Origin of the sequence: Siphonobacter sp. SORGH_AS_0500 (genome assembly GCF_002838835.1) — a bacterium.
Lineage (GTDB): Bacteria > Bacteroidota > Bacteroidia > Cytophagales > Spirosomataceae > Siphonobacter.
The window spans coordinates 1-57,671 of record NZ_NHPP01000003.1; the positions used below are offsets into that span (position 1 = coordinate 1).

The 57,671-nt window shown below is 44.6% G+C and carries 48 protein-coding genes, 1 tRNA gene, 4 pseudogenes and 1 CRISPR repeat array (1 of these 54 running past the window's edge); of the genes and pseudogenes, 28 read left to right on the forward strand and 25 right to left on the reverse strand.

The window, feature by feature from the left end:
- Positions 1-39: 39 nt before the first annotated feature.
- Positions 40-114 (reverse strand) — tRNA-Val (locus BWI96_RS03745).
- A gap of 266 nt (positions 115-380) precedes the next feature.
- Positions 381-1,061: a M15 family metallopeptidase gene (locus tag BWI96_RS03750; protein WP_106635655.1), complete on the reverse strand. Its 681-nt coding sequence runs from the start codon at positions 1,059-1,061 to the stop codon at positions 381-383.
- Between the two features lie 143 nt (positions 1,062-1,204).
- Between BWI96_RS03750 and BWI96_RS03755 the strand changes: the two genes are divergently transcribed.
- On the forward strand, positions 1,205-2,440 hold the full coding sequence (locus tag BWI96_RS03755; RefSeq protein ID WP_106635363.1) for a nucleoside recognition domain-containing protein: 1,236 nt from the start codon (positions 1,205-1,207) through the stop codon (positions 2,438-2,440).
- 539 nt (positions 2,441-2,979) lie between these two features.
- Here the strand turns inward: BWI96_RS03755 and BWI96_RS03760 are convergent.
- The 6 genes from BWI96_RS03760 to BWI96_RS03785 all read right to left on the reverse strand — a co-directional run bounded on the left by BWI96_RS03760 (position 2,980) and on the right by BWI96_RS03785 (position 6,635).
- Complete coding sequence (locus BWI96_RS03760; RefSeq protein ID WP_106635364.1) at positions 2,980-3,573, reverse strand: N-(5'-phosphoribosyl)anthranilate isomerase; 594 nt, start codon at positions 3,571-3,573, stop codon at positions 2,980-2,982.
- 145 nt (positions 3,574-3,718) lie between these two features.
- Positions 3,719-4,078 (reverse strand): hypothetical protein, encoded by a 360-nt coding sequence (locus BWI96_RS03765; protein ID WP_157830205.1) that lies wholly within the window; start codon positions 4,076-4,078, stop codon positions 3,719-3,721.
- 89 nt (positions 4,079-4,167) lie between these two features.
- Positions 4,168-4,368, reverse strand: a complete 201-nt coding sequence (locus BWI96_RS03770) for a hypothetical protein (RefSeq protein ID WP_106635366.1) — start codon at positions 4,366-4,368, stop codon at positions 4,168-4,170.
- A gap of 53 nt (positions 4,369-4,421) precedes the next feature.
- Entirely contained in the window at positions 4,422-4,772 is a 351-nt protein-coding gene (gene folB, locus BWI96_RS03775) for a dihydroneopterin aldolase (protein WP_106635367.1), read from the reverse strand.
- Positions 4,773-4,805: 33 nt separating this feature from the next.
- Positions 4,806-5,576, reverse strand: a complete 771-nt coding sequence (locus BWI96_RS03780) for a DivIVA domain-containing protein (protein ID WP_106635368.1) — start codon at positions 5,574-5,576, stop codon at positions 4,806-4,808.
- A 144-nt stretch (positions 5,577-5,720) separates the two neighbouring features.
- A complete protein-coding gene (locus BWI96_RS03785; protein WP_106635369.1) occupies positions 5,721-6,635 on the reverse strand; it encodes a WD40 repeat domain-containing protein in 915 nt (304 codons plus the stop codon).
- 176 nt (positions 6,636-6,811) lie between these two features.
- Here BWI96_RS03785 and BWI96_RS03790 point away from each other — a divergent pair, with 176 nt between their 5' ends.
- Positions 6,812-7,471: a 4'-phosphopantetheinyl transferase superfamily protein gene (locus BWI96_RS03790; protein WP_157830206.1), complete on the forward strand. Its 660-nt coding sequence runs from the start codon at positions 6,812-6,814 to the stop codon at positions 7,469-7,471.
- Positions 7,472-7,567: 96 nt separating this feature from the next.
- Here the strand turns inward: BWI96_RS03790 and BWI96_RS03795 are convergent.
- Positions 7,568-8,430 (reverse strand): annotated as a pseudogene (locus tag BWI96_RS03795) (transglutaminase-like domain-containing protein).
- Between the two features lie 257 nt (positions 8,431-8,687).
- Here BWI96_RS03795 and galE point away from each other — a divergent pair.
- The 5 genes from galE to BWI96_RS03820 all read left to right on the forward strand — a co-directional run bounded on the left by galE (position 8,688) and on the right by BWI96_RS03820 (position 14,241).
- The gene (galE, locus tag BWI96_RS03800; protein WP_106635371.1) at positions 8,688-9,701 is read left to right on the forward strand and encodes a UDP-glucose 4-epimerase GalE; all 1,014 of its coding nucleotides are present in this window, start codon (positions 8,688-8,690) and stop codon (positions 9,699-9,701) included.
- Between the two features lie 46 nt (positions 9,702-9,747).
- Complete coding sequence (gene rfbB, locus BWI96_RS03805; protein WP_106635372.1) at positions 9,748-10,806, forward strand: dTDP-glucose 4,6-dehydratase; 1,059 nt, start codon at positions 9,748-9,750, stop codon at positions 10,804-10,806.
- 149 nt (positions 10,807-10,955) lie between these two features.
- The gene (gene rfbA, locus BWI96_RS03810) at positions 10,956-11,816 is read left to right on the forward strand and encodes a glucose-1-phosphate thymidylyltransferase RfbA (protein ID WP_106635373.1); all 861 of its coding nucleotides are present in this window, start codon (positions 10,956-10,958) and stop codon (positions 11,814-11,816) included.
- Between the two features lie 56 nt (positions 11,817-11,872).
- The gene (locus BWI96_RS03815; RefSeq protein WP_106635374.1) at positions 11,873-13,045 is read left to right on the forward strand and encodes an AraC family transcriptional regulator; all 1,173 of its coding nucleotides are present in this window, start codon (positions 11,873-11,875) and stop codon (positions 13,043-13,045) included.
- A 62-nt stretch (positions 13,046-13,107) separates the two neighbouring features.
- Positions 13,108-14,241 (forward strand): acyltransferase family protein, encoded by a 1,134-nt coding sequence (locus BWI96_RS03820; protein WP_106635375.1) that lies wholly within the window; start codon positions 13,108-13,110, stop codon positions 14,239-14,241.
- Positions 14,242-14,325: 84 nt separating this feature from the next.
- Here BWI96_RS03820 and BWI96_RS03825 read toward each other — a convergent pair whose 3' ends face one another.
- Positions 14,326-14,601, reverse strand: a complete 276-nt coding sequence (locus BWI96_RS03825; protein ID WP_106635376.1) for a hypothetical protein — start codon at positions 14,599-14,601, stop codon at positions 14,326-14,328.
- A gap of 438 nt (positions 14,602-15,039) precedes the next feature.
- Positions 15,040-15,444 (reverse strand): hypothetical protein, encoded by a 405-nt coding sequence (locus BWI96_RS03830; protein ID WP_157830207.1) that lies wholly within the window; start codon positions 15,442-15,444, stop codon positions 15,040-15,042.
- 460 nt (positions 15,445-15,904) lie between these two features.
- Between BWI96_RS03830 and BWI96_RS03835 the strand changes: the two genes are divergently transcribed.
- On the forward strand, positions 15,905-16,348 hold the full coding sequence (locus tag BWI96_RS03835; RefSeq protein ID WP_106635378.1) for a peptidylprolyl isomerase: 444 nt from the start codon (positions 15,905-15,907) through the stop codon (positions 16,346-16,348).
- A gap of 59 nt (positions 16,349-16,407) precedes the next feature.
- Here BWI96_RS03835 and BWI96_RS03840 read toward each other — a convergent pair whose 3' ends face one another.
- The 5 genes and pseudogenes from BWI96_RS03840 to BWI96_RS03860 all read right to left on the reverse strand — a co-directional run bounded on the left by BWI96_RS03840 (position 16,408) and on the right by BWI96_RS03860 (position 24,834).
- Positions 16,408-19,233: a S9 family peptidase gene (locus tag BWI96_RS03840; RefSeq protein ID WP_106635379.1), complete on the reverse strand. Its 2,826-nt coding sequence runs from the start codon at positions 19,231-19,233 to the stop codon at positions 16,408-16,410.
- Between the two features lie 227 nt (positions 19,234-19,460).
- The gene (locus BWI96_RS03845; protein WP_106635380.1) at positions 19,461-21,146 is read right to left on the reverse strand and encodes a S8 family serine peptidase; all 1,686 of its coding nucleotides are present in this window, start codon (positions 21,144-21,146) and stop codon (positions 19,461-19,463) included.
- A 36-nt stretch (positions 21,147-21,182) separates the two neighbouring features.
- Positions 21,183-21,815 carry a hypothetical protein gene (locus tag BWI96_RS03850; protein ID WP_106635381.1) on the reverse strand — a complete coding sequence of 211 codons (633 nt, stop codon included), beginning with the start codon at positions 21,813-21,815 and terminating at the stop codon, positions 21,183-21,185.
- A 192-nt stretch (positions 21,816-22,007) separates the two neighbouring features.
- A pseudogene (gene guaA, locus BWI96_RS03855) lies at positions 22,008-23,539 on the reverse strand (glutamine-hydrolyzing GMP synthase).
- A gap of 113 nt (positions 23,540-23,652) precedes the next feature.
- Positions 23,653-24,834 carry an exo-beta-N-acetylmuramidase NamZ domain-containing protein gene (locus BWI96_RS03860; protein ID WP_106635382.1) on the reverse strand — a complete coding sequence of 394 codons (1,182 nt, stop codon included), beginning with the start codon at positions 24,832-24,834 and terminating at the stop codon, positions 23,653-23,655.
- Positions 24,835-25,047: 213 nt separating this feature from the next.
- On the opposite strand from BWI96_RS03860, the gene BWI96_RS03865 reads away from it, so the two are divergent.
- The 5 genes and pseudogenes from BWI96_RS03865 to BWI96_RS03885 all read left to right on the forward strand — a co-directional run bounded on the left by BWI96_RS03865 (position 25,048) and on the right by BWI96_RS03885 (position 29,231).
- Complete coding sequence (locus tag BWI96_RS03865; RefSeq protein ID WP_106635383.1) at positions 25,048-26,274, forward strand: FtsX-like permease family protein; 1,227 nt, start codon at positions 25,048-25,050, stop codon at positions 26,272-26,274.
- 349 nt (positions 26,275-26,623) lie between these two features.
- Positions 26,624-27,789, forward strand: a pseudogene (locus tag BWI96_RS03875) (DUF5690 family protein).
- A 51-nt stretch (positions 27,790-27,840) separates the two neighbouring features.
- Positions 27,841-28,080 (forward strand): helix-turn-helix domain-containing protein, encoded by a 240-nt coding sequence (locus BWI96_RS22125; RefSeq protein WP_232793566.1) that lies wholly within the window; start codon positions 27,841-27,843, stop codon positions 28,078-28,080.
- 146 nt (positions 28,081-28,226) lie between these two features.
- Complete coding sequence (locus tag BWI96_RS22130; protein WP_232793567.1) at positions 28,227-28,421, forward strand: cupin domain-containing protein; 195 nt, start codon at positions 28,227-28,229, stop codon at positions 28,419-28,421.
- 267 nt (positions 28,422-28,688) lie between these two features.
- Positions 28,689-29,231, forward strand: coding sequence for an HD domain-containing protein (locus BWI96_RS03885; protein ID WP_106635386.1), 543 nt, complete (start codon positions 28,689-28,691; stop codon positions 29,229-29,231).
- 373 nt (positions 29,232-29,604) lie between these two features.
- On the opposite strand, the gene BWI96_RS03890 is transcribed toward BWI96_RS03885, so the two are convergent.
- Complete coding sequence (locus BWI96_RS03890; RefSeq protein ID WP_106635387.1) at positions 29,605-30,450, reverse strand: SDR family NAD(P)-dependent oxidoreductase; 846 nt, start codon at positions 30,448-30,450, stop codon at positions 29,605-29,607.
- Positions 30,451-30,967: 517 nt separating this feature from the next.
- On the opposite strand from BWI96_RS03890, the gene BWI96_RS03895 reads away from it, so the two are divergent.
- From BWI96_RS03895 to BWI96_RS03910, 4 genes are all read left to right on the forward strand, one after another.
- Positions 30,968-31,336: a PspC domain-containing protein gene (locus BWI96_RS03895; RefSeq protein ID WP_106635388.1), complete on the forward strand. Its 369-nt coding sequence runs from the start codon at positions 30,968-30,970 to the stop codon at positions 31,334-31,336.
- 109 nt (positions 31,337-31,445) lie between these two features.
- Positions 31,446-31,733, forward strand: coding sequence for a LiaI-LiaF-like domain-containing protein (locus BWI96_RS03900; protein WP_106635389.1), 288 nt, complete (start codon positions 31,446-31,448; stop codon positions 31,731-31,733).
- A gap of 44 nt (positions 31,734-31,777) precedes the next feature.
- Positions 31,778-32,023, forward strand: a complete 246-nt coding sequence (locus BWI96_RS23125) for a LiaI-LiaF-like domain-containing protein (RefSeq protein WP_106635390.1) — start codon at positions 31,778-31,780, stop codon at positions 32,021-32,023.
- The gene (locus BWI96_RS03910; protein WP_157830209.1) at positions 31,981-32,733 is read left to right on the forward strand and encodes a hypothetical protein; all 753 of its coding nucleotides are present in this window, start codon (positions 31,981-31,983) and stop codon (positions 32,731-32,733) included. The genes BWI96_RS23125 and BWI96_RS03910 overlap by 43 nt, the downstream gene beginning before the upstream one ends.
- Before the next feature lie 134 nt (positions 32,734-32,867).
- Here BWI96_RS03910 and mnmA read toward each other — a convergent pair.
- Both mnmA and BWI96_RS03920 read right to left on the reverse strand, forming a co-directional pair.
- Positions 32,868-33,979: pseudogene (gene mnmA / locus BWI96_RS03915) on the reverse strand (tRNA 2-thiouridine(34) synthase MnmA).
- Positions 33,980-35,703: 1,724 nt separating this feature from the next.
- Positions 35,704-36,945, reverse strand: coding sequence for a tyrosine-type recombinase/integrase (locus tag BWI96_RS03920; RefSeq protein WP_106635392.1), 1,242 nt, complete (start codon positions 36,943-36,945; stop codon positions 35,704-35,706).
- Between the two features lie 380 nt (positions 36,946-37,325).
- Here BWI96_RS03920 and BWI96_RS03925 point away from each other — a divergent pair, with 380 nt between their 5' ends.
- The 6 genes from BWI96_RS03925 (at position 37,326) to BWI96_RS03955 (ending at position 45,905) form a co-directional block, all read left to right on the forward strand.
- Positions 37,326-37,724, forward strand: coding sequence for a response regulator (locus BWI96_RS03925; RefSeq protein WP_106635393.1), 399 nt, complete (start codon positions 37,326-37,328; stop codon positions 37,722-37,724).
- A 164-nt stretch (positions 37,725-37,888) separates the two neighbouring features.
- Positions 37,889-39,360: a CRISPR direct-repeat array (repeat unit 30 nt; unit sequence ATTTCAATTCCAATAAGGTACGATTAAGAC).
- A 707-nt stretch (positions 39,361-40,067) separates the two neighbouring features.
- Complete coding sequence (locus tag BWI96_RS03935; RefSeq protein ID WP_106635395.1) at positions 40,068-41,072, forward strand: LacI family DNA-binding transcriptional regulator; 1,005 nt, start codon at positions 40,068-40,070, stop codon at positions 41,070-41,072.
- A 53-nt stretch (positions 41,073-41,125) separates the two neighbouring features.
- Positions 41,126-42,037, forward strand: a complete 912-nt coding sequence (locus BWI96_RS03940) for a carbohydrate kinase (RefSeq protein ID WP_106635396.1) — start codon at positions 41,126-41,128, stop codon at positions 42,035-42,037.
- A 55-nt stretch (positions 42,038-42,092) separates the two neighbouring features.
- Positions 42,093-43,388: an L-fucose:H+ symporter permease gene (fucP, locus tag BWI96_RS03945; protein WP_232793568.1), complete on the forward strand. Its 1,296-nt coding sequence runs from the start codon at positions 42,093-42,095 to the stop codon at positions 43,386-43,388.
- Positions 43,389-43,501: 113 nt separating this feature from the next.
- Positions 43,502-44,878 (forward strand): carbohydrate porin, encoded by a 1,377-nt coding sequence (locus BWI96_RS03950; protein WP_198555135.1) that lies wholly within the window; start codon positions 43,502-43,504, stop codon positions 44,876-44,878.
- 178 nt (positions 44,879-45,056) lie between these two features.
- Positions 45,057-45,905: a sugar phosphate isomerase/epimerase gene (locus BWI96_RS03955; RefSeq protein WP_106635397.1), complete on the forward strand. Its 849-nt coding sequence runs from the start codon at positions 45,057-45,059 to the stop codon at positions 45,903-45,905.
- 255 nt (positions 45,906-46,160) lie between these two features.
- Here the strand turns inward: BWI96_RS03955 and BWI96_RS03960 are convergent, their stop codons facing one another.
- Both BWI96_RS03960 and BWI96_RS03965 read right to left on the reverse strand, forming a co-directional pair.
- The gene (locus tag BWI96_RS03960; protein ID WP_106635398.1) at positions 46,161-46,841 is read right to left on the reverse strand and encodes an aspartate/glutamate racemase family protein; all 681 of its coding nucleotides are present in this window, start codon (positions 46,839-46,841) and stop codon (positions 46,161-46,163) included.
- An 807-nt stretch (positions 46,842-47,648) separates the two neighbouring features.
- On the reverse strand, positions 47,649-48,638 hold the full coding sequence (locus BWI96_RS03965; RefSeq protein WP_106635399.1) for an isopenicillin N synthase family oxygenase: 990 nt from the start codon (positions 48,636-48,638) through the stop codon (positions 47,649-47,651).
- 161 nt (positions 48,639-48,799) lie between these two features.
- Between BWI96_RS03965 and BWI96_RS03970 the strand changes: the two genes are divergently transcribed.
- Positions 48,800-49,657: a helix-turn-helix domain-containing protein gene (locus BWI96_RS03970; RefSeq protein WP_106635400.1), complete on the forward strand. Its 858-nt coding sequence runs from the start codon at positions 48,800-48,802 to the stop codon at positions 49,655-49,657.
- A gap of 106 nt (positions 49,658-49,763) precedes the next feature.
- On the forward strand, positions 49,764-50,171 hold the full coding sequence (locus BWI96_RS03975; RefSeq protein ID WP_106635401.1) for a DUF983 domain-containing protein: 408 nt from the start codon (positions 49,764-49,766) through the stop codon (positions 50,169-50,171).
- Between the two features lie 466 nt (positions 50,172-50,637).
- On the opposite strand, the gene BWI96_RS03980 is transcribed toward BWI96_RS03975, so the two are convergent.
- The 4 genes from BWI96_RS03980 to BWI96_RS03995 form a co-directional block, all read right to left on the reverse strand.
- Positions 50,638-52,038, reverse strand: a complete 1,401-nt coding sequence (locus tag BWI96_RS03980; RefSeq protein ID WP_106635402.1) for a pyridoxal-dependent decarboxylase — start codon at positions 52,036-52,038, stop codon at positions 50,638-50,640.
- Positions 52,039-52,046: 8 nt separating this feature from the next.
- Positions 52,047-52,502 (reverse strand): DinB family protein, encoded by a 456-nt coding sequence (locus tag BWI96_RS03985; protein ID WP_106635403.1) that lies wholly within the window; start codon positions 52,500-52,502, stop codon positions 52,047-52,049.
- Positions 52,503-52,630: 128 nt separating this feature from the next.
- Entirely contained in the window at positions 52,631-53,449 is an 819-nt protein-coding gene (locus tag BWI96_RS03990; protein WP_106635404.1) for a DMT family transporter, read from the reverse strand.
- A gap of 95 nt (positions 53,450-53,544) precedes the next feature.
- Positions 53,545-54,369: a TIGR02757 family protein gene (locus tag BWI96_RS03995; RefSeq protein WP_106635405.1), complete on the reverse strand. Its 825-nt coding sequence runs from the start codon at positions 54,367-54,369 to the stop codon at positions 53,545-53,547.
- 77 nt (positions 54,370-54,446) lie between these two features.
- Here BWI96_RS03995 and BWI96_RS04000 point away from each other — a divergent pair, with 77 nt between their 5' ends.
- The 3 genes from BWI96_RS04000 to BWI96_RS21425 all read left to right on the forward strand — a co-directional run.
- Positions 54,447-55,268 (forward strand): Fpg/Nei family DNA glycosylase, encoded by an 822-nt coding sequence (locus BWI96_RS04000; protein ID WP_106635406.1) that lies wholly within the window; start codon positions 54,447-54,449, stop codon positions 55,266-55,268.
- A 114-nt stretch (positions 55,269-55,382) separates the two neighbouring features.
- Positions 55,383-57,323, forward strand: coding sequence for a glucosamine-6-phosphate deaminase (gene nagB, locus BWI96_RS04005; protein WP_106635407.1), 1,941 nt, complete (start codon positions 55,383-55,385; stop codon positions 57,321-57,323).
- Positions 57,324-57,498: 175 nt separating this feature from the next.
- On the forward strand, positions 57,499-57,671 hold the 5' portion of the coding sequence (locus BWI96_RS21425; RefSeq protein WP_157830210.1) for a hypothetical protein. Its footprint extends 136 nt past the window's final position; the window shows 173 of its 309 coding nt (coding positions 1-173); the start codon lies at positions 57,499-57,501; the stop codon falls past the right edge of the window.

Below are 57,671 nucleotides of genomic sequence, written 5' to 3' on the forward strand. Positions count from 1 at the left end.
GCTAATCACCCGAAGGCTAGATTTGAAATAAAAATGAAGTGGGTGATGAGGGATTCGAACCCCCGACCCTCTGCTTGTAAGGCAGATGCTCTGAACCAGCTGAGCTAATCACCCTTCTTTTTATTTCTGTTTTCCCGTCGTTTGGGGTTGCAAACTTACGTAATGAAATGAGCCTTTCGCAAGTATTCCCTGAAAAAAGTTTAAAATAATTTTTATTGATCTGATAATCAGTATTTAATTTTTTAAAAAAGTTACGGCAGTAAAAATTAATGGATTTGTTTCTGCAGAGACGACGATTTATTACGTCTGGGTAGAATCAATCTGTTACCTTCTTTTTAGTCCTCTTCGTAGTCAGAAGCGATAAAATCACGTCAACAAGACTACTCTTCCACGATGGTATATTTCAACTTTGCCTGGGCCAGACTCATGGCATTGAAGTGCCACCATTCGCTGGTGATGCCCATGAAGCCGCCCGCCTGCATGGCATCCCGTAAGATCTGTCGGTTTTTAACATGCTCTTTTGTGATTTTTCCCTGCCGAAGCATTTCATCCTCCTTACGGGGGTAAGCTTCATTACCAAAAAAATCAAAAGGAGTACCCATGTCCAAGGCTTTACCGTCGGCAGTGGCCACGGTTAAGTCAACGGCACAGCCGTAGTTATGAATAGAACCGCGAGTAGGGTGAGCCACGTAATTCGTACGGTATTTGGGAGCATATTGTGGTAAAGCTTCCCAAAGCTTCCACTGTACTTTCCGCGAACGAACACCGTCGTACACCAGCAAACGATAATTCGGATGATTTTTTCGGAGGTGCTCCTGAGCTTTTTTTAGTTTCTGGGCCACGTCGGGTTGTAGGTAACAGCGAGTAATGCAGCCGTACACATCTTTCTTGACAAAGTTATCTGTGGTCGAATATTTTAAATCGACCAATAAACTAGGGTCAACTTTTTGAATATCAACCAATCCGGCTTTTTCCAGATTTGCCTCGTCCGGGCAGGGAGCGGTGGTAAGCTTGGCAGGATTCGTGAGTAATAAAGTCAGCGAAAACAGAAGAAACTTCATGGAAATTTGAATTAAATCAGAATGATACACATAATACGGCCAGGAGGAGCTTTTGTTTTTCTTTTCCTGGAAAACTGGTTTTTAAGGCTTTTCAGCGAAATTCAGGCTTCCGAAAGCATATCGACTTTTATTAGTGTTTCCCCATGGCTCTTAATTACCTCTGGATTGGCTTCTTCATTGTTGCGTTTGTCGTAGCCCTTTTTAAGCTCATTCTCTTTGGAGACACTGAAATTTTCAAACTCCTCGTTGATGGCATGTTCGATTCAGCCGAGGTCGCGGTAATGAAAATTGCCTTGCCTCTGGCGGGTGTAATGACCTTTTTTCTGGGCATTTTGAAAGTTGGAGAGGATGCAGGAGCCATTGGTTTTCTGGCTCGGCGGATTGGTCCTTTCTTCAATCGACTTTTTCCCGAAGTACCGAAAGACCATCCGGCTCACGGGCAGATGATCATGAATTTTTCGGCGAATATGCTGGGTTTGGATAACGCAGCGACACCTTTTGGGCTGAAAGCCATGCAGAGCTTGCAGGAACTGAACCCGAACAAAGAAGTAGCTACCAACGCCCAGATTATGTTCATGACCCTGCACTCGGCGGGGCCGGTATTAATTCCTTTGGGAGTAATGGCTCAGCGGGCGGTGTACGGAGCTACAGATCCTTCCGACGTATTTATTCCCTGCCTGATTGCCACCTATGTAGCCACGCTCGTAGGGTTACTCTTCGTCGCTTTTCGTCAGAAAATTAACCTTTTAGATCGGGTAATATTGACTTGGTTGGGTGGCTTGACGCTCGCTATTGTAGCCTTGTTAGCTTACCTGAATACTCTTTCAAAAGAAGGGATTGAAACTTTCTCTAAAGTATTCAGTAACCTGATTCTTTTTGGTTTTGTACTGTCTTTTTTGATCGCTGCTTTTCGAAAAAAGATAGATGTATTTTCTAGTTTTATCGAGGGAGCCAAGGGTGGTTTTGAAACGTCTGTTCGAGTGATTCCCTATCTGGTTGGAATGCTGGTTGCCATTAGCGTACTGCGAAACTCAGGAGCTTTGGGGTATGTGGTAGAAGGGTTTCGCTGGGCTTTTAGTTACTTACCCATCCGAACGGAATGGGTGGATGCATTGCCCACCGCCCTGATGCACCCTTTAAGCGGAAGTGGCTCACGGGCCATGATGATTGATACGATGAAAACCTTCGGGGCCGATTCTTTTGTAGGGCGGTTAGCCTGTATTTTTCAGGGTTCAGCCGATACTATTCTTTATGTAATCGCTCTGTATTTTGGCTCGGTAAACGTCAAGCAAACGCGTTATACGTTATGGGCAGGTTTATTAGCCGACTTCGCCGGAATTGTTGCAGCTATTGCAGTAGGATACTTGTTCTTTGCATAAGAGTTTGGAGCGGCCGCCGCTGCGGTTTTGAGTTTTGAGTTTTGAGTTTTGAGTTTTGAGTTTTGAGTTTTGGAAGTGAAAACCCGTAAAGGTAGGGAAGTTGTTTAGAAATGGGAGGTATAACCCCGGAGGGGTTCAACATAGATAGCCCCGGATGACAATCCGGGGTAAACGTTGGATGGGCCCATACGCCAATCTCCTGCCCTTGGTTGGTGTCCTCACCAACCAAGGCGGATGATTGCCCATCCGAAAAATCATAGCAATCAAGCATTTCAAGTAGAGACGCGACTTCATCGCGTTTGGGTAAGAGGCGGTTTTACTAGTCAATTATTCCCGCCCTGGTTGGTGAGGAAACCAACCAGGGCGGGAATAATTGTCAATTCGAGAAAGCATACAATCAAGTAAGTAGAGATATGACTTCATCGCGTCTCTACAGAAACAATGGGTACAAATCGGCATACCTAATACGTCAAGAACAAGCATAGCCGCGAGATTATCCCGCGGCTATGCTTGTTCTTGAAGCAATAACCCTTAAATAACTAAAAGTCTCCTTCTTCGTCCAGGCGTTCGAGAATGTCCATCATTTCGCCAAATTCCTTAAAGCCGGGGCGGGTTTCTTCACCACCTGCGAGGGCAATACCTTTTACCGGAATCTGATCAATTACCTCCAGTACATTCATTTCGTTAATACCGAAAGCCAGTAGCGTTGGGTATTTATAGGCAAACTGATCCAGGTAACCCAGCGTGGGTGGGTCAATGTGTGCAAAGGGATCGGAGTGGTCAATGAGGTAATAATCGGCTCCGCTTAATTCGGTGGGCAAGCCTTCGGCCAAATCCAGTTTCAGAATAATGGGTAAGCCTAATTCTTTTACTTCTTCCACTAATTCTACGTGGCTGATTTGTAGCACATCGGGTTTATACTCCGCAACCAAAGCCTTAATCTGATCCAGATGGGGAGCATCGGTTTCTCCCACAATAGAAACCCCGGCCAGCCAGCCTCTGATTTCGTTGAAGCGATCCAATGCGATGGTATCCATCGAAAAACCCAGCCACTCAACGCCCATACCGGCACAGTAACGAGCGTCGGAAAGGTTAGTAATATTTGAAATTTTAACGAGCGTACGTAAAGTCATAGAAACAAAGAAGCCTTATAGAAACTCCATTTTTTTGACAAAACTAGAAGATTTCCAGGAATCTGTCTTTACTCATTTCGGGTTAATGGACATAAAACAAAACTGCCAGCTATCCACCGGCAGTAAGAACTTCCTATCAACAGCCTTATTCAATCTTTTCTCCTTCAAACTCCTGGCCTTGTACCTGCATTCGGTATTTAATGACTTTATGGTCAGCGTCTCGAATGAAAATAATGATCGCATGATAACCCGGTACATTAAACGTATCAGCTTTCGTGTCGGCTACTAACTGGCCTTTCCCCTGTCCGGTAGCTTCGCCCATCAGTTTATCGTCTTCGACACTAACAATCAAGTTTTCAAAAACGCCCTCAATGCCTTTGTATTTACCTACGTAGTCTTTCCAAACAAGGCTGTCCGCTTGAGCAATGGCTGCTGGGTTTGGGGGAGTGATGGCATAAGCCTGCATTCCACAGATCAGAAGGAATAGGATAAAAACAAATTTCATGGTTGTATGAATTGCATTAAAGATCCAAAGCTATTGAACCGAAGTAATACTTACATGAAAGATTTGAAAAGAGATTGTTAAGGAACTTCCTAGTGCTTTTTGGCATGAGGAATGATTTGCCAGCCGGGCGTATTATCGGCGTGGCGGTGTACAATTTCAGCCGCTACATCTTCCAAAATTTCGGCGTTAGAGGTAAAATACAGACTTGGATGCGTCTGATCAGGGAAAGAAATTTCGAAATACTCGTTGTGAAAAGCCTCTTCTTTGGGGTCTACCAGTTGATAATCCATGGCTTAAAAAATTTAGTGTGACAGGCAGTCCATCACACTAAATTCATGCCAGCTTAACCCTCCAGTGTAATGCGGGAGCGTTCACAAACGCCTCCCACGGGTGGATTATATTTAGACACGGAAACCTTAATTTTTTCCACGCGAGGATAATGATCACGGATTCCCTGAATAATCTGATAAGCGATGTGTTCCAGTAACTTATGTGATTTTCGCATCAATTCTGCCACAATCTGATAAACGTCTGAATAATTAACTGTTTCGCTGAGTTTATCCGTAATGGCAGCTTGCTCAAAGTCAACGGTAATGATTACGTCGATAGAGTAGCGATTTCCAATTTTTTGTTCTTCCTCGTAAAAACCGTGGTAGGAAAAAAATTCCAGACCTTCTAAGGCAATTGTTCCCATGAAAAAAAGAGGAGCCTGAAAGCTCCCGATGATTTAGATCTTATCGAAGAAAGAACCTTCTTCTTTATTGACAGGTTCCGTCTGAACGGGTTGTTCGGGTTCTTCTACCTGAGCCTGCTCCGCAGCTATTACCTCGGCTACTGGCGTGGGTGGGGTTACTTCTTCCTGTATCTCAACCGGAGGTTCGGGCTCATCCGTTCCTACGTTTTCGGGTAGAGCCGCAGTGGTTGAGATGCCAGCTAATACTTCCTGAAGCTCAGCCGCTTTTTGCTCAAAAGGAATGGGTTGCGATTTTTCTTCGTATCGCTGAAGCCGTTCCAACGTTTCTGTGGCGTATCCTTTTAACTGAGAAATGAGTGTATCGCGGTATTTATCCATGGCCTTGATGTCCCGTTCGAGGCCTTTGAGTTCGTTTTCTGCTTCTTCAATGATGTAACGGGCCTTATTCTCCGCATTCATTCGCAGCATGTTGGCTTCTTTGCGAGCTTTCGAAAGAACGTCTTCCGCCTGTTGATTCGCTTCTACTACTTTTTTACTGGATTCCTCCTGAGCCTTGACTGCCATCTCCTGACTTGTCATCTGAGCAGTTTGCAGGGTTTTATAGAGGGTATTTTCCAGAGCTTTTAATTTGCTGAAATCATTTTCTGTACGTTCAATACGTTCATGAAGCAGGCGGTTTTCATCTAATAATCGCTCCCATTCCTGCGAAATGGTGGATAAAAAAGCATCGACGGCATCCTTATCATAACCCCGGAAAACGCGTTCAAAAGACTGCTTACGAATATCAAGTGGTGTAATTTTCATTGTCGTATTGGGCTGAAACTTGATTCAAACCAAAAATTAGCTCCTCGGTCTCGATCTCGTTTGTGAAGGTTTCTAGTATTCAAAATTATCCAATAGAATTACATTTCAACGGGAAAGACCAGCTTATTTCCAAAAAACCGAAATTTAAACCTGCTCGATAACCTTCCAGATCGAAATCAGTCGGTCGTCAGAAACGGAAATCAATCCCGATTGCAGTGGTAACCATAGCACTTTATTAATGGAGGTGCGATGACCCGCAAAACGGGCCCAGTCCAGCACTTTTAGTAAACGCAGCGTCTGAGCATCCCAGATCTTGAGCGTTTTGTCCATGCTGGCGGTTATAATTTTCTGATAGTCAGGACTAAATGTAATGTGGTTAATTGCGAACATGTGGGCCACTACGTCCTGTTGTATTTGGTAAGGATCACCCACCTTCCAGCTTTTCAGGTGGGCATCACGGCCACCGGAAACTAAAAAGCGGCCATTGGGTGAATAACGAACGGAAAATACAGAATGTGTATGAGCCGCAATAATAAATTTTAAAGTTAGGGTATCGAGATCAAAAATTTTGATGGTACAATCGCTGTAACCGACGGCGAATTCCCGGCTGTGTGGGTTTACGTCCAGGCTTCGGGCCGAGGCCTCACTGGCTTTTAAGTGCTTGCGAATCTGGAAACTAGCCCGATCAAGAACGGTAACGGTTCCGTCGCCCTGAGCCACCAGAGCGAGGTCTTCAAAAAGCTTTATATCAAAAATCTGAGAAGACGTCAGTTGAATGGAATCTTGCTGCTGTAGTGTTATAGGGTTAATGCGATGAATGCCATCAAAATTCTGACCTACCCAAAGTAAATCCGTCGATTCGTCATAAGCAAGGGCGTAAACCGAAGCCGGAATGCGGGCGATGAGTTCGCCAAGATCGGGTTTAGTCAGATCCCAGCGAATGACTAAGCCATCACTACCAGAGGAATAGAACTGCTGCGGTTCTTTGGCCGGACTAAGGGCATAAATAGCGTCCCGGTGCCCGGCGAATGTATCTATCTTTTCAATTTGTAAAGCCATAACTCGTTGTATGATTCATCTGGATGAAGGAGTTACCAAGGGTCTGGCCGCTCCTGAACAGAGCAGAACTTAGGCCTAAAGGGGAAGATTTTTTACTGAAAATTAGAAACCTGAGCGGCTCTTTTCCTAAAACTTCTAACCTGAAATGCCCTACAGCGTTCGATGAATCCATATTTTTGTCCAAATTTAAGCAGAATCGGATGCCATTGGTTTGGATGCGGCCTTTTGATGGGCAAGGGCAGGTTGCTCTTTGGGAAATTACGGAAGAATTAGAGGAACTACAACACTTATTTCGGGGAAGCCCGGCAGATATAGCTACGTTTCAGGAAATTAATCACCCTCAAAAGCAACGTGAATTTCTGGCCAGTCGGATTCTTATTCAAACCCTGGTCGAATCCGTCGGCGAAACGTATCATGGGATTCGGAAGGACATTTATGATAAGCCTTTCCTGCATAATACCAACAGCCATTTTTCATTATCTCACTCACTGCGATTTGCGGCGGTGATTTGGCATCCTGTCGAGAGAGTAGGGATTGATATTGAGCCTATTAGTGAAAAATTAGCGGTCGTTTCCCATAAATACCTGAGTGAAACGGAACAGGAACATGCTCAGAAAAATCTTCGTAAATTGGGCATTTACTGGACGGGCAAGGAAGCTTTGTATAAGTTATACGGAGAGAAAAAACTGAGTTTTAAAGGAAATATACTCATTGAGCCATTTAGCGAAGAGAGCCTTCATATCACAGGCTGGATTCGCACGGAAACAGAGTCTAAGTCCTATCAACTGGAAGTAATAGCTGTTGAAGACTGCATTCTGACCGTTGTGGCAGAATAGTTGGTTGTTGTTGAGACAAACAATAGTATAAGCAAGATTCAAAGCAAAGGCCAGACTGTCTAAGTCTGGCCTTTGCTTTGAATGCATAACGAACCACTAATTCAGATCATACGTATCATCGTTTTCAGAAAGCATTTTAATAAGCTGATTCATTTCCTGGGCTCGTTCGTCATCGCCAGTTTTTTCAAAAGCCAGCGTCAGGTTCCGTAATACCCGTTTCACGATGTCTGTATTGGTGCAGGGATCGTAAAAAATGGGGTTAGGAGCCAGGTTAAGCTGGGCCAGGTAATTGTCAATATCTTTTCGCCGAAAAATCAATCCTTTGTTAAAAACATTGATGTAAAACTGAGTATCGTCGTCAACCTTATAGGTGAGTACGAATAAATTCGGAAGGTTAACCCCGTGTAAAGGCATTCCGAGTCGCGACCTACCAGCATATACAAAACGCAGAGACTGATGGGGTTACCTTTGTGCGTTTCCAGCACGATATTCAGCATGGAATTGGCCGCCGAATGAAAATTCTTGGTATTAGCTCCAAACTTCAGCTTTTTGAAGAAGACATAATTCAGCGTATCAATCTGGGCTGCGGAGTGCATGCCCTGCCGAAATTCCAGCCAAGCGTCGTAATAAATCTGATCTACCTCCTGCTGTAATTTCGTCAGCGATAAGTCCGGGTATTGATAGGTAGCAATGAGCCAGAGGCCTTCGAGTAAGTCGGTGCCACCATTATTTCTCCAGACTCGCAGCCGTTCTGTAAGGGTGCGAAATTGCAGATCGTGAATTAAATCCTCGATACGTTTCTGAACATTAGGGTTAAAACCGGAGTTTTCCCAATGGTCTTCCAGAAAAGGAATGATCGAATCCCCCAGGGACCGAATTTTCTGTTCGACTAATGAAGAAACTTCCCGATCATCGTCCTCTAGTAAAGAAACCAAAGCTTTTAGTTCGCGATTATCCATAGCGAAATTGATGATTACGTATTCAACTTACAATTTATTAGGCCAAATGCCAAAGGCTTTAACATAGTTTTTCGCAAAAGCATTCCCGGCATTCTAGGCTTAGCTTAAGACAAGAAAAGTATGTCGATAAGAAAAGAAGAAAAAAAATAGTGTTTAATGGGTCATCTTTTACGAAATCATCATCTAAATCATTAGTTTGGTCATAGGTATTTTGCCTATTTTTGGAGTCAATATAAAAAGCGTTCAAGCCTTTTCTTATGAACATTCTAGTTACCGGCGGAGCCGGATTTATTGGTTCACACACTGTCGTAGAATTAATAGCAGCTGGTTTTGAACCCATCATTTTGGATGATTTTTCCAACTCAGAACCTAAAGTTCTGGATCGATTAGAAACCATCTTAGGTCGAAAAGTAAAGAGTTACTCAGCCAACTGCAATGATTCGGCTCTGTTAACTAAGATTTTCAAAGAAGAAAACATTCAGGGGGTGATTCATTTTGCGGCCAGCAAGGCTGTAGGTGAATCCGTTGAAAAACCGTTGCTCTATTACCGAAACAACATTTCAGCTCTGGTAACTTTATTGGAAGCGATGACCGCTAATGGCGTGTCTAATCTCGTTTTCTCTTCTTCCTGCACCGTATACGGCCAGCCCGACTCCATTCCCGTAACTGAAGAAACGCCCGTACTACCCGCGGCTTCGCCTTATGGCAATACCAAACAGGTAGGTGAGGAGATCATTCGGGATACGGTAGCTGCCAAGCCTGGTTTAAAAGCATTAGCCCTGCGTTACTTTAATCCTGTTGGAGCTCACGAATCAGCCCTGATCGGAGAATTACCCATTGGAGTTCCTGCAAACCTGGTTCCTTTCGTAACTCAGACGGCGATTGGTATCCGTTCAAAACTGATGGTCTTCGGTAATGATTATGGCACGCCTGACGGAACCTGCATCCGCGATTTCATCCACGTAGTTGATTTAGCGAAAGCTCACGTGAAGGCCCTGGAATTGCTAGTGAAACAAGAAGACGCGAACTATTACGAATACTTCAACATCGGAACGGGTAAAGGAACCAGCGTGAAGGAGTTGATTGATACGTTTGAAGAGGTAACGGGCGTGAAAGTAAATTATGAATTTGCTCCTCGTCGGGCAGGTGACATTATGGAGATTTACGCTGAAGTAAGCAAGTCAAGAGACGTATTAGGATGGCAGGCCGAGAAAACGCTGGCGGAAGCTCTGGCGGATGCCTGGCGTTGGCAGGAACAGTTAGCAAAATAGAGTCGTTCAAGGGTCAGCCTGTTCTAAAATATTTCCTTATTAATTTATGAAAAAGCTATTAATCACGGGCGGAGCGGGCTTCATTGGTTCGCATGTGGTCCGCCGGTTTGTGACCGAGTACAAAGACGTGTATCAGGTGTATAACCTGGATGCCTTAACCTACGCCGGTAACCTGGCTAACTTAAAAGACATCGAAAACGAGCCCAACTATCATTTCGTCAAGGCTGACCTTCGCGAGGCGGATGTGTTGGACGCTCTGTTTGCTGAGCATGACTTCTACGGCGTGATTCACCTGGCCGCTGAAAGTCACGTGGACCGCTCGATTTCGGATCCCATGGCTTTCGTGCTTACCAACGTGGTGGGCACAGTCAATCTGTTGAACGCGGCTAAAAAGGCTTGGAAAGACGACTACTCCCGTCACCTGTTCTACCACGTCTCGACGGATGAAGTCTACGGTGAACTGCACAATCCCGATGAGTTCTTTTTAGAAACCACCCCTTACGATCCCCGTTCCCCTTATTCAGCTTCGAAAGCTTCTTCGGATCACTTCGTTCGGGCCTATGGCAATACCTACGGCATCCCTTTTGTGCTGACCAACTGCTCGAATAACTACGGACCCAATCACTTCCCCGAGAAGCTGATTCCGCTAATGATTCATAATATCCTTAACCACAAGCCCCTGCCCGTCTACGGCAAAGGTGAAAACGTGCGGGACTGGCTGTTTGTGAAAGATCACGCTCGAGCCATTGATGTGGTTTTCCACCAGGGCAAGCAAGGGGAAACCTACAACATTGGCGGCTTTAACGAGTGGAAAAACATTGATTTAGTGCACCTGCTGTGCGAAATCATGGATGATAAACTGGGCCGTCAGGCGGGTACTTCCAAAGGCCTCATTACTTACGTTACCGACCGGGCGGGGCACGATCTGCGTTATGCCATTGATGCTCACAAAATCATGAACGAACTGGGTTGGCAGCCCTCGGTTACCTTCGAAGAGGGACTCACTCAGACTGTAGAGTGGTATCTGGAGAACACCCAGTGGCTGGAAGAAGTGACTTCGGGTAGCTATCAGAACTACTACGAAAGCATGTACGCACAACGTTAATTTTGAAGAAGAGAAGGAATGAATGAGTGAATCTATGCGGTGAATTTATAGTACGTTCGCTGAGTTGATTACTTCGTTTCCCAGGAAAGAAGGGCCTCTTGCTTCAACCATTCACTCCTTCTCTCATTCAGACATTCAAAACTGAACACATGAAAGGAATTATACTAGCCGGGGGTTCCGGTACCCGTTTGCATCCCTTGACGCTGGCCGTATCCAAGCAATTGATGCCCGTCTACGACAAGCCGATGATTTATTATCCACTGTCGATTTTGATGCTGGCGGGCATTAAAGAGATTTTGATTATCTCGACGCCCCACGATCTGCCGCACTTTGAGAAATTGCTGGGCGATGGGAGCCGTCTGGGTTGCCAGTTCACCTACGCCGTACAGCCTAGCCCGGATGGACTGGCTCAGGCCTTCATCATTGGGGAGGAGTTTATCGGTCAGGATAAAGTAGCTCTGATCTTGGGCGATAACATTTTCTACGGCTCGGGCCTGTCGAAACTCTTGCAGGCCAATAACGATCCCGAGGGCGGGGTGGTGTATGCCTATCAGGTACACGATCCTGAGCGGTACGGGGTGGTGGAGTTTGATGAGGAATTTAATGTGCTCAGCATCGAAGAGAAACCCGAACAGCCTAAGTCCAATTATGCCGTTCCGGGCTTATACTTCTACGACAATGAAGTCGTGGAGATTGCCAAAGCCATCGAGCCAAGTCCTCGGGGTGAGCTGGAGATTACCGACATCAACCGGGTGTATCTGGAGAAAGGCAAGCTGAAAGTAGGCGTACTGGACCGGGGCACGGCCTGGCTGGATACGGGTACGTTTGCTTCGCTGATGCAGGCGGGGCAATTTGTGGAGGTGATTGAAGAGCGGCAGGGCCTCAAGATCGGGTGTATCGAAGAGGTGGCTTACCGCATGGGCTTCATTGACAAAGCCAAGCTGGAAGAAATTGCCAAGCCCCTGGTTAAAAGTGGCTATGGCAAGTATCTGCTCAACTTGCTTAAGTAAGCAAACCTTTTGTAGCTTCGTAGCCTACCGCGAGGTAGGCTTTTTTTGTTTTGTACATGCCCGATTTAAAGCCACATATTGATCTTTTCGCGATCCTGATTCTGCTTGGCATTATACAGGGTGGTTTTCTAGTGTATTTTTTCCTCACTCATAGCAAAGGCAAGCAGTTTCCGAATCGTTTTCTGGGCATTGCGTTGCTTTCCATGATTGTATTAATGAGTGATGTATGGCTAGGGTATACCAATTACATGGTTCAGGTATTAGGTCTGGTGGATTCCACCGAACCTGTTAATCTGGTCATTTTTCCCTGTTTGTATTTGTACTTTCGGACGAGCTTACGTAAAACCTGGCCCTGGAAAGAAGCCTGGCATTTTTTACCCGCCGCTTTATACCTGATTTACATGGTAGCGATGTGGTATCCACAGCCTTTGAGTCTCAAATATGAAGCTTTTCTAGACGCTTTTCACCCGGAAGTACCACAACCACCCTTCGAATGCTACGGCGAACGCTGGATGTTCTGGCCCAAGTGGCATATCAATGATTTTACCGGAATCAGCATGGTGATTTATCTTTTTCTGGGTTGGAAAGAAATAAGTCAGGCTTTTAAACGAAGTCAGCTTTCGCTCTGGTCTAGTCAGCAGTCGGAACTACTCTGGTATAGAAATCTGATGGTTCACCTGACGCTGATTGTAATCATTTACTTGGTGACCCGGGCCACCTTTGAAAGCGACTTGGGCGATCATTTGGTAGTAGCTCACATGGCCTTCGTAATTTATGCCACCAGTTTTACCATTATCCGACAGTCGGGATTTTTCAAAGTAGAAAGACCTGAACCTCCTAAATACGAACGGTCTTCTTTAACGCCCGAGTTGCAGCGACGAACGCTTGAAAAGTTACAAACGTTGATTAGTACTGAAAAGCCTTATCTGGACTCAGCCTGTTCTTTACCCAAACTGGCTCAGCAGCTCGGCGTTTCTACGCATCACCTTTCTCAAGTACTCAACGACGCCATGGGATTGAGTTTCTTCGAATGGTTAGCAAAGCATCGAATTCAGGAAGCTAAGGAGTTATTACGTTCGTCGCAATATAACCATCTGAAAATTGAAGAAATTGCCGAGAGCGTAGGATATAACTCAAAGTCAGCATTTAACGGAGCATTTAAGCGGGAAACGGGGCAGACTCCCGCCGTTTTTCGAAGTTCGTCCCTATCGGCGGGTACATCTTCCTGATCTGTACATTCGCCTGACGGCCCTGATTCACAAGACTTTTGGGTATTCAAATCAAAATACCCATGAAATCTATTCGTCGTTACGATCTCGACTGGCTCCGCGTCCTTGCCTTTCTTTTACTCATCTTTTTCCATACGGGCATGTTCTTCAACTATTGGGGATGGCACGTAAAAAACAATGTTCAAACCCATTGGGTTGAGTACCCGATGATGTTTACCAGTGCCTGGCGAATGGCTTTGCTCTTCATGATTTCTGGAATGGGCGTATACTGGGCATTAGGGCAACGCTCGGCGGGATCTTTTCTGGGCGAACGTACCAAACGCATTTTCATTCCGCTGGTTTTTGGTATGTTCTTCATTATTCCGCCTCAAATTTTCTTCGAAAGAATCAGTAATGGGGCCACGTATTCCTTTCTGGAATTTTATCCGTCAACCTTCGAATTCCTGCCGTACCCTAAGGGTAATTTCAGTTGGCATCACCTCTGGTATCTGGCCTATCTGTTCTGTTATTCGGTAATCGGATTACCTATTTTATTACTATTGCGAAAGCCTGGAGGGCAACAACTCACGGCTCGATTAGCTCAGGTTTTCTCGAATCCTTTGTGGTTGTTGCTAATACCCACTGTTTGGCACTGGCTTGCTGATTTTTGGTGGGACGAACGCTTTCCAACCACCAATAACCTGGTTCGCGACTGGCGACAACACTGGCATTACTTCAGCCTTTTTCTAACGGGTTATGTCTTTTGCACCCAACAACAATTCTGGGATACGTTGGCCCGTTACCGCTTTTTAACGCTCGGCTTAGTATGCGTTTGCACCACTATTCTTTATACATTTTTCTGGATTGATTCGATACCTAAGGAAGGAGCTGCCTGGGCGGGTTATGAATTCTTTAGAACTTTCAACGCCTGGGCTTGTTTGTTGGCCATCTTCGGTAACGGATATCGTTACCTTCGTTTCAATAATCGATTTTTAGCTTACGCTAATGAGGCGGTTTATCCATTTTATATCCTTCACCAAACGATTACGGTTTCCGCAGGATACTATCTGGCTCCTTTGCCTATGGCCTGGCCTTTGAAATTTCTACTACTGGTCGGAATTACTTTCGGAGGATGCTGGCTATTGTATGAATTAATCATCCGGCGTTTTCAACTGACTCGTTTACTGTTTGGGATGAAAACTCACATTCGGCAGTAAATGGATAAGAAACCAATCATTCAGACATAAAAAAAGAGAAGCTCTATTGAGCTCCTCTTCCGGTTAATCGGGGAAAGGAAATATCTAACTAGCAGATTCTTCCGGCACCAGATTATTATCTTTCTGGAACTGAGCAGTTCGTTGCTCAAATTCCGTATGAATGGCCGTTACTGAGTCCAGGCAGTCTGACAACTTGGTGAATAAATCCGATACACCGTTTTCCAGTTGTTTATCGTTCAACTCAATGTTCTCCACTTCGATCTGACCAATTTTTTTGAGGACAGCAGTTTGGCTGTTTTGCAGATCGCCTAATTCACGAACTATTTTTTCCATTAACTCAAACTTTGCTAACTTATCCATAATATCTAGTTCTATTTAGTTATGCTTATAGTAGGTAAAATCAGCGTGCCATTTTATAAGCATATGAATTAAAATATTGATAAACAGTTACTTATATAGAGATGCCGAGATTCTGGCAAGTTGGGAATAATGTAGAGAATTGACCTCTAGTGAGGTAATACTACCTAGATATAGACAAAAGAAAAAGCTGGATTAGTTACCTAGTGAAGATCGGAAAGAATTTCACTCACGATTACTCGCATGCAGTCGCTTGGCTCTGCCGAGTGACCACATAACTATAGGCCTCTGGCCGTCTTAGGGAGAAGATCATGAAGGAAAGAAAGCTTACTCAATTCAATACCTTACATGGAACCGTTGGCCTAGTCATCTATTAAGTTACTTGACAGAGCCGAATGACTATAAAAAGAAAAAGCCGGGTAATTGACCCGGCTTTCGTGGTTATTCATCCGCATTAGTAGTACGCAGACTGTCTTTCGTTCGTTTGGCTTGTTGAGCCTCTGCGGAAGAAGTCATCGGTACGCCCGTCTTGTAATTTCGGGGCGATTGGCTGCGATCCGTCGTGGCATATCCGGTAACAGGTGGTGCTGGAGTATTCAGCTTTCCTAACGTTGAATAAGGCCGTTGAGCTTTGTAATTACCAGTAGACTGTAAGCCAAGGGTTTCTCTAACAGAGCCATCTCTTTGCAAAGTGGCAGAAGTCTGTTCCTGTTGGCGAGCTACTGCTGCTTTATTCGCGTGTTTATAGTTACCTGTGGAATATCCGTGATCTAATTTAGGTTTGTCCTGTGCTCCGGCAACTCCAACCAACGCGGCCAGAATTGCGGTAATCATATAGCGTTTCATGACTTTATATATCTAGTAATGTATACTGAACTAAAAAAAGACTATTCCCTGACTGACTGAAAGTCTTTATACAAATATATATAAATAATTTGGAATAATTAGATTAATTCTGATAAAACATTGTATTATATGTAGAATAATAAGGTTTTAAAGTGAAGAAACTTCTATAAAATTTTGTTTTAATGCTATAGTACACGTTTAATTTTGGACCTTTTTTGTCTGAAATGTTATTTTTTTAATAAAAACAAGTTTAAAAATGGTCATTTTTATTTTTTGAAAAATTTTAACCTCGTTTTTAAGTTTCAGGTTTGCAATGTCTTCCACAAGGCTGTTTCTAAATATGCTCAGAGGGAATTTTATGAGCTTACTTTAGGTTAATTTCCAGGAAGCCCGGACTATTTTCAGTCCTGTCGGCTGAAATAATTAACTTCGCATTCTTAACTAACTAAGTATACACGCAATGGTAAAAGCTGAAATGCTAACCGACAAGGGCACAATGGTGATTGAGCTCTTCGAAAAAGAGACGCCTATTACGGTTAAAAACTTTATTGATTTATCAGAAAAGGGATTTTATAATGGAGTGAAGTTCCACCGGGTGATTCCTAATTTCATGATTCAGGGTGGCGATCCAACCGGAACGGGTGCAGGTGGCCCTGGCTACTCAATTCCCTGCGAAACGAAAGCCGAGCGTCAGCGTCACGATCGTGGTGTACTGTCTATGGCTCACCGCGGACCTAACACGGGTGGTAGCCAGTTCTTTATCTGCCACAACCGTTCGAACACCGCTCACCTGGATGGCGTGCACACGGCATTTGGTCAGGTTATTGAAGGGCTGGATATTGTGGATGATATCCGTCAGGGTGACGTTATCCAGTCAATTAAAATTATTCGCGAAGAAGCATAAGTAACTTGGCGATCTGAAAGAAAAGGCCGAACTGCTACGAGCAATTCGGCCTTTTCTGTTTAGTTATCCGCTGGCGTTGCGGGCAGTAATCGTTGGTTGATACCCTTTTCAATCATGGGTAATCCTTCTTCCATCCACTGGGGAGCCGGAGCATCCTTGAGGTAATGGTCAATGTATTGCCACATACGAATCGTCCAGTCCTTTTGATTTTTACGAACGCGAAGACCGTGTTTCTCCGTGTTGTAGTTCACCATCCAGGCGGGCTTGCCTAAACGCTTGAGACCCAGGTATAACTCAATGCCCTGATACCAGGGGACAGCATCATCTTCGTCGTTGTGCATGATCAGAGCGGGCGTTTTCACATTCGGTAAATAGAACAGCGGAGAGTTCTCAATATACTGAATGGGTTTTTCCCAAATAGTAGCTCCAATGCGGCTTTGCGTATGCTCGTACTGAGCCTGACGACTCAGACCCGTGCCCCAGCGAATACCACCGTAAGCACTGGTCATGTTAGCTACGGGAGCACCCGGAACAGCCGTTTTGAAAAGATCTGTCTGCGTAATGAGGTAAGCCGTCTGGTAACCACCCCAGCTGTGACCCACAATGCCTAAACGGCTGCGATCAATCCAGGTGTTTTCCAGCAATTTCAGCACGCCGGGAATAATACAGCGATAGGCACTCTTCCCGGGATAACCGTCCTGATAGATAATATCTGGAACAAAAACGATATAACCGTTGGATACCGAGTAGGCGTAGTTATTACGGGCACTGGCCGTTGGAGCAGGGGTAACGAAGTTGTGAATGTTATCCGATTCTTTTTCGTAGAAATAGGTAATCATCGGATACTTCTTCGTTGTGTCGAAATCATCAGGTTTGTAAAGCAGACCCTGTAAAGGAACACCATCGCCATTAACCCAGGAAACCATTTCAACCGTTCCCCAGCGGTAAGGCTTCGTTTGTTCACCCAGATTCGAGATTTTGCGAATGGTTTTGAACGTCAGATCCGTCGCCAGTAGATCAGGATAATCCCGGAATGTCGTTTTCGTAAACAGAATCTCGTCGGTATTCTTGGCTTTCGTTACCATCGGAGAAGCCGCAAAATCACCTTGATGTAGCACCGTCATCGTGTTGTTACTCCACTGAGCATACCCGCTACCTTTAGTGGTATGGTTAAACAGATGAACCAGCTGGGGTTTGCTTAAGTCAACAATGCCACGATCTTCACGATCCAGATTAATGAAACGATAGGTTTTCTTTTCTTCACGACCTTTCGTAATGCGAGTCAGGCTGGAAGGATTAGTTGGATTAACCGTCCAGACGTCGTACTTATCGTAGAGGTAGAATACTTCGTCACCCTTCGTCCAGCCCGTTGATCCGTACCCACGAGGAAAATCAGGATGATCATCGTCTTCGTCGGCAAACTTGCGGTCTTTGGTTAACTGAACCGTTTTCGCGTTGGCAAATGAATACGCATACCAGGCGGTATCTGACAGCGAGAACCAGTACGCGTATTTACCTTCGGGTGAGATGCGGATGTTCCCACGAATACCTTCACCAATCAGTTTTTTAGAACCGTCTTTTAGAGATACGACATAAGCATCGTTCCGGCTGTTCCAGTCCCAGTGTTCATGTGAGAATTTATTGTCGGAAAGACCAACGGTATAATCTGGGTTACCATCCGCAACGGGCATGATTTGATCCATCTCCAGCGTAGCTAACTGAACTAGTTTTCCGTCAGCAGGCGTGAAAACGGCTGTATACGAACGTCGCTTGTCACGTTCAGCCGTTACTTTTTGCTGCGGCTGAAGGGCAGGATCTTTGGGTCCCCAGACTTCTACGCTTACGACTTCATCGGGTAACAAAGTGGTGTCGGCAATAGCGGGTTTGGGAGCTGTTCCGAAGAATAACTTCGAACCATTTTTAGCGAAAGCCAAAGGAGCATCACCGCTGACCAGCCAGCCCTTTTTACCGGGTTGGTTGCTTTCGTCGGCTACTTTGCGAGCCAGTGATTCGCCGGATTTCCAGTAATAGAGTTTATAGTAATGAACCAGCGATTTGGCATTGGTATCAGGATCAGTCACAAAAGCCAACTGGTCACCCATTTCGTCAAAGGTTAACTTCTTGGTTTTACCCTTGCCTTCGTATACTTTCTGCGATGAACCATTGGCCAGATCAACGACGTAAACCGCCGGAGTCTTTACCGTGCTGTCGTTACCCGTAGTGATGTACGCAAAACGTTTGCCATTTTTACTGAATTCGTAAGCCGTTACAAAACCATAAGACGTTTGTGAACCCGTTTTCAGGTTTTTCAGAACAACCTGATACCCATTTTCTTCGGATTCCTTTTTCGCTGGCTTACGACCCTTACGAACGGTGGTATCACGCTTGGCGGCGGGACTTTCGAGTTGATAGGCTAAAAAACCACCCGCTTTTTCGGGTAACTGGAAGGAATTTACCTTCGGAATTTTAGTTACCTGACCCGTGGCAAAGGTGTAAATACCCAGCGAATCCTTGGGCATATCTTCGCGTTTCTTCTTTTTCTTCTTCGCGTCGCGAACGGCGGCCAGTTGAGGTTTGATTTTGAAAACGGCAATGTCCGAATCAAAACCTAACTGAATGTCCGCAGCCCGATGAACGGAATCAATTTTACTCTTTTTGAGACTGTAAAAAACAGCGGCTCCATCGCCTTCCTGCGGGTTAGCGGTATAAACGGCCCATTCGCCATTGTTAGTCAGGTTCCGATAAGTAATGGATTTCCAGCCATCATAGACATTATGGGTTAGGGCTTTTTTGGGAGTAGGGGGGGCAGGTATTTTCTTACCTTTCTTTTGACCGTACGCCAGCGTGGTCAAAACCAGCAGTGGCAAGAGTAAAAGATTTCTCATAGTGATGAATGAAGCGATTTCGAAGCATTGAATATAAGTGGAAGCGAAGGAAGTACGCTGAAGTACTCGACTGGCTCCGAAAATGTTACGACCAAAGAGCGGGCTACTTGAATGAATTCAACTTAATCCTTGAAAAAGCAAGGATAATCCGAATTAGATTTGGCTATTAACAAAAAAGCACTCCGGGTTTAATTCCTCGGAGTGCTTTGCTTCTAAAGTATTTGGTATTACCACTTCATCCAACGTGCGGTGTAATTTTCAGATTCTCTGGTAAAGCGGAGCAGATACAGGCCAGACGGAACGGGGAGCGAACCAATGGCCAGTTCGGCCCGGCGGCCCGAAGCCTGACCTTCCCAGAAGATACGGCCGGCGGCGTCGAGTAAGGTGACAACGTAGGTATTGTTCTGTTCGTTGAAAGGCAACTCGACAATCGGATTATTAGAACCTGTGCTTGGATTAGGAAGAATCCGTACACCCGGTCCCTGTCGATAGGTCTGAACAGCTTGAGCGGCTTTCAAGTAGTTAGGAACTCCAAAACCCAGGAAACTATCCGGGTTTTCATTCTGACTGGCTGAACGCTTCAGCATGCTAATCACTTCCATATTAGTCAGGTAAGGATAAGCCTGCCAGAAACTGGTAGCCATACCCGCCAGCAGCGGAGAAGCAAACGAAGTGCCACTGCCCGACGCAAGCTGGCCGTTCAGGGCGTTGTTAATCACATTGCCTGCTCCTAAAGCTGATAAATCTGGTTTAATCCGACCATCAGAAGTAGGCCCAACGGAACTGAAACTGGCTCGAGCCATATGAGAATCTACCGCACCTACGGAGATGATGGAGTCAGCATCGGCCGGTACGGTAATGTAACGCCAAGCGTCGTTACCCTCGTTACCCGCAGCCACTACTACCAGAATTCCCCGCTGGGCAGCCCATTTGGCAGCTCGGCTGGAGAGGGCTTTTTTGCCGTTTAAATCTTCATAGGTATAGTTCGTGGCTGCGTTATCGAAGGTGGAGTAACCCAGTGAAGAGTTAATCACATCCACGCCTACGCTGTCAGCGTATTCGGCGGCGGCCAGCCAGAATGCTTCTTCCTGACGTTTTTCGCCGGAGTTATCTTCGGTGTGCAATAATAAATAGGATGCTTTGTAAGCGGTCCCAATCAACTGCCCGGGCAAATAGGCTGCCATTAGCGAAAGCACGTTATTGCCATGCGTTCCCTGATCGTAGACATTGGTGTTATTCGCTACGAAATCGTAAGTACCGATGATGCGGTTTTCGTCGAATAAGTGCTTAAAAGCCGCTTGTGTATTCACGCTCAGAAAGCCGTTATCAATGACGGCCACCTGCATACCTTCGCCGTGAAAGCCACGAGCGTGCATGGAGTCTACCCGCATTTGCCCGATCTGGGTTTGCGAATACCCGTAGTTTAGAGGCTCAGCTTTGGGTGATAGGGGAGGAAGATCCAGCGGTTTGATTTCATGAAAGGCTTTACTGCCACTTTTACTCGAAGTTCCGACGGGTACCGCACTCAAAGGAACGTTACCATCGTTACCAGTTACAAAAGTCAGCGTTTTAATGTCGTCGAGTTGTTGGGGGGTACATTCAACCAGCACGCCATTGGCCCAGCGACTTTTATACCAGACTTTAGCCCCTTTTTCACGAACAGCCTGAATGTACGCCGGGTTGGGAGGTAAATCCTGCTGGGAAACAACAATGTTTTGTCTGAAGCGTCGCTCGATGGAATGCTTCGATAAAAACTCCTGCGGACGATTCACGTCATAAGGAGAATTGGTTTTATCCTTGAAAAGAATAAGGTATTTAGCCGTAGTCTGGGCTTCTGCAGAAAGACAGGCACCCGCCAGAAGTACAAAAGCGGTGAGTGAAGCCCGAAACCGACGAAAACTATTCTTTACCATAACTTGAAATTTGCTGAATGTAGCGAGTACCAAATTCTATTTTTTCTGACCAAAGCAACTGGCACTTTGACAATAATAAAGCTCTGTTCGTTCCCGACGAATGAGGCCAATTCCTTTGGCGTAGGTTTCCTGACGGTTCACCAAATCAATTTCCGTGGATTTCGACTCCTGCAAAACGGTTAGCGTCTCTGGAAAATTGTTCCCTCCAACGCCCATCGATTCGTGGATTCTGCTCACTTTATATTCTTTCTCATCCAGACCGTTGAGCTGATTTCCATTCCAACGCTGATCGAGGTAGGTTGGGAAAGTAAGCTTCACATAAGGAATATTGTTTTCGGTACGAATGGCTTTGTCGATGGTGCGACGGGCCGTCCAGACTGAATCGATACTCCAGGCCTGATCCGAGGTATTCCGACGAAAGCGTTCAATGCGAAACGAAGCCAAGCCATCGAGGGATGGGAATGAATCGGCTACTACTTCCTTGATTTGATAACGGCTGGTGGTTGAATCCTGAGCAATGGCGTATTGAGTAGCCGTCACGTCATAAACAATGTAGTTGCCTTTTTCCAGCGGGAAATACTCATACCCCGCAGACTGCGGATCATTTTTGGAAGGATTGCAGGCCCAGAAACTCAAACCTACGAACAGAAACGCAAGTAATTTTTTCATACCAAAAGAGAGGTACTTCTCAACAGATGATGAATCTGTTTATAGGGGTTGATGGGTTAGATAACGCGGTTACTAAGGGATGTAACGCTAAAAAGTTTGAAAGAAGCAGAAACACTACCTCTTTCAAACTTTTCATGAATAAATATAGGAGAATGATTTCGATAAATAATTACCGTTCAGTAATGAATCGAATTATTCCCACTCAATCGTAGCGGGGGGCTTCGACGAAATATCGTAAACCACGCGGTTTACTCCTTTGACACGGTTAATAATATCGTTGGAAACTTCCGCCAGGAATTCGTAAGGTAAGTGTACCCAGTCAGCCGTCATCCCGTCTACCGACGCTACCGCCCGTAACGCTACCACACGCTCGTAAGTACGTTCATCGCCCATGACGCCAACCGACTGAACGGGAAGGAGAATAGCTCCTGCCTGCCAAACCTGATCGTATAAGCCTTTTTCTCTCAGTTTATTAATGAAAATGGCATCTACTTCCTGAATAATCGATACTTTTTCTTCAGTGATGTCGCCCAGAATCCGAATGGCTAAACCAGGACCGGGGAAGGGGTGACGGCCCAGGATTGATTCCGTAATACCTAACTCGCGGCCCACGCGCGTACTTCATCTTTAAATAAGGTACGCAGTGGTTCCACGATTTGTAACTTCATAAAGTCTGGCAGACCGCCCACGTTGTGGTGAGACTTGATCGTAGCCGATGGACCTTTCACCGAAACGGATTCAATAACGTCGGGATAAATGGTGCCCTGACCCAGCCAGCTTACGTCCGTCAGTAAATGAGCTTCCTGATCGAATACTTCAATAAACGTCCGACCAATGGCTTTGCGTTTCGCTTCAGGATCGCTTAATCCTTCAAGAGCTTTATAGAACTGATCTTTAGCCTGTACGCCTTTGATGTTCAGTCCCATGTCTTCGTACGAGTGAAGAACCTGTTCAAATTCGTTTTTACGGAGAAGACCGTTATCTACGAAAATACAGTACAGGTTAGGTCCGATGGCCCGGTGCACCAGCATGGCTGCTACCGTAGAGTCCACACCACCCGATAAAGCCATAACCACTTTATCGTTACCTAATTTTTCCTTCAATTGCTCCACTGCTTCTTCCACGAAGTTGGCGGGCGTCCATTCCTGCTTACAGCCGCAAATATCCACGAGGAAGTTTTTCAGAACTTCTTTACCCTCCAGGGAGTGCGTTACTTCGGGGTGGAACTGAATGCCATAGGTTTCTTCGCCATCAATCTGGAACGCAGCTACCCGAACTGATTCGGTAGAGCCAATGATTTTGAAGTTGTCAGGAATGGTAACGATGGTATCGCCGTGGGACATCCAAACCTGCGATTCGGGTGTCAGGTTTTGCAGCAGAATCGAACGGTTCTGATCGTCCGAATGCAACATGGCCCGACCGTATTCCCGGATTTTGGAAGGAGCTACCTCACCACCCAAACTCTGAGCTAGTAACTGAGCACCGTAGCAAACGCCTAATAATGGTAACTGTCCACGGAATTGCATCAGATCGGGTTTGGGAGAATCTTCATCCCGAACCGAGCAGGGGCTACCGGAAAGAATCACACCCTTCACCGTAGAATCCAGCTCAGGAAAATGATTATACGGATGGATCTCGCAATACACGTTAAGTTCGCGAACGCGACGGGCAATGAGCTGCGTATACTGCGAACCAAAATCAAGAATGAGAATTTTTTCAGTCATGTGAGTACCGACAAGGGGTCAGTAAGTAATCTGGATAAAAAAGTTTCAAGTTTGAAAGGTTAGATATGCCTGGAAGTTGAAATGGATCAAACTTATCTAACGTAATCAAACATTTATAAAGGGTAGAGTAAGTACTTCTTCCGCAAAGCTTTGTAATTCCGTAAAGCTGGTTCCCAACTTTTCCGGATTTGGGCTTCCGTTTTTCCTTCCTGAATCTGCTTCCGAAGCTGATCCGTTCCCGCTAGCTGATCAAAAGCTTTCGTGCGATTGATAAACTTACTTTTATCAGGAGCCTTCGAATAAAAATCCAGAACATATTTTAGTGTAAAGCCTTCTTTATAGGCATTTACCTTCCGTAAATCAAGACCGTAACAGACCTTGCCTTCGTTGGGTGGATTCATGGCCCCGGGCTTATCGACGGGCGTAAATTCATACGTTCCGTACGAAGGAGAAGTCCCCCCAATGACCTGAAATTGAGTATCCGTTCCACGACCGACGCTAATTTCTGTACCTTCAAATAAACAAATGGAAGGGTATAAAAGAATGCTTTGCTGATTAGGGAGATTCGGCGACGGTGGAATCGGTAAGGTATAAGGCGTTCGATGCGTATAGTTCAGGCACTGAACGGTTATGAGCGAACACTTAACGCCATTTTTCAGCCAGCCTTCTTCATTAATCATGCGGGCGAGTTCTGCAACGGTGCAGCCATGTACAATGGGAACGGGATTTAAACCCACAAAGGAAGCAAACTTCCGATCCAGTATCGGCCCATCTACGACATGGCCCGTTGGGTTGGGTCGATCCAGAATTAATACCGTTTTTCCTTGCTCAGCCGCTGCTTCCATGATGTAATGCATCGTGGAAGTGTAGGTATAAAAACGGGCTCCAACGTCCTGAATATCAAAAAGTAAAATGTCTAAATCCTTAACCTGCTCAGCGGATGGTTTATGATTAGCCCCATAGAGGGAAACCACGGGAATGCCGGTTTTCGCATCTACCGAGCTGGAGACTTTCTCGCCCGCGTCGGCTTTGCCTCTAAAACCATGTTCGGGGCCAAAAATCGTTTTGATCTTGATGCCCAGTGCCAACAAAGAATCCGCTAAATGCGTTTGATTGGGAAACGTGGAGGTGTGATTAACCACAAGTCCAACGTTTTTTCCCTGAAGCAGGGGCAGGTATTCGGCAGTACGCTCAATACCGAGCGTAGGCCTGGAAGAATGTTGTGCGAGAGAAGGCACAACGATGGTAAAGAGCGAAAAAACAGCCAGCAGGCAAGACGTGCGAAGCGAAACCATGTGCAAATTTCGGGTGAAAGAACCGAAAAACCAACGCTAAATTTGTAAAAGCACTGAAACTGCTACTTTTGCGGTTTCAGTATGTACTAAAAAGAGGCTCAGGTAAGCGTTTTCAGGGGACTGTTTCTCGTTTTCTGCTACAGGAAACGAAAACATGACAACGAGCAAACGACTGAAAACAGCAAACTGATCACTGAAAACTAAAAAGTCCCCTTGAATTTTCCTCGTTTTATCGCGGCCCGTTTACGTCGTCGCACGGAGCAACGCCTGTTTTCCTCCACCGTTACCCGCATCGGAGTAGCCAGTATTGCGATTGGCCTGGCGGTTATGATTCTGGCTTTTGCAGTTTTGCTAGGTTTTAAAGGCACCATTCAGGAAAAACTTTTCAGTCTGTCCGCTCACCTGAAAGTAACGCGTTATACCCTCAATCAATCCTATGAAGAAACGGCCCTGCCGAAAAAATCCAAACTAAGCGAAAGTTACCAGACCCTTCCCCTGGTGCGTCATTTACAAATGGTGGCTCATAAGGCGGGTATACTCAAGACCCCCGAAAATTTGCAGGGCGTTGTCTTTAAAGGGGTAGGGAATGATTTTGACTGGAATGTTTTTCGGCAGAACATGGTCGAAGGGAAGTTGCCAGACTTTAAGAGCGATACCACTGATTCTAAGGAAGTGATCATTAGCCGGAATATTGCCAATCAATTACAGCTTAACATCGGCGACGGGGTAGTAATCTATTTCATCCAGAACCCGCCCCGGCCCCGGAAATTGAAAGTAACGGGCATTTACGAAACTGGCCTGGAAGAACTGGATAAGCAATTGATTCTGGGCGATTTAAGATTGGTTCAGAAACTCAACGGCTGGGGGCCAGACACCGTAGGAAGTTATGAGATTTTTGTAAAAGACTTCAATCGAATCAAGGAAGCCGAAGTTCAAATCGTTAAGGTGCTTGAGCCTGAACAGGACTTACGCACGGTCATTGATGAGTATTTACCCTTATTCGACTGGCTGAGCCTGCTTGATCGTAATCTCAGCGTGTTTCTGACCCTCATTCTCTTTGTAGCCAGTTTCAATATGGTTTCCGTACTGCTGGTGCTTATCATGGAGCGTATTCCCATGATTGGTTTACTGAAGGCCCTGGGAAGCTCGAATTGGCAGATTAGAAAGATCTTTCTATGGCAGGGTATTGCTATGATTTTGAAAGGTTTATTAATCGGTAATGTGATTGGAATAGGTCTCTGTTTAATCCAACAAAAATATCGTTTGTTTCCGCTCGATCCCGAAAATTATTACATGAGTTATGTGCCTATTGAGGTTAATTGGGCTATCGTTTTAATACTTAATATGGTTATTCTATTACTAGTAACTTTAGTACTTATCTTACCTACGTTTATTATTGCCCGAATGCGACCAGTTAACGCCATTCGCTTTTCAAAATAGCAATTAGGAATTTTGGTTAAAAATCATAGTAAAAGTTAACGCAAAAATACGATTTTAGTAATCTTGGTATAAATAATGAGATAATTTCGGATGTTTATATATGAATTTTAGTCATATATATTATTTTTGAAAAGTGCGTCTAGTTTTTTAATTCATTATCCAGCCCTGATTTATTTAGTCAAGTCTTTGTTAACATAAACTATAAAATCACCTTCCTGATGAATTTCGGTACAGTGGTTTCCGGAACTTACGTATGAGCGTTAAGGCGATATTAAGAACTCGTCAATTTGATAATTCTATCTTTTTAACTCTTTGGTTAACTCTGGCAGCATTCGGTACGTATTTCTGCATGTTTGCTTTTAGAAAACCATTTGCGGCAGCTACTTTTAACGGTCTGCAATTATGGGGTATTGATTATAAAATAGTACTGGTTGTAATGCAGATCTTAGCTACGCCACTGCAAAAGGAATCGGTATTAAGTTTATATCAGAAGCTCAGCCGAAGGATAGGTCTAAATACATTTTAATCGTAATTGGAATAGCCGAAGTGGCTCTTCTTTTGTTTGGCATTATCCCATATCCTTACAACTGCTTTCTTCTTTTTATAAACGGTCTGGCTCTTGGCCTGGTCTATGGTCTGGTCTTCGGATTTCTGGAAGGCCGTCGGATTACGGATTTACTCGGAGCGGGTATTTGCTTAAGTTTCATTATTGCTTCCGGGGTAGTTAAATCCATTGGTCTCTGGTTCTTAGACTTAGGGATTACCTCCGCCTGGATGCCTGCGGTGGTAGGCTTACTCTTCACTCCTTTGCTAATCCTTTTTGTCTGGATGCTACACGTGTCTCCGCCGCCTACCCAGGAAGACGAACGGGATCGGAAGCCGAGAACGCCCATGACTGCCCAGGATCGCCGTAATTTTTTTATTTCTCTGGCCCCCGGATTAATCCTGCTCATTCTGATCTACGTACTTATCTCCATGCTGCGGGATATAAGAGACAATTTCGCGGTTGAAATATGGCAGGAATTAGGGGTACTAACCCCCCAAATTCTGGCTACAACCGAAACTTGGATTGGCCTGTTAGTAACGGTTTTAATCGGATCGGTTTTTCTAATTAAGAGTAATAAGGCTGCCTTTGGAATGAATCTTTTCATAATTGCAATAGGTAGCCTCCTGATCCCCGTTGCCTCCTGGCTTTTTCAGAGCGGACAGCTTTCTCCTGTCCTCTGGATGTTGCTGATCGGTTTAGGAATATACCTGATTTATGTCCCATTTAATGGAATTTTGTTTGAGCGTTTAATTGCTCTGCGAGAAGAAAAAGCCAACGTTGGATTTCTATTTTATACCGCTGACTTTATTGGCTATATAGGAAGTGTAAGTATTCTTTTATTTAAAAATTTTGGTCATCCTGATTGGTCATGGTTAAAATTTTATGTGGGTTTTACTTACTTTATTCCTCTCGTTTGTATGTTTTTATTAAGCACTTTATCAGTGTATTTTTTTCGTAAAATTCATTAATCCTTTTTCTTTTTCATCCACAATCGCCAATCAATTTATTTTTTTAAATCTATGAATGAAGACGTCTTAATACAGATTAGCAGCCAATTAAAAGATAAAAGAAAAGGTCAGGGAATAACTTTACAGGAATTGGCTAATAGAGCCGAAGTGAGTAAAGCTTTAATTTCCCAGATCGAGAATAATCGTACGATTCCTTCCTTACTCGTATTGATTAATCTGATTCGTTCATTAGGATTAGATCTGAATATTTTTTTGATGAAATTGCGAAAAATTCAGCTAATGGTAAATTAGTCGTTCGTCGAAAAGAAGAGTATCAATCCTTCTATAAAGAAGATAATAATTCTTTTGTCTATAATAGAATTTTAACAAAAAATATTTCCGGCCTAACGCTCGATTTAGTCCTGTTAGATCTATTGCCCAACGCCAAGCGGGAAAACATGACTACAACAGAAGCTTTCGAGTTTAAATACATCATTAAGGGCGAAGTAGAATACATCGTTGGGGAGGAAACCCATCAGCTAAAAGAAGGGGATTCTTTATTCTTTGATGGGCGAGTGCCGCACCGATCCAGAAATCTTCGGAACGAAGCAGCACAGGTACTCGTAGTGTATTTCTTCGGAGAAAAAGCATAAGCTGGGAAAGTAAAAATCTCTTGGTATAGGCGTGATTATAATCTGGTTTCTATCAATTTGTTCACAACCGCTTAAAATTGAGGTAATCTATGCCGGTTACTTTTGTTGCTGTGATTAAGCTACATTATCCGACCCGGCTTCTCATTAAATATGGTTAAGTGAATGAAACGATACTAAAAGCGGCAGAACCTTGTCCTGCCGCTTTTTATATATAGTCTGAAGTCGGAAAGTGTTAATTAACAATGGTTTATTAAATTACTTCCACTGATGAAAAATTTTGAAATGCAGGCTACCGTTGATGCCATTCTGGGGTTATACGAATCCTTTGGAGAGAGCACCGGTGAACCCCACAATATCCTTGAACACTCCATTCTAGTAGCTCAGTTAGCCGAAGAAGAAGGCTATGATGATGAAGTTATACTGGCGGCTTTCTTCCATGACATTGGTTACTTATTACCCAACCATTCTTCCAATTCCAGACGCTCATACGGACAAATCGGCTCGGATTATTTGCGGGCCAATGGTTTTTCCGAGAAAGTAGTTCAGGTAGTGATCATGCAGACTGAAGCTCAGCGATACTTGGCCTGGAAGTTCCCCGAACGAAAGTTTGAATCTCCTTTTAGTTTTCCCACCTACCCTGAGGTAATGTCCGAAAAGGAGGCTAAAGCATATGAGAAAAATCCTTATTTTTTCCTAAGTCTAAAAGTAAACGAATGGGATGTGAGCACCTTGAATACGCAGGCCGTTTGCGTTAACCTGGACCATTATCGCACCATTGCTCTTCGTCATTTGCAGGGTAATTTATCTTAAGTAACAACAGAGCATACGCATCTGGAAATTACGTTACCCTCATAGAAACTATTGAACAGAAATTAAAACCCCCTTTACTAACTTTATAGTAACTTATGACTATAATAACAGAATAAAATTTAAAATACATATATAATTTACTATGGGTATAATTCATATAAAATATTCATTTGTTATAGAATTAATTCTAATCAATCATTGATTAAAGAATGCATAAACATTTCTATTTTGATGGAATACTAATGGCTTGATCGCTTCCTGATTCTTAGGTATGTCCTAGTGATGTTCGGAATAAAACTCAATTATTATCCAAAGGAAATTTAAGAGGATGCATTAGTTCTAAAATCTTATATTTTTAAAAATAATCTTGTACTTATAGCATCCATCGTTCGCCGAGAGCTTCTTCACTTCGCTTCCACAGCAATTGAGCATTGTAATCATTTACATCCTTATTTAAAATTCGGGCAGGTTTTGACTTGGAGAAATAACCGCCATTATACGATTCGGGCAAGTCTGCTGTGGCGAGGTAAATAGAAGTTTGAGCCCCTTCTTCGGTGGTAATCATGAAAGGACGTAAAAAGCCAAAACCGTACTTCCACCAATCCGTAAAATTTCGACCAAATTGAGTGTTCACTACGCCGGGATGCACCGCGTAGGCCGATACATTCTGTCCCTTTAAGCGATTCGCTAATGCTACGGTAAATAACAGATTAGCCAGTTTTCCGTCACCATAGGCTGACCAGATGTTCATTTTCGAATTATGCTTTAGGAAAAAACGACGGCTTTTTCCCATGGCATGAGCGGCGGAAGACAAGTTAATGATTCGTCCTTTTCCGCTGGCTTTTAGTAAATCAATAAGTTCGAGCGTAAGGAGGAAATGGCCTAGATGATTGGCAACAAAGCTTTTTTCGTAGCCATCGCGGGTGAATTCTAGCTGAGCTGGAGCGTACCCTGCATTATTAATGAGGCAATCCAGCCGGTCGTATTTCTGATGGATTTGCTGGCAAGCCTGCCGGATGGAATCCATGTTGGTTAAATCGGCGAAAAAAAGATCAATGCGGGCCTGAGGCGTTTTTTCCAGAATCTGTTTTCGGGCCTGTTCACCTTTCTCGCGTGAACGCACCAGAAAAATAAGATCAAATCCTTTGTGAGCAAGTGCCTGAGCCGTCGCCAGGCCTAAACCGGAGTTCGCCCCGGTAATAAGAGCAATAGTTGACATAACCTCGAAAATGATACGTTAAGGTTAGTAAAAAAATTAGCCATGGCCCTAAAATAATAAACCCACCGTAGAAGGTGGGTTCGATACCGTGAGTTGGAGTAGTATAATTACAAATGCGGATACTGATGTTTTAATCTTGACAAAACTTATTCACTTTTTGTTTCCATGGCTTTGCTACACAAGCAATTTTTCGGGAAGGATGAAGGTTGATGATACAAAGCTGGGTCGATTTTTCTGAATTTGATTACGTAGAAATACCTGATTTGGCATTTTTTCTTTCTATAAATCACTAAAAGTTAGTAAATGAAAAGGGGAGGTACTATGTATTGCCTAGTTCTATCCATAAAATAGTCCGTTGATCCGTTTGCTTTAACCATCTGCCCCAATTGGCTTCACTGAAAGAGAAATTCTGCTGAATTTTGAATCAACAACAACGAAGCAAAATTGCTTCATCATTCGATAATCACTGTTTAAACCCTATAGCCATGAACCGCTTAGAACGTATTCCCTCGCAAAAATGATTGGTGGAGTAGCTGCCGGATTGGCTGCTTACCTGAACACTGACGTAGCCCTGGTTCGGGTACTGTTTGTTCTGGGAGCCATCTTTACTCATGCTCCTTTTATCATTGCCTATATCATTCTCTGGATTGCTTTACCCAAACGTCTGGACGGCACCTATGTTACGGAGTATACTACTTCCACACCACCTCAGCGAAGCAATAACAGCCGGGCCTGGGGGATTGTAGCGATCCTGTTGGGTAGCATTTTCCTACTTGATGAATTTACCTGGTGGTTTAGCTGGCACAAATTCTGGCCTGTGCTCTTCATCGTAATCGGATTGTGCATCCTTTTCAAGGATCAGATTCGTGAAAAAATAGCCGAGTAAGTCTCATTTTATCTTTAGAAAACAGGGGAATTTCCTTTTATTGAAGTGTTACCCTGTTTCCATTGACTCCTCAGCCTATTCATTTTTCATTAACCAAAACTCTACGGATATGAAATCCTCGCGTGTCATTGTAGGTGCCTGCTTTATTGCTTTTGGCCTAATAAAATTGGGCGAAGAATTGGGGTTTTTTGATTTTGACTGGTCTGCCATCTGGCGTTACTGGCCCATTTTGCTGATTAGCTGGGGTGTCTGGATACTGGTTCGGGATAAGACGCAACCGCCCTATGATCCCCCTCTGGATCCGCCTACTTCCTACACGCATTTCCCGGAAGATCCGCAGGCTCCACAGCCCCCGCAGACTCCTGAAACGCCGCAAACACCCCATACTCCTCTCTAAGTCAATCAAACATACCTTAACTGCACGGCTTGTGCTTCTACGATATGAAACCCCAAAGTATAATAATCGGAGCCATCTTTATATTAGTCGGTTTTCTGTTTCTGGGCAGAAACATGGACTGGTTTGATTTTCACTTTAGCGAAATATTTCGTTTCTGGCCCTTACTGTTTGTAGTACTTGGACTGAACATGATCCTGGGAAAATCAAATAGAGCCGTTACGGTCATCGTATTAGTGCTGCTGGGTATTTGTATTCCCATTTTATCGCGACAAAAGTACGGGATAAGGTAAGAGATGAGGTTACTATTGAAAGCTCCTGGAGCGACGATGACCACGAGGAAGAGGAGGACATTGAAGAATCGGTAGAATCGCATGGAGGGGGTAAACAATACCTGGCGGAACCGATGACGGATAGCATTGAATCGGCGACGTTTAGACTCGAAGGAGGAGCGGCAGAGTTTACAATGGGAACCACCGACAAAGAACTCGTGGAAGCGGACGGTAATCTTGATTTTGGAAATCTTTCGCTGAAGAGCATGAGCGGTAGTGGGTCGAACGAAGTAGTGCTTGCTATGAAAGGGAAAGGCAACTGGAAATTGAAAGAGCACACCCACAACGACGTAGCCATTCGCCTGAATCCTAAACCCGTTTGGGATCTGGATATGCAGGTAGGGGCGGGGAAGGTAGATTTTGACCTGACGCCTTTCAACGTTCAGAAAGTACGACTCAAAACTGGAGCCGCCGAAATGGAACTGAAGCTGGGTGATAAAGCTGACCTGGCCGATGTAGACGTAAACGCGGGCTTAGCAAGTATAAAGATTATGGTTCCCGAAGGTGTGGGGTGCCGCATTACCACAAACGGAGCCTTAACCGATAAAAAATTCAACGGTTTTGTTAGAGATGGAAATGAATACGAAACCTCAAACTATAACTCTGCTGCCAAAAAAATAAATATCAAATTCAACGGCGGAATCGCCGAATGGGAAGTGGAAAGGTATTAGCGTTTTGAGTTTAGTGTTTATAAGTTTTGAGTTTAGGGTATTCCATAAAATAGGCCGTTAGATCATCTAACGGCCTTCTTCTTTTCAAAAATGCTAGGTATTTAACTCAAAACTCCCAACTCAAAACCCTAAACTTATTTGAGGGCTTTCATGATCCAGCCTCCGCCAATGACGTCGTCGCCTTCGTAGAAACGGCGGCTTGGCCGGGGGCCAGGCCCGTTACTGGTTCGTGGAAGCTTACTTCCATCTGATTTCCCGTTTGGGTAATGATGGCGGGCGTTCCTTCGTGTTTGTAACGGATTTTCGTGATCGTTTCCATCGGTTGGGGAATCTCCGCATACTTTTGAAGATTCAACTGACTTACGATCATTCCTGTACGTTCCAGATCACGATCGCGACCCAGTACTACTTCATTGGTATCCTTTTTGATTTCCGTAACGAAAGCAGGGTAGCCTAAGGCAATGCCCAGTCCTTTTCGCTGTCCAATGGTATAAAAGGGGTAACCTTCGTGCTTACCTAATACTTTTCCCTCCTGATCGACGAAGTTACCACCGGCTACTTCCGCTTCGAGCGTAGGAATGCGGCGTTTGAGGAAACCACGGTAATCATTGTCAGGGACAAAGCAGATTTCGTAACTCTCGGCCTTGGTTGCTAATTCAAAAAAGCCACGTTCTTTTGCCATTTCCCGGATTTCACTCTTGCGGAAATTTCCCAGTGGGAGTTTCGTCCGCGAAAGGCTCTCCTGCGATACACCCCAGAGAACGTAACTCTGATCTTTCCAGGTATCTAAACCTTTCGAAACGACGTGACGACCGTGCGACAGACCGCCATTTTCTTGCCGCAGGTTTGCATAATGGCCCGTGGCGATGAATTCGCAATCCAGCTTATCGGCCCGGCGAAGCAGAGCGTCCCATTTAATATGCGTATTGCAGAGCACACAGGGGTTTGGCGTGCGGCCTTCCAGGTATTCCCCCGTAAAGTGATCAATTACGTAATCTCCGAACTCATTGCGGATATCCAGAATATAGTGCGGAAAACCTAGCTGTACGGCCACATTGCGGGCGTCATTAATACTATCGAGGCTACAGCAGCCGGTCTCTTTCTTCGTTCCCCCGGAACTGGCATAATCCCAGGTTTTCATCGTCATTCCGATAACTTCGTAGCCTTGTTCATGCAGCAGAACTGCTGCCAGTGAAGAATCAATGCCGCCACTCATGGCGACCAAAATACGTCCGTGTTTGCTCATGCGAATCGGCCAGGGTTCAAAGTCCTGCGATTAGTGGTTTAATATGGTGTGATGTGTAGTGATTTTTCTGATTATCAAGGGATTAATAAAATTATTAAATGACTCAAAATCAGAGAAAATCACGAATTGTTGTACCCAATGAGGATAGCTATCATAAGAGCAACAGACTCAATGAGTACGGAGTAACCACACTTTATAAAAATTAATTCACCTGCAAAGTTAATATTTTTATGGCCTCCTCACTGAAAGTTGTTTTACGGAAGAAAGCCAATCAGGACAGAACATACACTTAGTTCTTCTAATAACAATAGATCGAAAATTCTTTGGGGAGATAACACCAACGCATCTGATGAGCATAAAAAGGCCACTCCGGTGGTCTTGACCTATGAGTGCAGTACCCTTCATCAATTCCAAGCGTATTTGAAATCAACACAACCTCATACGAAGCCTTTCCAAAATCAATCTTTACAATGGTTAGTATTTCCTTGCGGATATGTTCGCAAGAGACATAATAACACTCCTCATGAAGAGCATCCATAAATCAACAGGATTATAAAAATAGAATTAGAAAGCAATAAACAAGTAGGATATGTTTTATAAGTGCAGTAAAATAGATTCAAAGTTTTACGCTAAAAACGCTTACAGCCTGATAGGAATTATTGTATTTACCTTAAGCTAATACATAATAGTTTTCATTTGATTTCATTAAAAACTATTCAAACGCTGTAGGATCGCCTTTACTTTAAAAGCATGCCTTATGTAATTAGCGAATATATGCTACGTATATACATGTAACCTATTTATTCCTAAATAGCGAGTTTTCAACCTCATGTTATGAAGATAGTAATATAACTTATTTAATAAATAATGTGACTAGTTTTTGTGATTTTGCTTTACTTGGGTTGCCATGAGTTTTATACTACTTAATTCAAGCCGTTTACCCTGTTATAATCTAACTTCACATACATTTAACGTAATATCCTTTATTTTATATAAACCTTTGTAAGGTATTTCTGCACGTTGAGAAAATTTAATCGTAAGGCCTATGGCTTACAAATACTTACGTTCTTGACTAATGAAACAAGACCCTATTGCATGGGTAGTTAAGAAAGCAAAAACGTCTGTAGAGGTTATTCCTTTCTGCTAAGGATAGAGTTTATTGAATGGTTGACTTTTAATGCCCTTAATTAACCCACATCTTTCTTTACTAATTACACGATTCTTCTCTTGATTTAAAAGTAACAATTTTATATTATGGCAACAGCGACTCAAAAGATTGTGGCAAGACGATGCCCTTATTGTCGGTCTACAGATATTGAACGCCATCGTCGTCCAATGCTCATTCGAACGTTACTTTTTTTCCTTCCTATTAAATGGCTTTTCTGTGTAAGATGTCGTAGACATTTTCCGATTTTGTAATACTTAAATCGTGAAATGGTATTATAAAAATATAAATATTTATCCTTAATTTTGATAAAATAAACTACTAAAGTCGTCTTTTCTGCCTAATTTTACCGCTCATGTAAGGCTTGGTGATAGCCTGTCTTTTACAGTCATTCTTATTATATTTCAATTCACATGAGGTCTGCTTGAAAGGGCGGGGCTTACCCATGGGTACATAGAGTATCTGCCAAAGACTCTAACCTCATGAGTACCGAGAATAAATCTCGAATAATGGGTTATCTTCTTTAGTAAATATTACGGTAAAGGTTAGCCGAATAGCTTTAAGACATTCCTACCTGATATTTTTGCTCGTAGACTTTATCCAAGTAAAAGCTCAATGAGAGTGTGCGTTCGGTATCTGCGTGATTAATATAGCGTTGGAACATTCGCTCCGAACTATGCCCGGTGGCTTCCATTAGTAAAGGCGTGGGGATTTTGCCGTAAAAATTGGAGGCAAAGCTTCGGCGACCAATGTGGCTGGTAATCGCCTTCCATTTCGGTAAGACCTGAGTCATGGACCGAAATCCTTGACGTTTGCGTACGGTCGTTAGCGAATTGATCCCTGCCAACTGAGCCACTGCTTTGATCTGCTGATTATACAATTGGCCGGAAAGCTTTGCGGGAAAAGAACCTCCATTCAGCCGCATGACTTTTAACACGGTTTGATGTAAGGGTAATAGAATTTGTTTCTGAGTCTTCTGCTGTACAAAAGAGACACACATTTTTTCGCCCAGACTACGAAGCATTTGCTGATTAAATTGCATAAAGTCAGAAACACGCTGACCCGTATAACAACTGATAATCAGCCAGTCTTTGGCTGCCTGCAAAGCCGTCGGCACGGAGGTATCGTTAATCTGAATTACTTCATCCTCTGACAGGGTAATGCAGGGTGTCTCTTGTTTTTCTCTGGGTAATTCCAGCTCATAGGCAAACGTGCGAACGCCTCGTTTCTCTAAAAAATTCAGAATGGTCCGGACGAAGTGAATGGTGCGGTGAACGGTGGAGGTGCTGTAGGCTTCGAGGGTTCCGAAAGCTAGAAAATCTCGAACAAAATCTGCATTAACCTGCTCAATGACAAGCGTTTGTCGGCGATGGCCTTCAAAACGTTCGATCAGTCGTAGGAAGACTAGATAGCGTTTATAGGTAGACGTGCAAAGCAGATGCGACCGGGAATGAATGTAGTGATTCATGGCGGCAAGCAAACTGCCTTCTCCATAGGTGGGCTCTAGTTGGCAGAGTGTATTGATTTTTCGCTCTAGAGTCTTCAAAGAAAGGGATCTGGTCGTTTTTTTAACCTGAAAAAGCTGGTGGAGAGCAATCTTTAAACGATTGAGCTTCGCATTGATCGTTTTGTACTTTTTGAGATAAATATTCCGAGGGCGTTGCCGCTCAGCATCCCATGCGTCAGCTTCGATTCGCAAGGGTGTTCGGACGAGATACCTTTTACCTGCCAAATCTTCGACTTGAGCAACAATAATCGAGTGAGAATGAAGGGGGTTTAGTAAGAATGAAATTAATTTCATCGGAGGACAAACAGTTTATTTCCAGCGAAATTAGTTATTCTGTTTAGTCCTACACAGACTAGATTCCCTTTTTTTGTTGATGAGTATCAGGTCATTACTCCCAAAATGCTCCGTTTTACTAGCAAGAAAATGACTGGTTGTATCCCAATATCCTAATTTCCCTATTGAGCTTATAATGAAGCGTTCCTTAGATTCTTTTATTTGATAAATAGCCTATTTTAGATACCTTTACCGAGCTACTAGTAGTCTGTGTAGGACTACAATAAGCTCTTTTAAGGGAGTAGCTAAAAGAACGCTCTGGGTAAAGAGAAAAATGGAAGGAGGCGTAGTTTAAAAAGCAGGTTTAGTTTAAATAAACAAGTATAATATCCGCCAACACAATGATCACACTTGCTTTCGCAGATGACAGTATTTTTCAGCATGCTTTGCTGAAAATAAAAATAAGAAAAGATCCACGTTTTCGATTAGACATTTTTGCTTTCGACGGGCTCGAACTGATTGAAAAGCTGGAACAGGCTAATGAAATTCCCGATGTTTGTATTTTGGATCTACAGATGCCTGAATTGAATGGGATTGAAACAGCCCAGCGGCTCACGCATCGATTTCCTAAGCTTCTTTTATTTGGCTGGACAACTTGTCACGAGTCCTCTAAAGTCACTCAGATGTTAGCAAGTGGCGTCCTTGAGGTGTTCGCAAAAGAGGATGTGGATTCTATGTTCAGGGCTATCGAGGAAGGCATACTTTCCCAACAAAAAAATCAGATGCGTAAAGAGGCGTAACCCTAGCCTTTAAAGCCCGCTTCTTGAATCACTTAAAAGCAGTATTAGTCCTCTCTCTAAAGAGGACTTTTCCGTATATACGCTGGGTTGCTACGGATCGGTCTGAGGAGTTTTGATTCCGGTGAAAGACTTAAAAGACCGATTGATTTCAAGCGATTAACCTTATTTCAATTCCAATAAGGTACGATTAAGACTTGAACTATTCGATTCCGTCGTATTCCAAGCCAAAAAATTCAATTCCAATAAGGTACGATTAAGACGCTTTTCGCTCGTGAACCTTCTTTCTAAACTCTAATATTTCAATTCCAATAAGGTACGATTAAGACCTCACGATTCAGAAGCGAGTCAACGGCGGCATGATATTTCAATTCCAATAAGGTACGATTAAGACTACTGAAGTGGTTCATATCGTTGATTTTGGCAAAAATTTCAATTCCAATAAGGTACGATTAAGACCCCCTAAACAGAGAGGCTGTAAGGGTTTTATACGGATTTCAATTCCAATAAGGTACGATTAAGACCAAAATGGCTTCTATCATCGTTCGAAACGGAGCAACATTTCAATTCCAATAAGGTACGATTAAGACCTGGGATAACTTAGTAAGTACCGGCAAGCTACCTGTATTTCAATTCCAATAAGGTACGATTAAGACTTTCCACGCTTGAAAAGCATCTGCACTTTCTCCAGCATTTCAATTCCAATAAGGTACGATTAAGACGTTTATTGATGGCTTCCCATCTTCTTGCAAAATCCATTTCAATTCCAATAAGGTACGATTAAGACCCCCCGCAGGAATACCCGGTCTCAGGATTTCAAAAATTTCAATTCCAATAAGGTACGATTAAGACAGCTACACATAAGCCAAAAAGTGTCGAGTGGGCGAATTTCAATTCCAATAAGGTACGATTAAGACATGATATGCTCTTGCTGGTCCATCGCCCGAAGCCTATTTCAATTCCAATAAGGTACGATTAAGACGGCTTCCATGCTTTTAGCCGAATCGTGCGACTCGGATTTCAATTCCAATAAGGTACGATTAAGACCCCTGATTACATTAATTCTTTTGCCTTCTTCACTCAATTTCAATTCCAATAAGGTACGATTAAGACCTCCCGCCGCAGGTGTAGGAAGAGCAATATTCCGATATTTCAATTCCAATAAGGTACGATTAAGACTGAATGGCGTTTGAAGCATTCCCCCAGGACTTTGCTCATTTCAATTCCAATAAGGTACGATTAAGACTAGATGAACATGGGAACTGGGAATTTGGCTCTTCAATTTCAATTCCAATAAGGTACGATTAAGACTGGTATTGCTCCACATCACCGAAGCCCGGTTAACAAATTTCAATTCCAATAAGGTACGATTAAGACTTGATCCACCGCTGATAGTAAGGGAACTTAAACTTTATTTCAATTCCAATAAGGTACGATTAAGACCGCCGGTGTTGACAGATTCCGACTTCGAAGACTTGCATTTCAATTCCAATAAGGTACGATTAAGACTTCGACCGCTTTCTGGTGGGAGTTCCAAATTTTTTATTTCAATTCCAATAAGGTACGATTAAGACAAGACCTGGAAGTATTGCGAGGGGACACTTTTATAATTTCAATTCCAATAAGGTACGATTAAGACCCGTGAATTTAGCGAGAAAAAATAGCCCTTTTTAGGTTCTAGGGCCCTTTTTAGTTCTGTATATCCAAATTCATAGTCGTCGACCGCCAATGGTACGAAAAACCCCGTCGATCGACGACTGTTCATAATCAGATGGTTATAGCTATTATGATTCAATTAGTCTGAAAATAACAGTATGCCAAAGAACGATTGTAGGAGGTCGACGATATTGGGCGTGGAATTCAGAGATAACCTCTTCTCTTTCTTCGGCACCCTTAGACGAAGAAAGTATCCTGCCATTCAATCTCTCATTTACGAATCTTACTTCATTTACTCGAAGTTTCAACTCACGAAAAATAGCAACGACTCTCGTAAGGGCGTGGCGTACACCGCAAGAACACGTCACGTGGAAAGGTAATCTTTTAATTCTTCCTTTTCAAAATTCAAGGTATCAAGAACTGGGAACTTAGCTCCAATCCCTAGAGAAGCCCTGCCATTAGGGGATTGCGTACGAGAATGCAGGTAATCGGGCTTGCCAGAAAACTTAACATTTTTCGTAGGTGGGGCATAGTGCTTCTTCGAGAGAACGGTTTCGCCAGAACGGTCAATTGGCAGAATGACCATTATTCTTTACTTTTCTAAAAAAATATGATTTTCTTTAGAAAAGGATTTGTTTAAACATTTAAACAATCTTACTTTTACGCAAAAAAGTACAGAACTGGGTTTCCATGAAAAAAGTCTTGTTACGCGATGTGGCTGAAAAAGCAGGCGTTTCAATCGCCATGGTTTCCTATGTCCTGAATGGCCAGAAAACGGATCGGATCAATAAAGATACCGCCCAACGGATTCGCAAGGTCGTTGAAGAGCTTAACTATCGCCCCAATTTTCTGGCTCAGAGTTTAAAGCTGAAAAAAACCTTTAGTCTGGGTTTCGTTGCAGCGGATATTGCCAATACCTTTTCTTCCCAACTCGCCCGTATCATTAGTGACGAAGCCGACCAGGCGGGTTATGCCCTCATTATTGGCAGTTCGGATGAGAGTAAGCCCCGGTTCGAACGGTTGATTAATCAGTTACTGAATCGTCAGGTAGATGGCCTGATTCTGGCCGCTCCCGAAGGGTCAGATGAACTGATCAAAGCCTTACAGGATCGAAAAACTCCGCTGGTGTTGATTGACCGTTATTTCCCTGATTTGTTGGTAAGTAGTGTTAGTGTTAATAACTATCAGGCTTCGTTCGATGCAATGAGTGAGTTTATTACGCAGGGTCGAAAGAAGATTGGCATTCTGGTATACGATACTACTTTACAACACTTGAAAGAACGGATGCTGGGAGCTCAGGATGGCATTACGCAAAGCCATTCCGCAAGTTACGTCACTCATGTAATCCACGAAAATCACATTGAGCAGGAAGTTTTCGCGGCGATCACTTCCATGTTACAAACGGGCGTTGATGCCATCTATTTTACCAGTAACAAGCTAGGCATTGCCGGTATGCGTTACCTAATGAACCATCAGATTGCGGTGCCAACCCAAGTGTCAACTCTGTTTTTTGATGAAACAGAAGTTTTTGATTTTTATCCCAGCCCTTTGCCCTTTATTCGACAACCCCTGGCCGATATGGGTAAAAAAGCAGTAGAGTTATTATTCCAGCAAATGAACGACTCGGCTCTTCCCCCTGAATCGATTATCCTTGAAACCTCATTCGTGCATTCTCATTCAAGTTTTACTCAATAACCTCCAATTATTTTTTATTAACCTTTTGTTTAAACGTTTAAACATATCAGGCAATGCCAAATAAACCGACCGTTGTGTGCTTTGGAGAAATTCTCTGGGACATCTTTCCTGAAGGACAAAAAGCTGGGGGAGCTCCTTTTAATGTAAGTTACAACCTTCATAAACAGGGAATTACCAGTAGAATGGTAAGCCGGGTAGGAACAGACGCTCTGGGCGATGAGTTACTCGACCTGATTCAAAGCTGGGGCGTTCCAACGGAAGATATTCAGCGGGATGAGATCCATCCTACAGGTACTGTTTTAGCCCGAATTGACGAGGATAACGAAGCTCATTATGATATTATCCAGAACGTAGCCTGGGATCATATCGGTTGTACGCCTGCCAATGAAGAATTGATTCGGAACTCGGCGGCTTTTGTTTACGGCAGTTTGTCTATTCGGGAAGAAGCATCCCGGGAAACCCTGTATCGATTACTGGAAGTGGCTCCTTTCAAAGTGTTCGATATTAACCTGCGGCCTCCCTTTTATACGCCTGAAGTACTGGAATACCTGCTGGGAAAGGCTGACATGGTAAAAACCAATAAAGCCGAATTACGGGCCATTCTGGAAATGTTTGGAGAGGAATACATCACGGAAGAAGGAGCGATTGCATTTCTGGAAAAACGATTCAAAGTCAGTGAAGTGCTGTTAACCAAAGGTAGCCGGGGAGCGGTTTATTACGGTCATCAGAATTATTACTTCTGTCCAGCCGTGCCCGTTACTGTTCAGGATACCGTTGGCAGTGGGGATTCATTTCTGGCGGGTTACCTGGCCGAACGTGTGCGGGGTGGGAAGATGGAAGCCGCTATGGGTAATGCTGCCGCCATGGGAGCTTTTATTACCACTAAAAAAGGAGCCTGCCCAGAATATACGCTGGAGGAGTTTGAAACTTTCAAACAAAAAGCCTTACTGGCTCCTGCAATTTAAGCAATCAGATTATCCGCCTAAATATACCAAAACGCTCATTCATTACTTATAGATTATGGCCACCGGAACCGCCCAGATGCCTACAGGAACAACCCGGATTATACACCCCGGCAATAACCCTAAAGCAAATTATCTTTTTCCACTTATTCTCATTACCTGCCTTTTCTTTCTCTGGGGCATGGCAAATAACCTGAATGATATTCTCATTCAGCAATTCAAAAAAGCATTCGAACTGTCTGACTTTCAGTCAGGATTGGTACAATCGGCCTTTTATCTGGGGTATTTTGTGCTGGCTTTACCGGCCTCTCTCATCATGAGAAAGTATAATTACAAAACCGGTATTGTGATTGGATTAGTCCTCTATGCTTTGGGAGCTTTCTTGTTCGTTCCGGCGGCAGATCAAAATTCCTATCAGTTTTTTCTGTTTGCTCTTTTTGTGATCGCGAGTGGACTGGCTTTTCTGGAAACGGCTGCTAATCCTTATGTAGCGGTGTTAGGCACGCCCGAAACGGCCAGTTTTCGTCTGAATCTGGTGCAGGCGTTTAATCCTATTGGTTGTGTAACGGGGATTATCGTAGGGCAGCAGTTTATCTTTTCGGGTGTGGAACACACCGCCGAGACCTTGAGCAAACTAAGTCCTGAGGCATTAAAGGCGTATTATGTCTCGGAATCGGCGGCGGTAAAAATGCCTTACCTGGTGATTGGAATCGTTGTAGCCATTTTTGCGGTTATTTTTCTAATTACCCGTTTCCCAATCGTGAAGGATGAGGAATCCCGCGAAGTAGCTCCGTCCGTATCGGGCAGTATTCTGAAGAAAAAGCACTTTTCGGGAGCCGTGATTGCTCAATTCTTTTACGTAGGTGCTCAGGTCTGCATCTGGAGTTTTCTGATTCGTTACATTCAGTATAACCTGCCCGGAACCCCTGAAAAAACAGCAGCTAACTATCTGATTATCTCACTGGTACTATTCACGGCGGGCCGTTTTCTGGGCACTGCTCTAATGAAAAGAATTTCTGATCACGTATTACTGGTGAGTTATGCGATAGCAACAATTCTGCTGGTTGCGGTGGCGATCCTCTTTCCCGGAACGATGGGCTTATGGGCCCTAGTAATCACCAGCTTCTTCATGTCCATTATGTATCCTACCATTTTCTCATTAGGTATTAGCGGTTTGGGAGAGCGGGCCAAATTGGGTTCTTCCATTCTGGTAATGGCAATTATCGGTGGAGCTATATTGACGGCAGCCATGGGTAAACTTTCCGATGAGGTCGGTATTACCAATGCCTTACTGATTCCGCTGGCGGGCTTTGTGGTAGTGGGCTGGTATGGGTTAAAAGGGTATAAGCTCTAACGTTGTATTTATAATTAACTCGTTCATTAACAGGAGATTAATTCGATCCTGTAGCCCTTGCTTTGTCTTTACTTTCCCCCAAAGCTTATTAATCTTATGAAAAAATATGGTTTATGGATCTTCTGCTTTTTAATGGCAGGGTCCATTGCGAAAGCTCAGATCGTTATTACCAACAAAAATTTTCGATGGGCACTACGGGCCGGATTGGAGCGGGCATTTCGCCTTCTTTACCCGAACACACGGGCCGGCAATTGAATCTGATCGGGCAGGGATCGTTAGGAAGTCGTTTGGAACAGGGCGATTACGTGGATTTTTTACCCGCTTTTCATTTCAAGGCCGTCAATGCCAATAACGATAGTACGCACATTGATTTTCAGGCTCGACTGGCTTTTTATTCGAGTAAAGGGACTTTTCTGGGTAATGTAAATACGGGTTCAATTGGGGGGACGGTGGTGAGCTTACCTGAAGCTTTTGTAGAAGTTCGGAATATTGTAGGCAGCAAGTGGAGTGCCTGGGCTGGAGCTCGTTACATGCGTTACGACGACATTCACATTTGCGATTACTTCTATTTTGACGATCATTCGACGCAGGGCTTTGGGATAAAGCATAAAAACACGGCTTTTTCCATGTATTTCCCGGCAGCCATCGACACCTCTTCAACGGGCGTATTACCGTATTCTTACGTAAATATTATTTCGGGAAAAAACGATTTAACCTATCGCCAGCGGGAGATTTTTGTGTTGGATCATACCCTGCGAAGCTGGCCTGGGCATGTGGTTAAGTTACTGGGAGAGTTTCATCACGTAGCGGGTTCTTCCCAGCAGGCGTCCATTCGTTTTCCGAGTGATAATGGTTGGGTTTGGGGCGTGAAATGGTCGGCAGATATCAAGACCAAAGAAAAGGGTTCGTTTAATCAACTGGCGTTACGTTATGGAAACGGCGTTGCCAACGGGGGTGATAACGGGAATACCCAAACCTGGCGAACTTACGGAGCTCCCAACATTGAATCTCAGCGGTATGACGGAGCTTATTCAGCAACGTTGGTGGAGCATTTTCTGCTGAATTTTAAGAAATGTAGCCTGAATGGCTACGGCGTTTATATTCAGAGTCAGGGGGGAGGCAATGCAAGGGGTTTTGCTCAGGACTATTACAAACGCAGTATTTACAATTCAAAAAAGGATTTAGTAGTGGGAATGCGTGCGATTACGTATGTTACCAATTGGTTTCATCTGATCACGGAGCTCCACTACGCCCAACGGCAGGATGGAAATAACCCGTATGCTCGGATGACGAAGTTTATTATTGCCCCGACGTTGGTTCCCACGGCGGAGCGGAGTCCCTGGGCGAGGCCGCACATACGGTTAATTTGTTCTTTTGCTCATTATAATCAGTATGCCTCAGACCATGCCTATTCAGCGTATCTGCAACAGGCCGTTAATCATCGCTGGGGAACGTATTTTGGGGTAAGATCGGAATGGTGGATCTTTTAACGAATATAGTAGAACCAGATAAATCTGCTAACTCGCTGCCTGCCCGTTTAGCGACCTTTAATTGGTTGATGCCAGCGATAAAGCTGGCAGCGGTAGCGTAGCCCGACCATGTTGGTTGGGCTACGCTGGCCGCAATACATAGACGAACAACCATCAACCAATAACGAACAACTAAAAAATGAAATTCGGAGCTTCCTTACTTACCTGGACCTTACCCGCCTGGACGGCTGAAACGGGTGCCTATGCCATTCAGCAATCAGCGGTGTATGGTTTTGATGTACTTGAAATATTATTACCTCCTTCGATGGACTTCGATGCACCGACGGTGAAGCGGCAGTTACAGGCGGCAAACCTGGACGTGATTTGTTCGCTGAATTTGCCCGCTTTTGCTCATATTCCTTTTCATCCGAAAGAAGCTCTAAGCTTAATCAAAAAAGCCCTGGATCAAACGGCAGCTTTGGAGGCAACTTTACTGGCCGGCGTATTACATGGCGGCATTGGTGTTTTTTCAGGAAAGCCCCTAACGGCAGCAGAAGAGGATACGCTTTGTGAAGTGTGGGCCGAAGGAACGGACTACGCTCAAAAACTGGGTATTACCGTAGCCATTGAGCCGATTAATCGCTACGAAAGTTACGTCTGCACATCTGCTTCGGATGTCTTGCGAATAATTGATCGGGTAAAATCTCCGAATCTGGGATTACATCTGGATACTTTCCACATGAACATTGAGGAAGCCAATTTTTATGATCCTGTAGTAACGGCGGCTTCTCATCTCAAACACGTCCACATGACGGAAAGCGACCGGGGGATGCTCGGTGAAGGGAATGTACATTGGCATGATCTGTTTCGGGGTTTAGCGGAGGTTAATTATACGGGAGCATTAGTTCTGGAGAATTTCTCTTCTTCCATTCCGGGCATGGCCGAAGCCGTCTCCCTGTGGCGGCCTTCCAAATACGATGCCGAAACGCTGGCGAAAGGAAGCCTGACCTTTATGAAGGAGAAAGCGGCTGAATTTGGCTTGATTTAACACCTTGTTAGCTTAAAGACTTGAAATAGGGAGGAAAAGAAACCCTTCCATTGTTGGTATAAGATGCTGCTGCCAGCTTTTCGCTGGCAGCACAAAATATATTCACTAAGCCATTACCAGTGACGCTTCGTTAAACATGAACAACGGCGGAAGCACAACCGCCCCGCCTGTCATCTCGGCCAAAGGGAAGAGATCTTGCTGGTGTAGCAGGCCTTTTACTTCAGGCGAGTTAATGGTTTGCCAAATTGAGTTCGCTTACGAAAGCAGATAGTCGACAATGGCCGCAGCGTGTATTTGGGTCGTATCAAAAACTGGGAAAGAAAAGTCTGATTGGCTAATTAGTAATGGAATCTCAGTGCACCCCAGAATCAGGCCTTCGGCTCCCTGAAGAATCAGCTCCTGAGCAATGGCTATAAATTTTTCTTTCGATTCTGGCCGGATATCTCCACGTCCTAATTCTTCCTTCACCACGTGTTGAATGTACGCTCTCGTATCCGCAGAATCAGGTATGAGTACCTGAAGGCCGTACGATTCCAGCTTGTCGCGGTAAAAATCCATTTCCATGGTAAATTTTGTACCGAGCAATCCCACTTTTCTAACCCCTGTAGCGAGGATATCTTGGGCCGTTTCGGTGATGATATTAATAAGCGGAAGCTGGACTTCCTGCTCAAGTAGATCCGCGTACATATGTGCGGTATTAGCCCCCAATACCAAGGCATCAACCTTGGCATTTTTCAGAACCTGACAGGCATTTAAAAGAAGTTCGTATACGCCTTCCCAGGATCTTTGCTGGACTTCTGCAAAGTTGAGTGAGTAAAGCACCAGTTCAGCCGAATTCAGACCGCCAAGTTTCTGATTGACCCCTTCATTGATCAATCGGTAGTAATCCAGGGTGGATGTCCAACTGATTCCTCCAACAATACCTACTTTTTTCATACGGGAATGAAGTGTTTAAAAGACTGTTTGAATAGGGTAAAAGGAATTGACTCCGGTCTTGAAATTTCCAGCTAATCCAGACGTGCAAGCAATTACTTACGAATGGACTGAAACCTATTGAAAAGATTTTAAACGACCAACGGTCTCCTTCTGCCATTTAGAGCAAAGAAACTTGTATAGCACTTGCTTCACCAGTAAGGTCTTCCTGCGGTCGAGATGAATAGGTGGGGAGTTACTATCACTAATTGTGTTTCAATTAAAAATTTGTCTAACATTTAGAATCAAATACCTTAACTCAATCCTTTGCTTTGGTAGGAATGACAGGCTTGGGAGAACGGCAGGTGGAACCTGCCTTAGGGTAGGAACGAGAGGGAATATCGTACCCGTGGGTAGCAGGCGGATTTCTTAGGCAGTCGCTCGGCTCTAGCCGAGTGACAAGGTAGCCTGTTAGGCCTCTGGCCGATGTTCGCAAGCCTGTTTTGTTTGGGAAAAGTTGTTTTATGACCCGCTAGGTGTTCGCAGTCTACCGGCCAGAGGCCTAGAGTTAGGTATCACTCGGCTAGAGCCGAGCGACTGCGGGGAGTTTTTTGGGATTGGCTCTGAAGTACAGACTGTGTCCCCGGATTTTATCCGGGGCTATTCATATTGAACCCCGCTGGGGTTGTTGTTGAAATTATTACAATAGGTTTACAGCAAATAACCCCGGAGGGGTTAAACACGAATAGCCCCGGATGAAATCCGGGGAAGCTTGAAACAAAAAGAGGTTCGCTAAATCATTAGCGAACCTCTTTCGGTACTAACGAAACCTTACTTTTTCAACCCCAACTCCATTAGACGTTCGTCCAGGAATTCTCCGGCGGTCATATCTGTGTAAAGTTTAGGGTGTTGGGTATCTATGCAGCTTTCGAGCGAGGTCAGGTTCATCTCGGCACGGGGGTGCATGAAGAAGGGAATCGAGAACCGTGATGTGTTCATTTTTTCCCGCGAAGGATTAACCACCCGGTGAATGGTCGATTTGAGTTTGTGGTTCGTTAATCGATCCAGCATATCACCCACATTCACGATAATCTGATCGGGGAGGGCGGTAATGCCAATCCATTTGCCGTCGCGACGTAATACTTCGAGCCCTTCGGCACTGGCTCCCATCAGCAACGTAATCAGGTTAATATCCCCGTGAGCGGCTGCCCGCACGGCTCCTTCTTCCACCACATTCGGATCAAGCGGGAAGTAATGCAGAGCCCGCAGAATGCTGTTGCCGTGTTTGACTTTATCCTCAAAATAATCCTCTGGTAACTCCAGATACAAGGCAATGGCCCGTAATAAAGTCTTACCTGTTTGTTCAAAAGTCTGATACGTCTGAACTGTATATTTTTCGAAATCAGGTTGTTCCGCAGGGAACACGTTACGCGGGTAATCCGCCCAAACGCTATCACCGTCATCGGTCGTGGGGTGAGGCTGGCCTACGTGATAAAACTCTTTTAAATCGGCTACCTTAAAGCCTTTCGCCGTTTCTTTACCCTTTCCTACATATCCCCGTTGCCCCGCAATACCGGGAACTTCGTATTTGCGTTTGAAGTCATCGGGGGTGAAGAAAAACGCTTTCACCGAAGCATACAGTTTTTCCTGTAATTCAGGCGTAAGTCCGTGGTTTTTGATGGCCACGAAACCGATATTATTAAACGCTCTTCCCAGATTAGCTACGAATGCAGCTTTACGCTCAGCATCGCCTGAGGTAAAATCAGCCAGATCCAGCGAAGGAATTTCATCCAAAAGGGCGTCGTTCTGAAGACCTTCCATGTTGTGAAGTGTTAAATAGTGTACCGCAAAAATACAATAGTTTAGTATTTAGTGAATACCGTTTTTAGGTTTGTGGGCTAATTAACCAACCAGGTAAAGGAGTTAGGACCAGATTAACGGAAAGTAACTCACAACTCTGAACCTACAAACACCAAACGTAAATGTCCACCGAGTTTCCTACCTATGATATAAAAGCATTCCAGCGGCACGAACCGGATACGCCTTTTTATATGACTCCGCTGGAAAAGCTGGTCAAGGAGTTCAAGGGCATTGATAAGTCCCATTCGCATACCTTTTACCTGCTGATGTGGATTACCCAGGGAAGTGGCAAGCACACCATTGATTTCCGAACGTACGACGTACAGCCCATGCAACTGTATTTCCTGACGCCGGGGCAGGTGCATAGCTGGGAGTTATCGGCAGATATTAAAGGCTATAATCTGTTCTTCGAACCTACGTATTTCCGGGCTCGTTTTTCCAATCGCCTGTATCAATATCCTTTTTTTCACTCGCACCAGCACCGACCCTTGCTGGAGATGAAAGATACTGCTTTTGTGACGTTGTATGACCTGATGTATGCAGAATATACGGCTCAATCGGTGAATCGTTCGGAAGTGTTTTTATCCTATCTGCACATTATTCTGGAAAAAGCGAACCGAACTTATCAGCAGGAATGGCCCGGCGAATCGACGCAGTATTACAACCGGATTCGGCAGTATGAAGAGTTACTGGAAGAGCAATTTCTGGACGTGCGGGAGGTGAAAAACTACGCCGAGCAATTAAACATAAGTCCTAACCACCTCAATAGCATTTGCAAAAGCTTACTCGGAAAAACAGCTAGCCAATTGCTCTATGAACGGATTTGTATTGAAGCTCAGCGGTTACTAACCCATACCGATTTATCGGTTAAGGAGATTGGGTATCTGCTGCACTTTGAAGACCCTTCGTATTTTGTTCGCTTTTTTCGGACGCATACCGGACATACGCCGCTGGAATTCAGGGAATCACAGAATCATTGATTTGTACCATGACCAGCCGTATTTATCCCTTATCTGAACAGTAGACGCTTTCTACCTTTGTATCAGGAATTCAGAAAGTAACATCGTTCTGAAAACCTTAACGATCATGGGACTCGGTTCAAAAGTATATAGCATTGCCTTCAACAAATGCCCTAAATGCCATCAGGGCGATTTCTTTATTACTAAAACGGCGTTTCAACCTAAGTTTGATCAGATTCACCAACGTTGTGAACATTGTAACGAAACGCTTATGCCCGAAACTGGTTTTTACTGGGGAGCACTATACGTAAGTTACGCCTTATACGTGATCTGGTGCTTGTTGGCATTCGTTGTTTACAATTACGTTCTGAAACTGGATCTGGATTATTTCCTGCCCTTTCTTATTCCAACGCTGGTTTTATTAATGCCCTGGTTTTTCCGTCTGGCTCGCCGTACCTGGCTGAATCTTTTCGTTAACTACGATCCGGCCAAAGCCAAAAACAAAGCGGTAATCCTGTCTACGAACCACTCATAAAGAAATGAGTAATTCTGACACCAATACTGAAGCAAAAGCCGTTAACTAGGTAACAGTGCCTAATTATCAATAACGGAAGAATATAATAAGCCATGAAAACGGAAGGCCTCCCCAATCAGGGAGGCCTTTTTGATGCGTTGCTATATTTAAACTAATAACTTATGGATCGACTAAAATTTATAATCGTTGGCCCATACTATAAATCAATGACAGGCTCGGGGTATCATGGCAGGAAGGAATCTGCCACTTATGGTAGAGAGAAGATGGAATCTCGCACTAAAGGCAAACAAAGTTTAAGGTGTTTCAGATTCATTTACGTGCACAAGTTAAGTTCAAAAACTATGTACAGGCTACGTTTCTAAATCATCGCGACTCGAGAGCAGAACTATCTATGCTTCTGACTATCAATGTAAAAAAGATGCCTGTCCGTTCTCTAGCAGGCGGTCCTTCTTATTGCCGGGTTATTTCAGGCATTCAACAAACGCAAAACAAAGGTTAACTCTTCCAATGCTTCGTCGACGTGCGATTCGCTCGTCCGGAAGTTGACGAAAGCCGCCCGCAGGCAAAACGTATCTCCTAGTAATGTCGGTGTCATGAACACCTTTCCCCGCTGATTGAGTAAGTCCAGGAATTCGGTGGCTCGCTCGGGCATTTGGCGAAGTGTAAAGCAAACGACGTTGAGCCGTACCGGAGCCACCAGCCGGAAATCCGTACTGGCTTCAAGAGCCTCACCCAACCGTCGGGCACAGGTTACACTTTGCTCAACTATCGCCGCAAAACCCGCTTTTCCGTAAGCCATGAGGCTAAACCAGGCGGGTAAAGCCCGCAGTCGCCGTGAATTATCAGGCAGAAAGTTTAGGTATGAAAAATTGTCATCCGGGTCCCCCAGATAAGGAGCATTGGAATTCTGGAAGGTTTGTACCTGCAGGTGCTGGTGTTTTCGCTGCGTAAAAATGACGGCACTGTCGTAAGGGACATTCATCCACTTATGGCAATCGACGGTAATACTGTCGGCCTCTTCCCAGCCCTGCAATCGGTCGGCGTAGTGGGGCGAGCAGGCCGCAAAACCACCAAAAGCCGCGTCTACATGCCACCAGAACGTATACTGCTGCCGGAGTCGCTGTATGCCGCGGAAATCATCAAAATCGACGGTGTTTACGGTTCCACCACTTGTACTTATGATGATGGGTTGCCCCTGATATTCGTGGAGTTTTTCTTCCAGATCCTCCAAATCAACCGCTTCGCGATCCGGCAGGGTCCGCAGTTTAACCAGACGATTACTGCCTATGCCCAACATCGCCATCGCTTTGCGTACAGCCGAATGCGGGGTAGCTGCCAGAACGATGGGTTGCGTAGACAAGCCTTGCCTCGCAATGTCCTGACCCATTTGCACGCCCGCCCACTGCCGAGCCACGGCCAGACCAGTGAAAATCGACATCGTAGCTCCTGCTACAAAACCACCCGTGAAGGTATCCGGTAAGCCCAGCAACTGCCGCATGCTTCGAATCGTTTCGACTTCCAGATGGGCCGAGCGATCACCCGTGCCCTGAAGATTCTGTGGATTTGCATCAAATACAGACGTGAGCCAGTCGCCCGCCATAGCCGCTGGCGTGGTACCTCCCACGACAAAACCCCAGTAGCGGGGTCCGGCACTGGCCACCATCCAGGGCTGGTAATGTTGGCGGAAAAAGGCCAGCGTTTGCAAGGTTCCCCAACCTGCTTCGGGCAATGCTGCTGAAACGAAATCTTGTACCTGCGGACTGGTCGGTACGGATTCGATGTTTTGAAGATAGGCAGTGGCCTGCTGCTGGATTTCCCTGAGCAGGTCATCCCACTGCTCTACGTCCGTTTGTAAGGATGGATTCATGACTTTTACTAAACGAAGGATTGAAGGCTAAAGCGGCGATGGTAATTCATTTGTCCGGTATGATAGGCCAGATGCATCAGCAGATGCGTCAGCACCACGGCAATGCTTTGCTCGGGAAAAATCTCCAGGATTTCCGTTGGATACGGGGCTTCGAGGTCTTCCACTTGCTCGATGGATTGCCGGATAAGAGCGGGTAAGGCCTCTATTTCTGTCAATAAGGCTTGATGCGAAAACACTTGCTGCGTAAACTCGGCTTCGCGGTTGCGTTGGTACGGCACCTTACCCAGCGTCAGTCCAATGTAGGTTTTCAGATTACCGATCAGGTGTTGCCCCAGATGTCCGGCAGAATTGATGGTTCCGGGTACTACCGCCCAAAGCGTTTCTTCATTCGGATAGGTCTGAAGTTCGCTGGCAAGTTTGGCGAGTTCGCGATCATAAAATCGGATAAAGTCAGCTTTAGTCATGGATAAAAAATAACAGTAGGTGTGAAAACCTGTTTTTTTCCCTTGGCAAATCGTATGGTTTTTCGTACCAAGGTTTAGAGTACCGCTTTTCTGGGAAGCCTATTTTATTGAATACTATTCGGATGATATTAGGCCTCTGCTGCTTTTACTACCAAAGCTCTCTTTTTCGCTTGCTGTAGCCGATAACCCTGATTCACCAGGTACACGCCCAGCATGGTAATCGTAAAAGCCAGTCCCGTAATCCAGGTGACGTGTTCGTGCAGAATCAAATACCCTAAAATAATAGCTACCAGAGGATTAATATAGGCATACACCGAAACCAAGCCAGCGGGTAACTGGGACATTGCATACAGGTACGACACAAACGCAACAATCGATCCAAAGACAATTAGGTATAATAGAGCCAGACCCGAAGTTAGACTCAGTGACGGCAAGTGTTGCCAGTCTTCCGCCAGGGCACTAAGTACCAAAAGGCCCGTCCCGCCGACCAACATCTGAATAGCCGCGTTGAAAAAGGCATGGGATTGAGCCCGATGCGTTTGCGTATACAAGCCTCCACTCGCGAAAGACAGGCACGAGAAAAGCGTTACGCCAATGCCCATCAGCGAGTTGCGATTGGCCATGAAGTTCATATGATCGCGGAAGACCAGAACTACACCCAGAAAACCCATCAGCATTCCCAAAACAATTCGGCCATTGAGCTTATCCTGAGGTCGGATGACGAGTTGAATAACGATTGTAAACAAGGGAATCAGCGAGCAAATGAGAGCGGCCAGTCCACTCGGAATAAAGCGTACGGCCCAGCCCACAATACCAGTTCCGAAGGTAATCATGCACAAGCTGGGAATGATTTGCAGTTTGATAGCGGGCCAGCCGGGTACGGCCCGGTGTCGAATCATGGCAAAGGCGAGTAACAACAGTCCGGCTGTCGTATTTCGAAGGGCCATGAACAGTACTCCCCGGATTTTTTAGGTAAGAATAATATAGTGTAGAGACGTGATTCGTCGCATCTCTTCCTCATCATAGCAAGCTTAAGACTTCGTTACATCTCCCCTTCAACGCCTAAGCCAAACAAAGCAAAGTCATATTTAGCCGGGTCTTGTGGGTCAAAACTGCGTAGGTTTTCGGTTAACTCCAAAGCGGCTTGCCAGTCGGTGTTAGTTCGATGGAGTAAGCCTAATTTTCGGGCAACGCGATCGACGTGCACATCGCAGGGACAAACCAGAGCGGCGGGGGAAAGCTGATTCCAGATTCCAAAATCTACCCCGTTTGTATCGTTTCGAACCATCCAGCGGAGAAACATATTGAGGCGTTTGCAGGATGATTTTCGGGCGGGAGTAGCCACATGCTTTCGGGTGCGGGCGGGAGCATCTTCCAGTCCAAAGAAAACTTCATGAAAACGCACCAATGCCTGCTCCGTTTGAAAAGCGGCGTGCCGAATTGGTTCTTTCTTTTGAACGCTCACAGGCGTTTCCCCCACGAAAGCTTCTTCCAGCGAATTATGTTTGGCGTAAAACTGCTGGAAAAAGTGAATGAAATATAGCGTATCCGTTGCGTTGAATGTGCGGTGCTTGAAGTGTAAAAAAGGCTTTAAATCCGTAGGTTGATGATTACGGATAAAGTCATAGGGAGCTCCGTCCATTAATCGAATCAGTTCATTGCATTTATTAATAATCGTTTTTCGCTGACCCCAGGCAAGAACGGCGGCCCAGAAACCCATAATTTCAATATCCTGCTTTTTCGTGAATTGATGCGGAATACTAATCGGATCGTTAGGAATAAAATTGGGTTGGTTATACTGCTGTACTTTCTCTTCCAGTAAGTTATAAAGCCAGTCGGGAGTATCGGTTTTTTCAAAAAGTGCCATCGGACAAAGTTCGGGAAACAATCGCTGAATGCTACACGTTTAGCTCCATATCGCCCGGATATTATTTTCCTAAACTCATGCCAGAATTACCCGAAGTCGAAACTTATCGTCGCTATTTTGAGGAAACGTGTCTGAATCAACCCATTCAGGATGTATTTGTAGAAGATACCAAACTATTAACTACGGATTATGATTTGCTGGTAGCCAGCTTACGCGGGAAGAAATTCATTGCAACCGAGCGAATTGGAAAAAACCTCTTTGTGCAAACCGATGGTGGTTTTTATGTTCATTTTCACTTCGGCATGACGGGCGATCTGGCCTATTATCAATTCGAAGAAGAACGCCCCCGTTTTTCCCGAATCGTCTTTTATTTTCAGACGGGGTATAAGCTGGCCTTTATCTGTCCGCGAAAATTCGAGCGAATTGGTATCGTCGAGAACGTGCCGGAATACCTCAGGAAAAAACGTATTGCAGCAGACGCTCTGGCCATTTCCATTCCCACGCTCGCGGCGACGCTGGCGAAGAAAAAGGCATTTATTAAACCGGTGTTACTGGATCAGTCGGTGATTGCAGGCATTGGTAACTGGATTGTGGATGAAGTATTATTCCAGGCTCGTATTCACCCGGAACGGCTGGCTGCTTTGCTGGACGAAATGGAAGTAAAGCATCTCCATGAAGCCATTCAACTGGTGCTAAAAACGGCGATTGATTGCGAGGCTAATTATGCCTTATTTCCCGAACGTTTCATCATTCATGCCCGCGAGTGGGCGGTGTCGCCTTATGCAGACGCAAAGCAGCATTTGTTATGTCCGGTTTGTCATCAAAAGCTACAAATTACAAAGGTAGGGGGGCGAACCACGTACTTCTGTCCCGTAGATCAGCCTCTGGAAATGACGTAAAAAATAAATTATTAAATTTTTTTAAAAATAACCGTATTTGTCGGCTTCACGTGTCTGGGTTGTTCAGGAAATGCTTTACTTTTGCGTTGTAAAACTAAGCCTAATCCCAATCACATGCTGCCCGAAACAGACACGTTATTAGCTGCTCCGACGCTGAATCAGCCCATCGCGTTTGAACGTATTCCTACTCAGATTTACGCCGATTCAAATGATGCTTCAGCAGCCGTAGCTCGTGAAATCGCCGAAATCATTCGTGCCAAACAATTACAGGGAAAACCTGCCGTGTTGGGTTTAGCCACTGGTTCTTCACCCAAGAAAGTATACGCAGAATTGATCCGTCTTCACCGCGAGGAGCGTTTGAGCTTTTACAACGTGATTACCTTCAACCTGGATGAGTACTACCCCATGCAGCCTGATGGACAGCAGAGTTACGTTCGCTTCATGCAGGAACAACTGTTCAATCACGTAGACATTCCAAAGAATAACTATTTCGTTCCGGATGGAACGCTGTCTCCTGCTCAGATTCCTGCGTTCTGCCAGAACTACGAACGTCAGATCGACGAATTAGGCGGACTTGATTTCCAATTATTAGGGATTGGCCGTAATGGTCACATTGGTTTCAACGAGCCTGGTTCTCACGTGAACTCACGCACTCGTCTGATGACTCTGGACTTAACCACTCGTGCGGATGCCGCTCTGGATTTTGGTGGTCTGGCCAATGTTCCTAAGAAAGCCATTACGCTGGGTGTAAATCAGATCATGAAAGCCAAGCGGGTAATCCTGCTGGCTTGGGGTGAGCACAAAGCGAAGATGATTCACCAGGCTATTGAAGGCCCGGTAACGGATCAGGTTCCTGCCAGTTACCTGCAAGGACATCCCAACGTACAGTTCGTACTGGACGAATCTGCGGCGGCTGACTTAACCCGTCGCAAGATGCCCTGGTTGGTGGAAGAGGTATCCTGGGACAAAAACATGATTAAGAAAGCCGTCACTACGCTTTCTCTCAGCCTGAATAAGCCGATCCTGAAGTTAACCAACCGTGATTACAACGATAACGGACTCTCAGAATTGCTGGCTCAGGTAGGTCAGGCTTACGATCTGAACATTGAAGTCTTCAATCAATTACAAAATACGATTACGGGTTGGCCCGGTGGCAAGCCTAACGCCGACGATACCAATCGTCCAGAACGTGCATTACCTACCCAAAAACGTTGTCTGATTTTCAGTCCTCACCCTGATGATGACATTATCTCGATGGGTGGTACGTTCCAGCGTCTGGTAGATCAGGGACACGAGGTTCACGTAGGTTACCAAACCTCTGGTAATATTGCCGTAGCGGATGATGAAGCCATGCGTTTCATTGATTTCGTTGTGGATTATAACCGTCAGTTTGGCATCGATAGTCCAAAAGCAGAAGAAATCTTCAAAAATGCTGCGGAGCACCTGCGGACGAAAAAAGACTCAGAAAGTGATACGCCTGAAGTTCGTCAAGTAAAAGGAATTATTCGGGAAGGTGAAGCAAAAGCAACCTGTCGTTTCGTAGGAAATGGGGTTGAAAATGCTCACTTCATGAAAATGCCTTTCTATGAAACGGGTAAAGTGCAGAAAAAACCACTGAGCGAAGAAGATATTCAAATTGTGATGGATCTGATTCGTGAAATCAAACCTCATCAAATCTACGCTGCCGGCGACCTGGCCGATCCACACGGAACGCACAAAGTTTGTCTGGATGCGGTGATGGAAGCCGTTCGTCGTTTGAAAGACGAAGCGTTCATGAAGGATTGCTGGGTGTGGTTATACAAAGGTGCTTGGGATGAATGGGCAATCGATATGATCGAAATGGCCGTTCCCATGTCTCCTGATCAGGTATTGAAAAAACGTCACGGTATTTTCAAACACCAGTCACAAAAAGATGGTGTTGTGTATCAGGGTACAGATTCCCGTGAATTCTGGCAACGAGCAGAAGATCGGAACCAGGCAACGGCGAATTTATACAACAAACTGGGGTTAGCGGAGTATGAAGCTGTGGAAGCTTTTGTACGCTGGAAATACTAAGGAATAGAGTTGATATTTGTTAACGCGACGACATCATTCGTGATTTCGTCGCGTTTTTCGTTATTTTTATCCTATAAGATAAACCAAAAGGACCTCAAGATCGTATTTATACTACTGTGTAGTACAGTTTTTTTAGGCGATTCCTATCATCTGTCCGTCCACTATAAGTTTAACTATGACTGGGATCTTTATTATCGGAGGCGTTGCATTACTAAGTGGCTATGTTATTTACATGGTGTGGTTAGTTTCAAAAATGCAAGGCAAATGCGAGTGCAAAAGCTGCAAAACATCTATTCACATTGAGCGAATCAATCGCCCTGAACATGTTAAAAAACTGGCGGGCTTTAT

Excerpts from the sequence above, each read along its gene's own strand:
- BWI96_RS03750 (WP_106635655.1), bottom strand. The coding sequence starts at position 1,061 with ATGAAGTTTCTTCTGTTTTCGCTGACTTTATTACTCACGAATCCTGCC.
- BWI96_RS03755 (WP_106635363.1), top strand. The coding sequence starts at position 1,205 with ATGGCTCTTAATTACCTCTGGATTGGCTTCTTCATTGTTGCGTTTGTC.
- BWI96_RS03760 (WP_106635364.1), bottom strand. The coding sequence starts at position 3,573 with ATGACTTTACGTACGCTCGTTAAAATTTCAAATATTACTAACCTTTCC.
- BWI96_RS03765 (WP_157830205.1), bottom strand. The coding sequence starts at position 4,078 with ATGAAATTTGTTTTTATCCTATTCCTTCTGATCTGTGGAATGCAGGCT.
- BWI96_RS03770 (WP_106635366.1), bottom strand. The coding sequence starts at position 4,368 with ATGGATTATCAACTGGTAGACCCCAAAGAAGAGGCTTTTCACAACGAG.
- folB (WP_106635367.1), bottom strand. The coding sequence starts at position 4,772 with ATGGGAACAATTGCCTTAGAAGGTCTGGAATTTTTTTCCTACCACGGT.
- BWI96_RS03780 (WP_106635368.1), bottom strand. The coding sequence starts at position 5,576 with ATGAAAATTACACCACTTGATATTCGTAAGCAGTCTTTTGAACGCGTT.
- BWI96_RS03785 (WP_106635369.1), bottom strand. The coding sequence starts at position 6,635 with ATGGCTTTACAAATTGAAAAGATAGATACATTCGCCGGGCACCGGGAC.
- galE (WP_106635371.1), top strand. The coding sequence starts at position 8,688 with ATGAACATTCTAGTTACCGGCGGAGCCGGATTTATTGGTTCACACACT.
- rfbB (WP_106635372.1), top strand. The coding sequence starts at position 9,748 with ATGAAAAAGCTATTAATCACGGGCGGAGCGGGCTTCATTGGTTCGCAT.
- rfbA (WP_106635373.1), top strand. The coding sequence starts at position 10,956 with ATGAAAGGAATTATACTAGCCGGGGGTTCCGGTACCCGTTTGCATCCC.
- BWI96_RS03815 (WP_106635374.1), top strand. The coding sequence starts at position 11,873 with ATGCCCGATTTAAAGCCACATATTGATCTTTTCGCGATCCTGATTCTG.
- BWI96_RS03820 (WP_106635375.1), top strand. The coding sequence starts at position 13,108 with ATGAAATCTATTCGTCGTTACGATCTCGACTGGCTCCGCGTCCTTGCC.
- BWI96_RS03825 (WP_106635376.1), bottom strand. The coding sequence starts at position 14,601 with ATGGATAAGTTAGCAAAGTTTGAGTTAATGGAAAAAATAGTTCGTGAA.
- BWI96_RS03830 (WP_157830207.1), bottom strand. The coding sequence starts at position 15,444 with ATGAAACGCTATATGATTACCGCAATTCTGGCCGCGTTGGTTGGAGTT.
- BWI96_RS03835 (WP_106635378.1), top strand. The coding sequence starts at position 15,905 with ATGGTAAAAGCTGAAATGCTAACCGACAAGGGCACAATGGTGATTGAG.
- BWI96_RS03840 (WP_106635379.1), bottom strand. The coding sequence starts at position 19,233 with ATGAGAAATCTTTTACTCTTGCCACTGCTGGTTTTGACCACGCTGGCG.
- BWI96_RS03845 (WP_106635380.1), bottom strand. The coding sequence starts at position 21,146 with ATGGTAAAGAATAGTTTTCGTCGGTTTCGGGCTTCACTCACCGCTTTT.
- BWI96_RS03850 (WP_106635381.1), bottom strand. The coding sequence starts at position 21,815 with ATGAAAAAATTACTTGCGTTTCTGTTCGTAGGTTTGAGTTTCTGGGCC.
- BWI96_RS03860 (WP_106635382.1), bottom strand. The coding sequence starts at position 24,834 with ATGGTTTCGCTTCGCACGTCTTGCCTGCTGGCTGTTTTTTCGCTCTTT.
- BWI96_RS22125 (WP_232793566.1), top strand. The coding sequence starts at position 27,841 with ATGAATGAAGACGTCTTAATACAGATTAGCAGCCAATTAAAAGATAAA.
- BWI96_RS22130 (WP_232793567.1), top strand. The coding sequence starts at position 28,227 with ATGACTACAACAGAAGCTTTCGAGTTTAAATACATCATTAAGGGCGAA.
- BWI96_RS03885 (WP_106635386.1), top strand. The coding sequence starts at position 28,689 with ATGAAAAATTTTGAAATGCAGGCTACCGTTGATGCCATTCTGGGGTTA.
- BWI96_RS03890 (WP_106635387.1), bottom strand. The coding sequence starts at position 30,450 with ATGTCAACTATTGCTCTTATTACCGGGGCGAACTCCGGTTTAGGCCTG.
- BWI96_RS03895 (WP_106635388.1), top strand. The coding sequence starts at position 30,968 with ATGATTGGTGGAGTAGCTGCCGGATTGGCTGCTTACCTGAACACTGAC.
- BWI96_RS03900 (WP_106635389.1), top strand. The coding sequence starts at position 31,446 with ATGAAATCCTCGCGTGTCATTGTAGGTGCCTGCTTTATTGCTTTTGGC.
- BWI96_RS23125 (WP_106635390.1), top strand. The coding sequence starts at position 31,778 with ATGAAACCCCAAAGTATAATAATCGGAGCCATCTTTATATTAGTCGGT.
- BWI96_RS03920 (WP_106635392.1), bottom strand. The coding sequence starts at position 36,945 with ATGAAATTAATTTCATTCTTACTAAACCCCCTTCATTCTCACTCGATT.
- BWI96_RS03925 (WP_106635393.1), top strand. The coding sequence starts at position 37,326 with ATGATCACACTTGCTTTCGCAGATGACAGTATTTTTCAGCATGCTTTG.
- BWI96_RS03935 (WP_106635395.1), top strand. The coding sequence starts at position 40,068 with ATGAAAAAAGTCTTGTTACGCGATGTGGCTGAAAAAGCAGGCGTTTCA.
- BWI96_RS03940 (WP_106635396.1), top strand. The coding sequence starts at position 41,126 with ATGCCAAATAAACCGACCGTTGTGTGCTTTGGAGAAATTCTCTGGGAC.
- fucP (WP_232793568.1), top strand. The coding sequence starts at position 42,093 with ATGGCCACCGGAACCGCCCAGATGCCTACAGGAACAACCCGGATTATA.
- BWI96_RS03950 (WP_198555135.1), top strand. The coding sequence starts at position 43,502 with ATGGATCTTCTGCTTTTTAATGGCAGGGTCCATTGCGAAAGCTCAGAT.
- BWI96_RS03955 (WP_106635397.1), top strand. The coding sequence starts at position 45,057 with ATGAAATTCGGAGCTTCCTTACTTACCTGGACCTTACCCGCCTGGACG.
- BWI96_RS03960 (WP_106635398.1), bottom strand. The coding sequence starts at position 46,841 with ATGAAAAAAGTAGGTATTGTTGGAGGAATCAGTTGGACATCCACCCTG.
- BWI96_RS03965 (WP_106635399.1), bottom strand. The coding sequence starts at position 48,638 with ATGGAAGGTCTTCAGAACGACGCCCTTTTGGATGAAATTCCTTCGCTG.
- BWI96_RS03970 (WP_106635400.1), top strand. The coding sequence starts at position 48,800 with ATGTCCACCGAGTTTCCTACCTATGATATAAAAGCATTCCAGCGGCAC.
- BWI96_RS03975 (WP_106635401.1), top strand. The coding sequence starts at position 49,764 with ATGGGACTCGGTTCAAAAGTATATAGCATTGCCTTCAACAAATGCCCT.
- BWI96_RS03980 (WP_106635402.1), bottom strand. The coding sequence starts at position 52,038 with ATGAATCCATCCTTACAAACGGACGTAGAGCAGTGGGATGACCTGCTC.
- BWI96_RS03985 (WP_106635403.1), bottom strand. The coding sequence starts at position 52,502 with ATGACTAAAGCTGACTTTATCCGATTTTATGATCGCGAACTCGCCAAA.
- BWI96_RS03990 (WP_106635404.1), bottom strand. The coding sequence starts at position 53,449 with ATGGCCCTTCGAAATACGACAGCCGGACTGTTGTTACTCGCCTTTGCC.
- BWI96_RS03995 (WP_106635405.1), bottom strand. The coding sequence starts at position 54,369 with ATGGCACTTTTTGAAAAAACCGATACTCCCGACTGGCTTTATAACTTA.
- BWI96_RS04000 (WP_106635406.1), top strand. The coding sequence starts at position 54,447 with ATGCCAGAATTACCCGAAGTCGAAACTTATCGTCGCTATTTTGAGGAA.
- nagB (WP_106635407.1), top strand. The coding sequence starts at position 55,383 with ATGCTGCCCGAAACAGACACGTTATTAGCTGCTCCGACGCTGAATCAG.